General features: G+C 71.2%; 51 protein-coding genes (1 of these 51 cut by a window edge). 34 read left to right on the forward strand and 17 right to left on the reverse strand.

Translation table 11 applies throughout. The features are described from left to right. Positions 1–243: 243 nt before the first annotated feature. The 5 genes from J2Y69_RS17065 to J2Y69_RS17085 all read left to right on the forward strand — a co-directional run bounded on the left by J2Y69_RS17065 (position 244) and on the right by J2Y69_RS17085 (position 6,473). Entirely contained in the window at positions 244–453 is a 210-nt protein-coding gene (locus tag J2Y69_RS17065; RefSeq protein ID WP_310022999.1) for a heavy-metal-associated domain-containing protein, read from the forward strand. Beyond that, complete coding sequence (locus J2Y69_RS17070; protein ID WP_310023001.1) at positions 453–1,442, forward strand: heavy-metal-associated domain-containing protein; 990 nt, start codon at positions 453–455, stop codon at positions 1,440–1,442. The genes J2Y69_RS17065 and J2Y69_RS17070 overlap by 1 nt, the downstream gene beginning before the upstream one ends. Before the next feature lie 68 nt (positions 1,443–1,510). Beyond that, a complete protein-coding gene (locus J2Y69_RS17075; RefSeq protein WP_310023003.1) occupies positions 1,511–3,769 on the forward strand; it encodes a heavy metal translocating P-type ATPase in 2,259 nt (752 codons plus the stop codon). A 227-nt stretch (positions 3,770–3,996) separates the two neighbouring features. Continuing rightward, positions 3,997–5,472, forward strand: coding sequence for an MATE family efflux transporter (locus J2Y69_RS17080; RefSeq protein WP_310023005.1), 1,476 nt, complete (start codon positions 3,997–3,999; stop codon positions 5,470–5,472). 80 nt (positions 5,473–5,552) lie between these two features. Next, complete coding sequence (locus tag J2Y69_RS17085) at positions 5,553–6,473, forward strand: VOC family protein (RefSeq protein WP_310023007.1); 921 nt, start codon at positions 5,553–5,555, stop codon at positions 6,471–6,473. 203 nt (positions 6,474–6,676) lie between these two features. Here the strand turns inward: J2Y69_RS17085 and J2Y69_RS17090 are convergent, their stop codons facing one another. The 10 genes from J2Y69_RS17090 to J2Y69_RS17135 all read right to left on the reverse strand — a co-directional run bounded on the left by J2Y69_RS17090 (position 6,677) and on the right by J2Y69_RS17135 (position 19,406). Beyond that, positions 6,677–7,216 carry an OsmC family protein gene (locus J2Y69_RS17090; RefSeq protein WP_310023009.1) on the reverse strand — a complete coding sequence of 180 codons (540 nt, stop codon included), beginning with the start codon at positions 7,214–7,216 and terminating at the stop codon, positions 6,677–6,679. Continuing rightward, entirely contained in the window at positions 7,213–8,196 is a 984-nt protein-coding gene (locus tag J2Y69_RS17095) for an ROK family protein (RefSeq protein ID WP_310023010.1), read from the reverse strand. Before J2Y69_RS17095 ends, J2Y69_RS17090 begins: the two co-directional genes overlap by 4 nt. Before the next feature lie 6 nt (positions 8,197–8,202). Beyond that, entirely contained in the window at positions 8,203–9,708 is a 1,506-nt protein-coding gene (gene argH, locus J2Y69_RS17100) for an argininosuccinate lyase (RefSeq protein WP_310023012.1), read from the reverse strand. A 45-nt stretch (positions 9,709–9,753) separates the two neighbouring features. Continuing rightward, positions 9,754–11,496 carry an ABC transporter permease gene (locus J2Y69_RS17105; protein WP_310023014.1) on the reverse strand — a complete coding sequence of 581 codons (1,743 nt, stop codon included), beginning with the start codon at positions 11,494–11,496 and terminating at the stop codon, positions 9,754–9,756. Further along, complete coding sequence (locus J2Y69_RS17110) at positions 11,496–12,581, reverse strand: ABC transporter ATP-binding protein (protein WP_310023016.1); 1,086 nt, start codon at positions 12,579–12,581, stop codon at positions 11,496–11,498. The genes J2Y69_RS17105 and J2Y69_RS17110 overlap by 1 nt, the downstream gene beginning before the upstream one ends. Before the next feature lie 8 nt (positions 12,582–12,589). After that, positions 12,590–13,693, reverse strand: a complete 1,104-nt coding sequence (locus J2Y69_RS17115) for an extracellular solute-binding protein (protein WP_310023017.1) — start codon at positions 13,691–13,693, stop codon at positions 12,590–12,592. Positions 13,694–13,773: 80 nt separating this feature from the next. After that, positions 13,774–14,889: an ROK family transcriptional regulator gene (locus J2Y69_RS17120; protein WP_310023019.1), complete on the reverse strand. Its 1,116-nt coding sequence runs from the start codon at positions 14,887–14,889 to the stop codon at positions 13,774–13,776. After that, positions 14,886–15,836: an N-acetyl-1-D-myo-inositol-2-amino-2-deoxy-alpha-D-glucopyranoside deacetylase gene (gene mshB, locus J2Y69_RS17125; RefSeq protein WP_310023021.1), complete on the reverse strand. Its 951-nt coding sequence runs from the start codon at positions 15,834–15,836 to the stop codon at positions 14,886–14,888. Before mshB ends, J2Y69_RS17120 begins: the two co-directional genes overlap by 4 nt. Positions 15,837–16,700: 864 nt before the next feature. Next, positions 16,701–18,464, reverse strand: coding sequence for an AMP-binding protein (locus tag J2Y69_RS17130; protein ID WP_310023023.1), 1,764 nt, complete (start codon positions 18,462–18,464; stop codon positions 16,701–16,703). A 576-nt stretch (positions 18,465–19,040) separates the two neighbouring features. After that, positions 19,041–19,406, reverse strand: coding sequence for a DoxX family protein (locus J2Y69_RS17135; RefSeq protein ID WP_310023025.1), 366 nt, complete (start codon positions 19,404–19,406; stop codon positions 19,041–19,043). Between the two features lie 64 nt (positions 19,407–19,470). Here J2Y69_RS17135 and J2Y69_RS17140 point away from each other — a divergent pair, with 64 nt between their 5' ends. Further along, a complete protein-coding gene (locus J2Y69_RS17140) occupies positions 19,471–19,899 on the forward strand; it encodes a winged helix-turn-helix transcriptional regulator (RefSeq protein ID WP_396653125.1) in 429 nt (142 codons plus the stop codon). Between the two features lie 22 nt (positions 19,900–19,921). After that, positions 19,922–20,638 (forward strand): NADPH-dependent F420 reductase, encoded by a 717-nt coding sequence (locus J2Y69_RS17145; protein WP_310023026.1) that lies wholly within the window; start codon positions 19,922–19,924, stop codon positions 20,636–20,638. Between the two features lie 273 nt (positions 20,639–20,911). On the opposite strand, the gene J2Y69_RS17150 is transcribed toward J2Y69_RS17145, so the two are convergent. Beyond that, positions 20,912–21,883, reverse strand: coding sequence for an acetylxylan esterase (locus J2Y69_RS17150; RefSeq protein ID WP_310023028.1), 972 nt, complete (start codon positions 21,881–21,883; stop codon positions 20,912–20,914). Positions 21,884–21,994: 111 nt separating this feature from the next. On the opposite strand from J2Y69_RS17150, the gene J2Y69_RS17155 reads away from it, so the two are divergent. The 4 genes from J2Y69_RS17155 to J2Y69_RS17170 are packed head-to-tail and all read left to right on the forward strand — an operon-like array spanning position 21,995 to position 24,479. Continuing rightward, a complete protein-coding gene (locus J2Y69_RS17155) occupies positions 21,995–22,324 on the forward strand; it encodes a hypothetical protein (RefSeq protein WP_310023030.1) in 330 nt (109 codons plus the stop codon). 9 nt (positions 22,325–22,333) lie between these two features. Then, entirely contained in the window at positions 22,334–23,284 is a 951-nt protein-coding gene (locus J2Y69_RS17160) for a DMT family transporter (RefSeq protein ID WP_310023032.1), read from the forward strand. A gap of 35 nt (positions 23,285–23,319) precedes the next feature. Continuing rightward, complete coding sequence (locus J2Y69_RS17165; RefSeq protein ID WP_310023035.1) at positions 23,320–24,033, forward strand: acyl-CoA synthetase; 714 nt, start codon at positions 23,320–23,322, stop codon at positions 24,031–24,033. After that, positions 24,030–24,479, forward strand: coding sequence for a hypothetical protein (locus J2Y69_RS17170; protein ID WP_310023036.1), 450 nt, complete (start codon positions 24,030–24,032; stop codon positions 24,477–24,479). The genes J2Y69_RS17165 and J2Y69_RS17170 overlap by 4 nt, the downstream gene beginning before the upstream one ends. A 490-nt stretch (positions 24,480–24,969) precedes the next feature. On the opposite strand, the gene purB is transcribed toward J2Y69_RS17170, so the two are convergent. Both purB and J2Y69_RS17180 read right to left on the reverse strand, forming a co-directional pair. Then, positions 24,970–26,352, reverse strand: coding sequence for an adenylosuccinate lyase (purB, locus tag J2Y69_RS17175; RefSeq protein WP_310023128.1), 1,383 nt, complete (start codon positions 26,350–26,352; stop codon positions 24,970–24,972). A 61-nt stretch (positions 26,353–26,413) separates the two neighbouring features. Then, positions 26,414–26,923 (reverse strand): low molecular weight protein-tyrosine-phosphatase, encoded by a 510-nt coding sequence (locus tag J2Y69_RS17180; protein WP_310023037.1) that lies wholly within the window; start codon positions 26,921–26,923, stop codon positions 26,414–26,416. A 130-nt stretch (positions 26,924–27,053) separates the two neighbouring features. Here J2Y69_RS17180 and J2Y69_RS17185 point away from each other — a divergent pair, with 130 nt between their 5' ends. Both J2Y69_RS17185 and J2Y69_RS17190 read left to right on the forward strand, forming a co-directional pair. Continuing rightward, the gene (locus J2Y69_RS17185; protein ID WP_310023040.1) at positions 27,054–27,296 is read left to right on the forward strand and encodes a hypothetical protein; all 243 of its coding nucleotides are present in this window, start codon (positions 27,054–27,056) and stop codon (positions 27,294–27,296) included. A 33-nt stretch (positions 27,297–27,329) separates the two neighbouring features. Continuing rightward, entirely contained in the window at positions 27,330–28,637 is a 1,308-nt protein-coding gene (locus J2Y69_RS17190) for an alpha/beta fold hydrolase (protein ID WP_310023042.1), read from the forward strand. A 109-nt stretch (positions 28,638–28,746) separates the two neighbouring features. On the opposite strand, the gene J2Y69_RS17195 is transcribed toward J2Y69_RS17190, so the two are convergent. Next, positions 28,747–29,157: a phage holin family protein gene (locus tag J2Y69_RS17195; RefSeq protein WP_310023045.1), complete on the reverse strand. Its 411-nt coding sequence runs from the start codon at positions 29,155–29,157 to the stop codon at positions 28,747–28,749. Between the two features lie 115 nt (positions 29,158–29,272). Between J2Y69_RS17195 and J2Y69_RS17200 the strand changes: the two genes are divergently transcribed. The 4 genes from J2Y69_RS17200 to J2Y69_RS17215 are packed head-to-tail and all read left to right on the forward strand — an operon-like array spanning position 29,273 to position 33,900. Then, the gene (locus tag J2Y69_RS17200; protein ID WP_310023046.1) at positions 29,273–30,355 is read left to right on the forward strand and encodes a histidinol-phosphate transaminase; all 1,083 of its coding nucleotides are present in this window, start codon (positions 29,273–29,275) and stop codon (positions 30,353–30,355) included. Between the two features lie 28 nt (positions 30,356–30,383). After that, positions 30,384–31,532, forward strand: coding sequence for a thiamine pyrophosphate-dependent enzyme (locus J2Y69_RS17205; protein WP_310023048.1), 1,149 nt, complete (start codon positions 30,384–30,386; stop codon positions 31,530–31,532). After that, positions 31,529–32,509: an alpha-ketoacid dehydrogenase subunit beta gene (locus J2Y69_RS17210; RefSeq protein ID WP_310023050.1), complete on the forward strand. Its 981-nt coding sequence runs from the start codon at positions 31,529–31,531 to the stop codon at positions 32,507–32,509. Before J2Y69_RS17205 ends, J2Y69_RS17210 begins: the two co-directional genes overlap by 4 nt. 53 nt (positions 32,510–32,562) lie before the next feature. Further along, positions 32,563–33,900 (forward strand): dihydrolipoamide acetyltransferase family protein, encoded by a 1,338-nt coding sequence (locus J2Y69_RS17215; protein WP_310023052.1) that lies wholly within the window; start codon positions 32,563–32,565, stop codon positions 33,898–33,900. Between the two features lie 229 nt (positions 33,901–34,129). On the opposite strand, the gene J2Y69_RS17220 is transcribed toward J2Y69_RS17215, so the two are convergent. Further along, a complete protein-coding gene (locus tag J2Y69_RS17220; protein ID WP_310023054.1) occupies positions 34,130–37,138 on the reverse strand; it encodes a PIG-L family deacetylase in 3,009 nt (1,002 codons plus the stop codon). A 422-nt stretch (positions 37,139–37,560) separates the two neighbouring features. Between J2Y69_RS17220 and J2Y69_RS17225 the strand changes: the two genes are divergently transcribed. The 3 genes from J2Y69_RS17225 to J2Y69_RS17235 are packed head-to-tail and all read left to right on the forward strand — an operon-like array spanning position 37,561 to position 40,360. Then, a complete protein-coding gene (locus tag J2Y69_RS17225; RefSeq protein WP_310023055.1) occupies positions 37,561–38,628 on the forward strand; it encodes a metal ABC transporter solute-binding protein, Zn/Mn family in 1,068 nt (355 codons plus the stop codon). Beyond that, positions 38,625–39,494 carry a metal ABC transporter ATP-binding protein gene (locus J2Y69_RS17230; RefSeq protein WP_396653126.1) on the forward strand — a complete coding sequence of 290 codons (870 nt, stop codon included), beginning with the start codon at positions 38,625–38,627 and terminating at the stop codon, positions 39,492–39,494. The genes J2Y69_RS17225 and J2Y69_RS17230 overlap by 4 nt, the downstream gene beginning before the upstream one ends. Further along, on the forward strand, positions 39,491–40,360 hold the full coding sequence (locus J2Y69_RS17235) for a metal ABC transporter permease (protein ID WP_396653127.1): 870 nt from the start codon (positions 39,491–39,493) through the stop codon (positions 40,358–40,360). The genes J2Y69_RS17230 and J2Y69_RS17235 overlap by 4 nt, the downstream gene beginning before the upstream one ends. Positions 40,361–40,366: 6 nt before the next feature. On the opposite strand, the gene J2Y69_RS17240 is transcribed toward J2Y69_RS17235, so the two are convergent. Further along, positions 40,367–41,368, reverse strand: a complete 1,002-nt coding sequence (locus J2Y69_RS17240; RefSeq protein WP_310023056.1) for a hypothetical protein — start codon at positions 41,366–41,368, stop codon at positions 40,367–40,369. 207 nt (positions 41,369–41,575) lie between these two features. Between J2Y69_RS17240 and J2Y69_RS17245 the strand changes: the two genes are divergently transcribed. The 13 genes from J2Y69_RS17245 to J2Y69_RS17305 all read left to right on the forward strand — a co-directional run bounded on the left by J2Y69_RS17245 (position 41,576) and on the right by J2Y69_RS17305 (position 54,263). After that, positions 41,576–42,709 carry a hypothetical protein gene (locus J2Y69_RS17245; protein WP_310023057.1) on the forward strand — a complete coding sequence of 378 codons (1,134 nt, stop codon included), beginning with the start codon at positions 41,576–41,578 and terminating at the stop codon, positions 42,707–42,709. Positions 42,710–42,956: 247 nt separating this feature from the next. Then, a complete protein-coding gene (locus tag J2Y69_RS17250) occupies positions 42,957–43,439 on the forward strand; it encodes a GNAT family N-acetyltransferase (protein ID WP_310023058.1) in 483 nt (160 codons plus the stop codon). Between the two features lie 156 nt (positions 43,440–43,595). After that, positions 43,596–45,092: a cell division initiation protein gene (locus tag J2Y69_RS17255; RefSeq protein WP_310023060.1), complete on the forward strand. Its 1,497-nt coding sequence runs from the start codon at positions 43,596–43,598 to the stop codon at positions 45,090–45,092. A 256-nt stretch (positions 45,093–45,348) separates the two neighbouring features. Continuing rightward, positions 45,349–45,768, forward strand: a complete 420-nt coding sequence (locus J2Y69_RS17260) for a Fur family transcriptional regulator (RefSeq protein WP_310023062.1) — start codon at positions 45,349–45,351, stop codon at positions 45,766–45,768. A gap of 7 nt (positions 45,769–45,775) precedes the next feature. After that, positions 45,776–46,840 carry a permease gene (locus J2Y69_RS17265; protein ID WP_396653129.1) on the forward strand — a complete coding sequence of 355 codons (1,065 nt, stop codon included), beginning with the start codon at positions 45,776–45,778 and terminating at the stop codon, positions 46,838–46,840. Beyond that, entirely contained in the window at positions 46,833–47,696 is an 864-nt protein-coding gene (locus J2Y69_RS17270; RefSeq protein ID WP_310023064.1) for a TIGR03943 family putative permease subunit, read from the forward strand. The genes J2Y69_RS17265 and J2Y69_RS17270 overlap by 8 nt, the downstream gene beginning before the upstream one ends. Next, the gene (locus J2Y69_RS17275; RefSeq protein WP_310023066.1) at positions 47,686–49,503 is read left to right on the forward strand and encodes a TolB-like translocation protein; all 1,818 of its coding nucleotides are present in this window, start codon (positions 47,686–47,688) and stop codon (positions 49,501–49,503) included. The genes J2Y69_RS17270 and J2Y69_RS17275 overlap by 11 nt, the downstream gene beginning before the upstream one ends. Positions 49,504–49,520: 17 nt before the next feature. Then, positions 49,521–50,198: a DNA-3-methyladenine glycosylase gene (locus J2Y69_RS17280; protein ID WP_310023136.1), complete on the forward strand. Its 678-nt coding sequence runs from the start codon at positions 49,521–49,523 to the stop codon at positions 50,196–50,198. A gap of 149 nt (positions 50,199–50,347) precedes the next feature. Then, positions 50,348–50,584, forward strand: a complete 237-nt coding sequence (gene rpmB, locus J2Y69_RS17285) for a 50S ribosomal protein L28 (RefSeq protein ID WP_310023068.1) — start codon at positions 50,348–50,350, stop codon at positions 50,582–50,584. After that, positions 50,584–50,754 carry a 50S ribosomal protein L33 gene (gene rpmG / locus J2Y69_RS17290; RefSeq protein ID WP_046014935.1) on the forward strand — a complete coding sequence of 57 codons (171 nt, stop codon included), beginning with the start codon at positions 50,584–50,586 and terminating at the stop codon, positions 50,752–50,754. The genes rpmB and rpmG overlap by 1 nt, the downstream gene beginning before the upstream one ends. A gap of 2 nt (positions 50,755–50,756) precedes the next feature. After that, complete coding sequence (rpsN, locus tag J2Y69_RS17295; protein WP_310023079.1) at positions 50,757–51,062, forward strand: 30S ribosomal protein S14; 306 nt, start codon at positions 50,757–50,759, stop codon at positions 51,060–51,062. A gap of 455 nt (positions 51,063–51,517) precedes the next feature. Then, positions 51,518–51,805: an HU family DNA-binding protein gene (locus J2Y69_RS17300; protein WP_310023081.1), complete on the forward strand. Its 288-nt coding sequence runs from the start codon at positions 51,518–51,520 to the stop codon at positions 51,803–51,805. Between the two features lie 334 nt (positions 51,806–52,139). Next, on the forward strand, positions 52,140–54,263 hold the full coding sequence (locus tag J2Y69_RS17305) for a bifunctional copper resistance protein CopD/cytochrome c oxidase assembly protein (RefSeq protein ID WP_396653130.1): 2,124 nt from the start codon (positions 52,140–52,142) through the stop codon (positions 54,261–54,263). Between the two features lie 260 nt (positions 54,264–54,523). Here the strand turns inward: J2Y69_RS17305 and J2Y69_RS17310 are convergent, their stop codons facing one another. Next, positions 54,524–55,600: a hypothetical protein gene (locus J2Y69_RS17310; RefSeq protein WP_310023084.1), complete on the reverse strand. Its 1,077-nt coding sequence runs from the start codon at positions 55,598–55,600 to the stop codon at positions 54,524–54,526. Between the two features lie 127 nt (positions 55,601–55,727). Here J2Y69_RS17310 and J2Y69_RS17315 point away from each other — a divergent pair, with 127 nt between their 5' ends. Beyond that, a protein-coding gene (locus J2Y69_RS17315) for an ATP-dependent DNA helicase (RefSeq protein ID WP_310023086.1) crosses the window boundary here: on the forward strand, positions 55,728–57,010 show its 5' portion. 100 nt of this gene lie beyond the right edge of the window; 1,283 of the gene's 1,383 nt are visible here — the first part of the coding sequence; the start codon lies at positions 55,728–55,730; the stop codon falls past the right edge of the window.

Below are 57,010 nucleotides of genomic sequence, written 5' to 3' on the forward strand. Positions count from 1 at the left end.
TGATCGGTACTCACTGACCATCGCACGATGGCTCGCTAGCGTCTACGACACCGTGAGCCCTGCCAGAAACCCCACCACTCCCCGGGACGCCACCCAAGAGATGAGCCACGCGGGGCAAGAGATGAGCCAGGCGAGGCAAGAGAGATGAGGGTTTCGGGAATACCCCTAGGGGGTACTATGGTTGACAACAGCATCGGGTACCCGTCGGGGGTACCGGGATGAGATCAGGGAAGAGGGATCGACATGACTACGACCGAGTACCAGGTGACGGGGATGACCTGCGGGCACTGCGAGATGTCGGTGCGCCGCGAGGTGAGCGGCATCGCGGGCGTCGAGGACGTCCAGGTGAGCGCCTCGACGGGCGCGCTCACGGTGAGCGCCACCGGGCCGATCGACGACGCCGCGGTCCTGGCCGCGGTCGACGAGGCCGGCTACTCGGCGGTACGCGCCTGATGAACGCCGCGGGACGGCTCGGCCTCTACGCCGCCGGGCTCGCGGCGGCGTTCGTCGCGGCCTTCGGCGTCGCGGCGGCCGTCGTCCCGCCGCAGGCCGCGGCCGATGCCCAGACCGCCACGACGGAGCAGCACGGGAAGCAGGGAGAGGGAGAGATGCAGGGGCACGAGAACGCACACGCCACCGGCAGCACGCCGGGACCACACGCCACCGACAGCGCACCGGGACAGGCCGATGGGCAGGGGGACGCGTCGAGCCACGGCGCCGCACCGGCCGGGGTCGCGCTCGCCGCGGACGGCTACACGCTCGACCGCATCGAGGCGCCGGAGGCCGCGGGCGGGAGCGGGACGCTCTCGTTCCGGATCCTTACCGAGGGCGGATCGCCGGTCACCTCCTTCGAGGAGTCGCACGAGAAGCAGCTGCATCTCATCGTCGTCCGCACCGACGGATCGGGCTTCCGCCATGTGCACCCGGTCCTGGATGCGGCGACCGGCGTCTGGTCGACGCCATGGACCTGGGACGCCGCCGGCGCCTACCGCGTGTTCGCCGACTTCGCGCCGACCGGAGGCGACGCCGTCACGCTCTCCCGCCTCGTCGATGTCGCAGGCGCAGTCGCACCGGTCCCGGCGACGCCGAGCGCCGTCGCCGCGGTCGACGGCTTCGAGGTGACGATCGACGGCGACCTCGTGGCCGGCGGCTCCTCGGAGCTCACGGTCACCGTCCGCCGCGACGGCGCCCCGATCACCGCGCTCCAACCGTATCTCGGAGCCTTCGGCCATCTCGTCGCGCTCCGCGAGGGCGACCTGGCCTACCTCCACGTCCACGCCGAGGGCGCGGAGCCCGAGCCGGGTGCGCTCTCCGGGCCTGACATCGCCTTCTCCGCGCACGCACCGACGGCAGGGCGGTACTTCCTCTACCTGGACTTCCAGGTCGACGGCGTCGTGCACACGGCACCCTTCGTGCTCGACGCGACGACGGCTTCGCACTGAGCCCGGCTCGCCGGCCGCGCGCACCACGCCACGAAACCCGCATGCAGCAATCGAGAGGAGAAGCAGACATGAACGCATCCGCCACCGCCGCGCCGAGCGTCGAACTGGAGATCGGTGGGATGACCTGCGCCTCCTGCGCGATGCGGATCGAGAAGAAGCTCAACAGGCTCGACGGCATCTCCGCCACGGTGAACTACGCCACCGAGAAGGCCAAGGTCCAGATCCCCGAGGGATACGACCCCGCCCTGCTCATCGCCGAGGTGGAGAAGACCGGGTACACCGCCGCCCTCCCCGCGCCGCCTGCGGGAGAGGGGGAGGGTGGACGCGCCGCCGACGGCGAGGACGACCCCGAGCTCCGTTCGCTGCGCACACGCCTGATCGGCTCCGTCGTCCTGTCCGTCCCCGTCATCGCGATGGCGATGATCCCCGCGCTGCAGTTCCCCTTCTGGCAGTGGGCGTCGCTCGCGCTCGCCGCCCCCGTGATCGTCTGGGCGGCGTGGCCGTTCCACCGGGCGGCGTGGATGAACCTTCGTCACGGCTCCGCGACCATGGACACGCTCATCTCGATGGGCACGCTCGCCGCCTTCCTCTGGTCGCTCTACGCGCTGTTCCTCGGAACGGCGGGGGCGCCGGGGATGACCCATCCCTTCACCTTCACGCTCGCGCCCTCCGACGGCGCCGCGAACATCTACCTCGAGGTCGGTGCAGGGGTGACGATGTTCATCCTCGCGGGGCGCTATTTCGAGAAGCGCTCCAAGCGCCGGGCGGGTGCGGCGCTCCGCGCGCTCCTCGAGCTCGGCGCCAAGGAGGTCGCGGTGCTCCGCGACGGCGTCGAGGTCAAGATCCCGATCGATCGGCTGCGCGCCGGGGACGAGTTCGTCGTGCGGCCCGGCGAGAAGATCGCCACCGACGGGATCGTCGTCTCCGGGGCGTCGGCCGTCGACGCGTCGATGCTCACGGGCGAGTCCGTGCCGGTCGAGGTCTCCGCGGGCGATCCGGTGACCGGGGCCACGGTGAACGCGGGCGGACGGCTCGTCGTCCGCGCCACGCGCATCGGCGCGGACACCCAGCTGGCACAGATGGCGCGGATGGTCGAGGACGCGCAGACCGGCAAGGCCGAGGTGCAGCGCCTCGCCGACCGGATCTCGGGCGTCTTCGTGCCGATCGTCATCGCGATCGCCGTCGTCACCCTCGGCGCCTGGCTCGGCGCGGGTTTCCCGGCCGCTGCGGCGTTCACGGCGGCCGTCGCCGTGCTGGTGATCGCGTGCCCCTGCGCGCTGGGGCTCGCGACGCCGACCGCGCTGCTGGTGGGCACGGGACGGGGCGCGCAGATGGGCATCCTCATCAAGGGGCCGGAGGTGCTCGAGTCCACCCGGTCCGTCGACACGATCGTCCTGGACAAGACCGGGACGGTGACGAGCGGGCGGATGACCCTCGTCGACGTCCGCACCGAGGCGGGGACGGATCGCGCCGAGCTGCTCCGTCTCGCCGGTGCGCTGGAGGACGCCTCCGAGCACCCGATCGCGCAGGCCGTCGCGAAGGCGGCCACGGTCGAGGTCGGTCAGCTCCCCGTTCCCGAGGACTTCGCGAACGTCGAGGGCAGGGGCGTGCAAGGCGTCGTCGACGGGCATGCGGTGCTGGTGGGCCGGGAGACGCTGCTCGCGGACTGGTCTCAGCGCCTGAGCCCGGGGCTCGTCGCGGCCAAGGCCGAGGCGGAGGCGGACGGCAAGACCGTCGTCGCGGTCGGATGGGACGGCGCCGCGCGCGGAATCCTGGTGATCGCCGACACGGTGAAGCCCACCAGCGCGGAGGCCATCGCGCAGCTGAAGGCGCTGGGCCTCACCCCCGTGCTGCTCACCGGCGACAACGAGGCGGTGGCCCGGCGGATCGCCGCCGAGGTCGGCATCGATCAGGTCCACGCGGAGGTGCTGCCCCAGGACAAGGTGGCCGTCGTCGCCCGCCTCCAGGGCGAGGGCAGGGTTGTGGCGATGGTCGGCGACGGGGTGAACGACGCCCCGGCCCTCGCGCAGGCCGATCTGGGCCTTGCGATGGGGACGGGCACGGACGTCGCGATCGAGGCGTCCGACATCACGCTCGTCCGCGGCGACCTGCGCAGCGCGGTCGACGCGATCCGGCTCGCGCGGAAGACGCTCGGGACGATCAAGACCAACCTGTTCTGGGCGTTCGCGTACAACGTGGCGGCGATCCCGATCGCGGCCCTCGGTCTGCTGAACCCGATGCTCGCGGGCGCGGCGATGGCCCTGTCCAGCGTGTTCGTCGTGGGCAACAGCCTCCGCCTGCGGGCCTTCCGCAGCGTCGTCGACTGACGCGCCCACCCGGCGTCCGCGCCCCCGATGTCCGTGTCTACTCGATGTTCCCGTCGCGAAAACTGCCGCTTGCGAGGCCACGCAGCGGCAGTTTTTGCGACGGGAACGGGTGAGGATCGCCCGTCGCGCGCGGCCGAATCGATTCGATAGGCTGAGGGGACCGGCTCGTCGCACCCGTGCGGCGGGCCTGCGTCGTCCCGATCCGTCCCTCCCGCTTTGAGAGCACCATGGCCACGTCACTCACCACGGGCCGTCCGTGGCGCGTCATCCTCGCGTTCTCCGTGCCTCTGCTCATCGGCAACGTCGTCCAGCAGCTCTACCAGTTCGTCGACGCCGTCGTCGTCGGACGCCATCTCGGCGTCGACTCGCTCGCCGCCGTCGGCGCCACCGGCAGCCTGATCTTCCTCCTGATCGGCTTCGCCTGGGGCCTGTCCAGCGGCTTCGCGATCCCCACCGCGCAGGCGTTCGGGGCGGGCGACCACGCCGCGGTGCGCCGCTCCGTCGCCACCGGCACGCTGCTCACGGCCGCGGCGAGCATCCTGCTCACGGTCTTCGGGCCCCTGATCGCCGGCCCCGCGCTGACGCTGCTGCGCACGCCGCCCGAGCTCATCGCCGAGGCGACGGCGTTCACCCAGGTGACGTTCGTCGGCGGCAGCACGATCATGTTCTTCAACTACCTGACCGCGATCATCCGCGCGATCGGCGACTCGCGCACCCCGCTGGTGTTCCTCACCGTCTCCTGCGCGCTGAACGTCGGTCTCGTGGTCCTGATGGTCGGACCGCTCGGCTGGGGCGTCGCGGGCGCCGCGTGGGCGACCACGCTCGCGCAGGCCGTGTCGGTCGCCCTCTGCCTGATCTACCTGTGGAAGCGCGTGCCCGTGCTGCACGTCCGCCGTGCGGACTGGCGCGTGAGCCGCGCCGACATCGCGGAGCACCTCCGGCTGGGGCTGCCGATGGGCTTCCAGGCCTCGATCATCGCGATCGGCACCCTCACGGTCCAGGTGGCGCTGAACACGCTCGGCGCGGAGGCGGTGGCGGCGTACACCACGGCCTCCCGGGTCGACAGCCTCGCCGTCGCCTTCCTGTCGTCGCTGGGCCTCGCCGCCTCGATGTACACCGCGCAGAACCTCGGCGCCGGCCGCCCCGACCGGATCCGCCGCGGGGTCGTGCAGGCGACCTGGATGTCGATCGGGGTCGCGCTGGTCCTCGGCCTCCTCCTGGTCGTGTTCGGCACGGTGATGGTGCGGCTGTTCATCGGCGACGGATCGGACGAGGTGGTGCACCTCGCCTGGATCATGCTGCTGGTCAACGGGCTCAGCTACTCGGCGCTGGGCGTGCTGTTCGTGCTGCGGGGAGCGCTCCAGGGGCTCGGCCACACGCTCATCCCGACCGTGACCGGCGTGATCGAGCTCGTCGCGCGCGTCGTGGCCGCGATCGTCCTCGGCGCCCTGATCGGATACCTGGGCGTCGCGCTGAGCAACCCGCTGGCCTGGATCGGCGCGGCGGCGCTGCTGATCCCCGCCTACGTCCGCGCGCACCGGCGGTTGGCGACCATGCCGGTGGACCCCGCCCATGCGACCCTCACCACCCCGATCCCGGTGGTCGGGCCGACCGACGGCTCCATGGTCGTCGACGCCGTCATCACCGCGCCGATCCCGATCGCCGCCCCGCGCCGCCGCGGCCGGTTCCGCTCCCGCGTCTGAGACCTCTTGTGCGTCGCGGCTCCGAGCGTCAATCTGGGGGAGGGCCGAACCGGGCCCGGCGACGAGCGAGGAGGCGCGTCATGACCGCGCAGAGGATCATCCCGAACATCTGGTGCGACCGGAATGCGGAGGAGGCCGGTGCCTTCTACGCGTCGGTCTTCGGCGGGTCCAGCAGCGTCGTCGGGCGGTATCCGGAGGAGGGGCTGCCCGACTTCCAGAAGGACTTCGCGGGCAAGGCGGTGACGGTGGACGTCGAGATCGAGGGCTTCCAGATCACGCTCATCAACGCCGGGAGCGAGTTCCGGCCGAATCCGACGATCTCCTTCCTGCTGAACGTCGACCCGCGCCGCTTCGGCGGCGAGGGGGCGGCCCGTGCGCGCATCGACGAGATCTGGGGGCGCCTCTCCGAGGGCGGCACCGCCATGATGCGGCTGACCTCCTACCCCCACAGCGCCTACTACGGCTGGATCGAGGACCGGTTCGGCGTCAGCTGGCAGCTCATGCTGACCGAGGCGTCGGACGAGACGTCGCCCGATGAGGAGCCGGCGCCGTTCATCGTCCCCGATCTGCTCTTCGTCGGTCCCGCGCAGAGCAGGGCGCGCGAGGCGATCGACTTCTACACCGGCCTGTTCCCCGACTCCGGCGCGGGGATGACGGTCGGATATCCGGCCGCGCAGGGGCCCGCGAACGCCGGCGACGTGATGTTCGCCGAGTTCCGCCTCGCCGGTCAGCCGTTCGCGGCGATGGACTCGGCGGCCGAGATGAGCACGCGCTTCGACTGCGGCGTCTCCCTGGAGGTGCGCTGCGACGATCAGGCCGAGATCGACCGCCTGTGGGACGCGCTCTCGACGGTGCCCGAGGCCGAGGCCTGCGGCTGGTGCGCGGACCGCTTCGGCGTCAGCTGGCAGATCGTGCCGTCGAACATGGGCGAGCTCATGGCCCGTCCCGGCGCCTACGGCCACATGATGCAGATGAAGAAGCTGATCATCGCCGACTTCTGATCCACCCTGTCTGTTCGCCCCCGCACCGGCCCCGCGTCGGCCTACGTCCGCGAGACTGCAACTGCGTTCCGAGACTGCAGGAAAATCGCGCAGTCTCGAGACGCAGTTGCAGTCTCGCGGAGATGAGGCGGGCGGGAACGGGCCGGGGCAGGAGGGGCCGGCGGGACGGGAATGGCCGGGAAGGAACGGGCGGCAGCGCCGCGTCAGGCCACCACGAGGCGGACGTCGGTCGGGGTGCGCAGGGCGTGGACGATGGGGCAGGTCGCCTCGCCCTCGGCGATGAAGGCGAGCCGCTCCTCCTCGGTGAGGGAGGGGGCGACGAGGTCCACCGTGATCTCGATGTCGTGCGGGGGAGCGGGCCGGTCGCTCGGGACGCCGAAGAACCGGGCGTCGTTGTTCCGCGCGCGGACCGTCACCTCCGCCCGCTCGAGCGGGATCCCCCGCCACGCCGCGAGGCAGAGGTAGGTGTGGGTGAGGCAGGTGGAGATCACGCCGAGCAGCAGCTCGGGCGAGGTCGGCCCGAGGTCCCAGCCGCCGATATCGGCCCCGCCGTCGCCGACCAGGTGGAAGTCGCGGATCGACAGCTTGCGGACGCCGGTGAGGTCATCGGCCACGCAGCGGGCCTCGAGCTGCTCGTCCCAGTCCTCGGTGGCGGGGCGCCGGGCGGCGGCGGCGTGCATCGCCGCGCCCTTCTGCACGAGGTGGGCGGACAGGGTGCGCACGGGCGCGGCGTCGGCGGTCATCGGAGTACTCCTTCTGCGGTTCGGGCGAGGATGAGGGCACCGCGCAGCGACGCGTCGGCGCCGAAGGCGGACGGCACGATCTCCGGCGGATAGGGGAGGGCGGCGGTGAGGCGCGCGGTCAGCGGCGCGAACAGCGCGTCGCCGGCCGCGGTCATCCCGCCGCCGATCGCGATCCGGGCGGGATCCACCGTCAGCGCGGCCGTGACGAGGTGGCGGGCGATCTCGTCGATCGCCCCCGTCCACAGTCGCTCGGCGGAGGCCGATGAGGCCACCGCCTCGACGAGCCCGCGCGCGTCGGAGGCGGGGACGTCGCCGGCCGCGGCGGAACGCCGACCGAGGCCGCTGCCGCCGGCATACTCCTCCAGCGTCTCCACAGTCTCCGTGGCCGCCACAGTCTCCGCCGCCGCAGCCTCCCCGGCGCCAGTGCCAGCGCCAGCGCCGGCACCGGCCGGCACGGGCACCGTCCTCGGCATGCGCCCGATGATCCCGTAGCCGATCTCGCCCGCCGCGCCGTGCGCGCCGTGCAGCACGACGTCGTCGAGGACGACGGCGATCGCGATCCCGGTCCCGAGGTTCACGTACAGCCCGGTCCCCGCATCCCGCAGCGCCCCGGTCCGGGACTCCGCGAGCGCCGCGGCCTTGACGTCGTTCTCGATCCGCAGCGCCGTGACCCCGAACGCCTCCCGCAGCCGTGCGCCGAGGGAGAGGTCGGTCCAGCCGACCACGTTCGGCGCCAGATCCACGTGGTCGTCGTGGACGATCCCGGGGGTGGACACGCCGACGGCGGCGATCGGACCGGCCGCGGCGACGAGCCGCCGGGCCTCGGCGAAGGTCCGTTCCAGGACGCTCGCCGCCGCCTCGCCCTCGCCGATCCGGAGCCTGCCGCTCACGCCCGTGCCGTCAGGGCCCTCGACGCGGAGGGCGACCTTGGTGCCGCCGAAGTCGATGCCGAGGACGTTCATCCGCGTCGCCTCAGACATCCGTCCTCACTTGCGCAGTGCCGCGGTCGCGGACACGAGGTCCTCCGCGACGCCGTCGAGGTGGGCGCGCACGCCGTCCCGCCACGCGCGGAACTCCGCGGCGGTGGCCGTCCGTGCCGTCGCCATCCGCGCGACCTCGGCGGGGGCGGCGCCTCCGGTCGAGGTGCGGACCGCGACGAAGTTGTCGGCGTCGAGGGCGCGCGCGATGTCGGCGGCCGTCAGCGGCACGTCGTGCCCGACGACCTCCTCCGCGACGGCGTGCACCCGCTCGGGGGAGAGCTCGCGCACGTCGGTGGTGCCCGCCGCGTCCGCCTCGCGGACGATGCGGGAGACGACCCGGTGGGCCTGCGTGAAGGTCAGCCCGCCGTCGCGGACCAGGGTGTCGGCGAGCTCGGTCGCGTTGGCGAAGGAGGCCAGCGCTCGCTCGCGCATCACGTCGGAGTTGACCTGGATGGTCCCCAGCACGCCGGTGAGCAGGTGCAGGACGTCGGTGAGCGTGTCGACCGCGCGCCAGGCGTACGGCTGCAGGTCGTCCTCGGTGTCGACGATGTCGCCGAAGGGCGTGTTGTGCATCATCGTCAGGACCGTCCCCGCGCTCGCCGCGGCGGCCGAGAGCAGCGACCGGGAGTGCTCGATCGAGACGGGGTTGCGCTTCTGCGGCATGATCGACGAGATCTGCACGTAGGGCGCGGCCACGCGGTACAGGCCGAACTCCGCCGTGCACCACGTCAGGAAGTCGACGCAGCTGCGGCCGGTGTCGATCGCCATGAGCTGCAGCGCGATCGCGGCGTGGGCGATGTAGTCGGTCGCGGCGACCGCGTCGTAGGAGTTCTCCACGAGGCCGCGGAAGCCGAGGAGCCGCGCCATGTCCTCGCGATCGATCGGGAAGCCGGTGCCGGTGAGGGCGGCTCCTCCCATCGGGGAGTGGTCCAGACCGTCGTACGACTGCTGCACGCGGCGGATGTCGCGCCCCAGCACGTCGGCGATGGCGAGGAAGCGGTGCCCGAGCGTCGACGGCTGCGCCGGCTGGGTGTGGGTGTGCTCCAGCGACAGCGTCGAGGAGTGCTCGGCGCCGAGGCGGACGAGGGTCTCGTAGAGCTCGCCCGCCGCGTCCAGCACGCGCAGCAGCTGACGGCGCATGACCATTCGGTACAGCGTCATGCCCATGTCGTTGCGGCTGCGGGCCGTGTGCAGGCTTCCGGTGACCTCGCCGCCGATCCGCATCATCTCGTGCTCGACCGTGAAGAAGAGGTCCTCGAACTCCCCGGTGTACTCGCTCGCCGCGAGCGCGGTCAGGTCGAGGCCGTCGATCGAGGCCGCGATGGCCGACGCCTCGTCGTCGGTGAGGATCCCCGCGCGGTGGAGCATCAGGAGATGCGCCCGGTGGATCTGGATCATCGACGGCAGCAGCATGCGCTTGGCCTCGTCGTAGGCGGGCCGGAGGACCGCCGTGGTGTAGCTCTCGCCGGGGAAGGCCTCGCCGTCGCGGTCGACGATCTCGTCGCGGTTCATCTGTCTTCGTTCCTTCTTCGTGGTGGTCTTCTGGATGGGCGCGGGTCAGAGGGCGGTGGCCGCGGAGTCCCGGGATTCCATGCGCCGGGTGATGATGAGCACGATCAGCACCAGGAAGACCTGGATCATGCCGTACACCGATCCGACGCCGATGTTGCCCTGGTAGTTCTCGTTGTTCACGGCGATCGAGAGCGGGATCCACTCGGGGGTGTAGATCAGGACGCTGGCGACGAACTCGCCGACGCCGTCGACGAAGGCGAGCAGGGCGCCCGCCATGATGCCGCGGGAGAGGAGCGGGAGCACGACGCGGCGGAAGGCGTACCACCAGGTCGCGCCGAGGCTCCGCGCCGCATCCTCCAGGTTCGGGTCCATCTGCGAGAGCGAGGCGAACGTCGAGCGGAAGATGAGCGGGTTGAACCGCACGAAGTACGCAAGCGGCAGGATCGCGAAGGTCCCGACGAGCACCTGCCCGAACGCGAACGGCGAGGGGCTGGAGAACGCGGTGATGAGGTTGATCGCGACGACGGTCCCGGGGAGCGCCCAGGGCAGCATGATCGCGATGTCCAGCGCCAGCTTCCCGCGGAAGTGCATCCGGCTCATCACGTACGCGGCCCCGGCGCCGAGGATCATCGCCCCGCCCACCGCGATCACGCTCATCAGGAGCGAGTTGGTCACCGGCCGCCAGAACTCGAAGCCGCTGAACAGCTTGCCCCACCACTCCAGCGTGTACTCGCTGGGCAGCACCGTGCGCAGCCACCCGCCCTTGGCAGTGACCGAGAGCACGCCGATCATGACGATCGGGAGGACGAGGAACAGCGTCACGGGCACCGAGACGACGAGCAGCAGGATCCGTGCGGGCAGGCTCGTGACGGTCGAGCGCTTCCGGCCGCCGCCCTTCGACTGCGTCCGGTAGACCTTGCGCTGCTCGTAGGAGCGGATGACGGCGAGGAACACGATCGAGATGACGGCCAGGGTCGTCGAGATGATCGAGGCCAGCCGCATGTCGCCGTTGGTCTTCGCGATCACGATCTGCTGCGTCATGACGTCGGTGTACTGGAACAGCAGCGGCGCCGTGTAGGACGACATCGCCGACATGAAGGTGATGAGCGACCCGGCCACGAGCGCCGGGGTGAGCATCGGCAGGATCACCTTCATCCAGGTGCGCGTCTTGCCCGCGCCCATGGAGGAGGAGGCCTCCTCGAGCGAGGCGTCGGCGTTCGCCAGCGCCGCGGAGACGGTGAGGAAGAAGTAGGGGTACATCGTCATGGCGTGCACGATCAGCACGCCGCCCAGGCTCTGCAGCCAGAACATCTTCTGGTCGACGCCGAACCACTGCTCGAAGGCGAAGGGGATCCGTCCGCCGACGCCGAAGAGCAGCTTGAACGACCACACGCCCATGAGGGGAGGCAGGGCGATCGGGAGGAGCGCCAGGACCTGGAAGATCCGCCGGCCGGGGAAGTCCCAGCGGGTGAGGAGGATCGCGACGCCGGTGCCGAGGAGCCCCGCGCACAGGACCGAGAGCAGCGAGACGACGATCGACCCGCCGATCGCGGAGGTCTGCGTCGGGTTGGCGAAGAAGTCCGCCCAGGCCTTGAACGAGAAGCCGAGGACCTGCGCCTTGTCCTGCGAGACGCTGCGCCGGGCGGTCGCGATCATCGGGCCGATCACGTAGCCGATCAGCACGATCAGCAGGAGGGCGAGGGTGAGCGCCGTCGACCAGCGGCGGCGGATCCAGGACGGGCGCTTGGCGGGGCCGGCGACCCGATGCGCGTCGGTGAGCGTGACCATCAGCGCGCCGCCGGCACGCAGTAGGCGGCCTCTTCGGGCAGCACGACCCGGAGCGCGTCGCCCCGGACGGGACGGGCGTGGGCGCCGGTGAGGTCGACCTTGATGCGACCGAGCGCCGTGTCCAGCTCGCAGGAGAGGGAGTAGCCGATGAAGTCGACGTCGGCGACGGTCCCGGAGACGACGTTCTCGACATCGGCGGGGCCGGCCAGCCGGACGGACTCGGCGCGGACCGTGGCCACGATCGCCGAGCCCGTCTCGAACGAGACGCCGGGGGCGGCGTTGCCGGTGCGGACCGCGAGCGTCCCGCCGTCCGCGAGGTCGAGCAGGGCACGGGTGCCGTCGATCGCGCGGACCGTGGCGTCGAGGAGGTTGTTGCGGCCGAGGAAGCCGGCGACGAACGCCGTCAGCGGGCGGCTGTACACCTCGTCCGGCGTGCCCACCTGGTGCACGACCGCGGTGTTCATGACCGCGATCCTGGTGGACATCGCCAGCGCCTCGGCCTGGTCGTGGGTGACGTAGACCGAGGTGATCCCGGTCTCGGCGTGGAGGTCGCGGAGCGCGCCGCGCATCTCCTGGCGGAGCTTGGCGTCGAGGTTCGACATCGGCTCGTCCAGCAGGAGCAGCTGGGGGCGGAAGACGAGCGCCCGGGCGAGCGCAACGCGCTGCTGCTGCCCGCCCGAGAGCTCGTCGACGCGGGCGTTCGCCTGTGCGGCGAGCCCGACCTGGTCCAGGACCGCGGCGATCCGACGGGTGGCCTCGGCCTTCTGCACCTTCCGCACGTCCAGCCCGAACCCGACGTTCCGGGCGACCGTCATGTGCGGGAACAGCGCATAGTTCTGGAAGACCAGACCCACGTCGCGCTTGTTCGCCGGCGCATACGTCACGTTCCGGTCGTCGAAGTGGATCGTGCCGTCATCCGGCTCCTCGAAGCCGGCGATCATCCGGAGCGTCGTCGACTTGCCGCAGCCCGAAGGGCCGAGGAGGGTGAAGAACTCACCGTCGGCGATGCTCAGATCGATGCCGTCGACGACGGTCCCCGAACGGGCGAAGGATTTGCGCAGCTGGTGCAGAGTGACCGAGACCATGTGTCAGTTCAGCCCTTGTCCTTGATGTTGTCGGCCCAGTACGTCATCCACTCGTCCTGGTGCTCGGCGAAGACGGCCCAGTCGATGGTCTTCTCGTTGAGCGTGAAGTCCTTCATCCACTCCGGCTGGTCCGCCTTCGGGATCTCCATCGCGGGGATCTGGTAGTAGTCGGTCGCGAGCTTGGCCTGCATCCCCGGCTCCATCAGGAAGTCCATGAACGCCTGCGCGGCGGCCTCCTGCTTGGAGTTCTTGATGATGCCGACGCCGTCCACGAGCACCGGGGCGCCGGAGGAGGGCATGACGTAGCCCCACGGCCGGTTGTTCTTCAGCGGCTGGATGAGCGCGTCCTGCATGTTCCACACGGTCACCTGCCCCGTCCCCTGGTCGAGCTGGGTGTACATGTCGTCGGGGGTCGCGGCGTACGAGACGGTGTTCGCGTCGATCTTCTTCAGCAGGTCGTAGCCGGCGTCGGGCGTGCCGTTCTTGTCGAACGCGTCGTAGACCATCGAGGCGTAGATCGTGCGCATCGTGCCGGAGGGCATGACGTCGCGGATGACGATCTTGTCCTTCCACTCGGGCTTGGCGAGGTCCGCCCAGTCCTTGGGCGCGGTGTCCTTGGTCAGCAGGTCGGAGTTGTAGATGATCACCTCGGGCAGGAGCATCTCCGCGATCCACTGGCCCTTGGGGTCCTTGTACTTGTCGGCCACGGCGTCGCCGTGCTTCGGCTCGTAGGAGGCCAGGAGCCCCTCGGCCGCCGCCTGCTCGAACTGCTGCTGCGTGCCGCCCCACAGGAAGCCGGCCTGCGGGTTGCCGGACTCGGCGCGCATCCGGTCGAGGTTGTCCTGGGCGCCGGCGATGACGGGGGTCACCTTCCCGGCGTACTCGGGGTGCTTCTTCTGGAACTCCGCGATCACCCAGGCGACCTCGTCCTTGTCGCGTCCGGTGTAGATCGTGAGGTTCTCGCTGGGCTGGGCGCTCGCGCCGCCGCCGCTCTCGGTGTTCTGCGGGGTCGCGGGGGCGACGTCGCCGGAGCAGCCGGCGAGCAGGAGGGCGGAGGCGGCCGCGAAGGCGGCGCCGGCGAGCAGTCGGGTCGATCGGTTCTTTGCCATCATGTCTTCCTCGTCACATGGCGCGGCGGGTGCCGCGGAGGGGGGTCGGTTCGGGTCCTGCGAGGGGGGAGGGGGAGCTGCGGTCATAGGCCTCCGGCGAGGAGCTGCTGCCAGCAGCGGTTGATCGCGGAGTCGAGGATCGCGTCCGGCTGGGACCGGGCCGCGCGCACCTCGGGAGGGAAGGGGACCGCGCCGCGGAGGCCGGCGAGGATGGCGGCGCGCTCCTGGTCGCGGAAGGCGCGGGCGTGGCCGCCGAGGAGGACGACGTGCGGGTCGAGGAGGGCGGCGACCACGGCGATCACGTGGGAGAAGGCCGCCAGCACGTCGCGCCGGACCTCCTGGGCGAGCGGGTCGCCGGCGTCCGCGAGCGCGAGGAGCACCGGGACGACGGGATGGGAGACCGTGTGCCCGCCGGCGGCGAGGCGTTCGGCGATCGCGGTGATGGAGGTGGTGTCCTCGAAGTCGGCCCGATCGGCGGGGCCCACCGGGATGAGGCCGATCTCGCCGGCCGCGCCGTGGTCGCCCTCGATGAGGCGTCCTCCGGCGATGACGCCGGCGCCGATGCCGCGGGCGCCGAGGTAGAGGTAGACGGCGTTGCGCCGCGCGCGGTCGTCGAGCGTGCGCCGCTCGGCCGCCATCATGAGGTTGACGTCGTTGTCGATCGTGACCACGACGCCGAACCGCTCGCGCAGGAGCGCGCGCAGCGGGACGGGGTCTGCCCAGCCGAGGTCCGGTGCGGCGCTGACCTCGCCCGTGGTCGCGTCGACGACGCCGGGCACGGAGACGCCGATGCTCAGCAGCCGCGGGGTGCGGCGGGCGAGCTCCTCGATCGTGCGGACGATGTCCTCGGGACGGACGGGTGCGCTCGCGGCGCTCCGCCCCTCCCCGATCGGGGTGCCGTGCAGGTCGACGCTCCGCGCGACGACGCCCTCGGCGGTGCAGGAGACGGCCAGGAGCGCCCCGTGGTGGCGGGCAACCTCGAGCCGGACCGGCGGACGGCCGATCGCCTGGGTCTGCGCGCCGGTCTCGCGGACCACGCCGTCGTCGATCAGGCCGCGCACGATGCGGGTGATGAGCGAGGGGCTCACGCCGAACTGCTCGACCAGGTCGGAGCGGCTCTTGCGCTCCTCGTGCAGGGCGCCGACGACGCGTGCGCGCTGGGTCCGCCGGTCGGCGACCGCGAGGGTGGGCCTGGTCATCGGGACTCCGGAGCCGGGGCGGGGGTCGAGGTGGGTGCTGGGGACGTGTCCGATGACACGGTCGGGGAGAACGGGGGGAGCAGGTCGGTCTCGTAGGCGGTTCCGGTGCGACGGCCGCCCTTGACCCGGATGAACCACTCGCGATCCTGAATGCGCATGCCGCGGCCGGAGGCGAGCACCCAGTACGGGCCCTTCACGGTGAGCTGCGTGCGGTGACAGTCCAGTGCCGCGGTCTTCGCGTCCAGGAACGCCGAGACGTCGTACTCGACGTCGATCTCGTCGTCCTCGTGGACGCCGTCCGGGTACTCGGCGGGGTCGGGATCGACCCACAGCCCCAGCTCCTCGGCGTGCGTGGCGAGCTCGGTCAGCTCGGCGACGATCCGCTCGCGGGGGACGGCGGTCCAGTAGACGAGCGGGACGTCCCACGCCGGGGCGTCGAGCGCGGCGGCCGGATCGGCGGCGAGCTCGATCCCGCGCATCGTCACGCGGTGGGTCTGGATATGGTCCGGGTGGCCGTAGCCGCCGTTCGGGTCGTAGGTCACGACCGCCTGCGGGCGGAGCTCGCGGATGACCGCCGCCATCAGCAGTCCCGCCTCGTCCAGGTCCGCCTGCCAGAACGCGTCGGGCCGGTCGTTGGCAGGGATGCCCATACGACCGGAGTCCCGGAAGCGGCCCTGCCCGCCGAGGTAGCGGTGATCGGCGACGCCGAGGGCGGTCATCGCGCCGGCGAGCTCGCGTGCCCGCTCCGGCCCGAGCGCGTCGTCCTCGTCGACGTGGAGGTGCTGGAGCTCCGGCACGGCGATCTTGCCCTGTTCGCCCTGCGTGGAGGTGACCACCGTCACGCCGTGGCCCTCGCCGAGGAGCCGCGCGATCGCACCTCCGGTGGCGCAGCTCTCGTCGTCGGGATGCGCGTGCGTGAAGAGCACGTGTGCGGCGGACTCTGCCATGCCGATCTCCTCTGATCGTGGGTCCTGTGGGTCCCCCGTGGGTCCGGGGGGGGGGGGTACTTGGGGGTTCCTGGGTTCCGGTGGTTCCTGGGGGGATGTGGTCCGGGTTCCGGGGGTGTGTCTGGGTGGGGGTATTGGGCCGGGGCGGTTCACGGGCCAGCGGGGTGTCTTCGCCCGGATTGAGTTTGATTCTGGCAGAAAGAATCAAACTCGGACAGAACGGAAAATAAGTCCCTCCCGCGCCGCTTCCCACCCCGGCCATGTCCCACTTTCGGCGCCCCGCGTCCCACTTTCGGTAGGTCTTGTCCCACTTTCGGTTGCCAATGGGACCCATTTCCAACAGAAAGTGGGACACGGGACACGGGAGGGGGGCATGGGCCACCGGATACCGGATACCGGGCACCGGATACCGGATACCGGATACCGGATACCGGACACAGGACACCGGACACTGGACACGGGGCGGAACCGATGGGTTGGGTCCGGGAGGAGGTCGCCGGGCGGTGGTCCCAGCGTCGCCTCGGACGGCGGCCCCAGCCTGGCCTCAAGGTGTGGTCCCGGCCGGTCCCCGGGTATTGCCCCAGCCTGGCCTCGGGACAGGGCTCCAGCGGGGCTCGGGGCGGTAGCCCCAGCCTGGTCTCGGGCGGCGGCCCGGCCCGTGTCCCGCTATCGGTGCCCCGTGTCCCACTTTCAGCGGGTCTTGTCCCGATTTCGGTTGCGTAGAGGTGCCCTACTCAACAGAAAGTGGGACGTAGGACGTAGGACGTAGGACACAGGACGCAGGACGCAGGACGCAGGACGTAGGACGCAGGACACAGGGGCGCGGAAGCACAGGGGCCGCAGGCAGCAGCCCCCGCCCCGGTCTCAGCGGTGGTCGCGGTCGTGGTGCTGGCCGGCCTCGTCGCCGGCGGCCACGCGCTCGGCCTCCCGTGCGCGCAGCTCCACGCGCCGGATCTTGCCGGAGATGGTCTTCGGCAGCTCGGGCACGAACTCGACGATCCGCACCCACAGATGCGGCGAGAGGTGCTCGCGGGCGTGCGCGAAGATCGAGCCGGCGACGCGCTCCGGATCCGCCGCGCCCGCCGCGGTGAGGCAGACGTACGCCTTCGGGACCGCGAGCCGGGTGGGATCGGGGCTCGGCACGACGGCCGCCTCGACGACGTCGGCGTGCTCGAGCAGCACGGACTCCAGCTCGAAGGGCGAGATCTTGTAGTCCGACGCCTTGAACACGTCGTCCGCGCGGCCGACGTAGGTGAGATAGCCGTCGGCGTCGCGTGCGGCGATGTCGCCGGTGTGGTGATAGCCGCCGCGCCGAGACTCCGCGGTCGCCTCCGGGTCCTCGAAGTACCCGGCCATGAGTCCGAGCGGCGCCTGCGACAGGTCCAGGGCGATCTCGCCCTCGTCGTCGACCGGCATGCCGGAGACCGGATCGAGCAGGACCACCGGATAGCCGGGCAGCGGTCGCCCCATCGATCCGTCCTTCACCGGCTGACCGGGGGAGTTGCCGACGCAGCAGGTCATCTCGGTCTGTCCGAATCCGTCGCGGATCGTGCCGCCCCAGGCCGACCGCACGCGCGAGATGACCTCGGGGTTCAGCGGCTCTCCGGCCCCGACGAGCTCGCGCGGCGGATGGGCGAGTCGCGTGAGATCGGCCTGGATGAGCATCCGCCAGACGGTCGGCGGGGCGCAGAAGGTGCTCACCCGGTGCGTGTCCATCACGCGCATGAGGGTGTCGGCGTCGAAGCGGTCGTAGTCGTAGACGAACACGGTCGCCTCGGCGAGGAACGGGGAGTAGAAGCTCGACCAGGCGTGCTTCGCCCAGCCGGGGGAGGAGATGTTGAGGTGCACGTCGTCGGGTCGGAGGCCCAGCCACCACATGGTCGAGAGGTGCCCCACCGGGTAGGACACGTGCGTGTGCTGGACGAGCTTCGGCCTGCTGGTCGTGCCGGAGGTGAAGTACAGGAGGCTGGTGTCCGATGCGGGTGTCGGACCATCGGGCTCGAAGACGGTGGGCGCGTCCGTCGAGGAGTCGAAGGACTGCCAGCCTGCGGGGGACCCGGTGTCGGTCCCGTTGCCGGTGCCGTTCCCGGTTCCGGTGGCGTTCCCGGGTCCGGCTCCGACGGCGATGCGGAGGACGGATCCGTCGAGCCCTGAGACCCGCTCCGCGAGCGTGGCGAGGGTCACGATCGCCCGGGCGTGACTCCGCTCGGCGCGGTAGGCGAGGTCTCCGGCGGACAGGAGCGTGGAGCTCGGGACGGCCACGGCGCCGAGCTTGGCGAGGCCGAGCATCGTCTCCCAGAGCTCGATGGTGTTGCCGAGCATGACGAGGACGTGGTCGCCCCGGCCGATGCCGAGGCCGCGGAACCAGTTCGCGACCTGGTCCGAGCGTGCCGAGAGCTCGCCGTACGTCCAGGTCTGCACGGAGAGGTCGGCGGACACGATCTGCACGGCCGGCCGGTCCGGATTCTCCCCGGCGATCACGTCGAACCATTCCAGGGCGAAGTTGAACTCGGTCAGCTCCGGCCAGCGGAATCCGCGCCGCGCGCCGGCGTAGTCGGTGGCGTGGGCCGAGAGGAGGTCGCGCATCTCGCGGATCGCGGTGGTGGCGGCGGTGGCGGACCGGGTCATCGGGAGCTCCTTCGCTGGACGAACGCTTCCATCCTGTCCCTCACGCCGCCGCTTCGCGAGAAGCGCCGCGCACGGGTGGGTGGTGAGCGCCGCGCGCGGGCGGGTGGTGGTTGTGCGGGCGGCGGAGTGTCGGGCGGGCGGTGGAGCGCGGACGGATGGCGGGCCGGATCACGGATGCAGGGCGATCTGCCCGGATATGGCCCTGCATCCGTGATTTCGACCTGCATTCGTCCCCGGGCTATGCCACGGCGTGGCAGGAACTGCGGGTTGGGCGTTGCGGTGGGGCGGTGCGCGGTAGGGCGGCGGGCGTTGGGCGCGGCCGGGGTCAGGGTTGTGGCTATTTCGGGGCGGATGTCACGGATGGGGGGACGGATGGCGGGCCGGATCACGGATGCAGGGCGATCTGCCCCGGTATGGCCCTGCATCCGTGATTTCGACCTGCATCCGTCCCCGGGTTGTGCCACGGCGTGGCAGGAACTGCGGGTTGGCGGGGCAGCCACGCCGGAGCAGCCACGCCGGGGCAGCCACCGCGGGGCAGCCCGGCGCCCGGCACCAGGCACCAGGCGCGGCGCGGGCTCAGAGGACCACGAGGAAGCCGAGCACGGCGCTCGCGATGGCGAGGAGGGCAAGGACGAGCGGCGGGACGATCGGCTCGCGGCGACGGGCGTGGACCACCACGGCGCCGATCATGATGACGCCGAGCCCTACGGCCGCTAGCGGGGCGAGCACCGGGGCGATGTCGGTGGCGAGCGGGAGGATCAGCCCGGCCGCCCCGATCACCTCGAGGCCGGCGAAGACCTTGATCGCGCCCGCAGAGAAGTCCTCAGTCCACGCCATCCCCCGCTCGGCGAGCGTGCCCTTCGGGGTGAGGAGCTTCATCCCGCCGGCGCCCAGCATGGCGAGGGCGAGAAGGGCGTTGACGATCCACAGGGCGATGAGCATCGGGTCTCCGAGAAGGTTATGGATGGTGCCTTTGTTACCATCAGTAATCAAAGGATGGGGCATCGTGGGCGCAGGGACAAAAGGCACATCGGTGTCACCGGGGCACAGCACGGGAACCGCGGTCGCGGAGTACGAGCGCTCCTGCGAGGCGGGACCGGATGTCGGGCGGATGATCCGCGACGTCCTGGACAGGGTCGGTGACAAGTGGTCGCTGCTGGTCGTCGGGACCCTCGGGGGCGAACGGCGGCGGTTCAGCGAACTGCTGCGCGGGATCCCAGGGATCTCGCAGCGGATGCTGACCCTGACCCTGCGTCAGCTCGAACGCGACGGCCTCGTGGTCCGCACCGCCTATGCGGAGGTGCCGCCGCGCGTGGAGTACGAGCTCACCGAGCTCGGCGGCACGTTCGTCGAGATCGCCCACACGATCGCGGACTGGGCGATCGCCAATCACGGCGCGATCGAGCGGTCGCGGTCCCGATACGACGACCGTTGACCGCCGCGCGCAACACGCGGACATGCAATACCCGGACGCGCAATACGCGGACACGAAGCGCGGTGACGTGGAATGCGGCGGGCGCGTGGGCGTTGTCCTTCGCATGACGACTGTGGGAATCATCGGGGCAGGACACATCGGCAGCGCTGTGGCGAAGGGACTGGTCGATCGCGGATACGACGTGGTCATCAGCAACTCCCGCGGGCCGGAGACGCTCGCGGAGCTGGTGGGCAAGCTCGGACCGAGGGCACGGGCGGCGACGGCCGCGGAGGCGGCTGCAGCCGGGGACTGGGCCGTCGTGACGGTGCCGCTGAAAGCCCTCGCCGCCGTTCCGGTCGAGCCGCTCGACGGCAAGATCGTGCTCGACACCAACAACTACTACTGGGAGCGGGACGGACGCATCGCCGCGCTCGACGAGAAGAGCACCACGACCTCGCGCCTCCTGCAGGATCACCTGCCCGGATCCCGTGTCGTGAAGGCGTTCAACCACATCGGCTCCGGCGACATCCTCACGGACGGCTCCGCAGCCGGAACGGAAGGCCGGAGGGCGCTTGCCCTCGCGAGCGACTTCGACGATGCGGCGGCCCTCGCGACGACGGTCTACGACGAGTTCGGCTTCGACGCGGTGAACGTCGGCGGACTCGATGAGAGCTGGCGCGTGGAGCGGGACCAGCCGGCCTACGTTGTGCGTCAGAACGAGGAGGAGCTCGTCGCGAACCTGGCCCGCGCGACCCGCTGACCGCGCCCGCCATCGACGCCTCGATGGCGGCGGCCACCCGGGACCGTCACGGCATCGTGCGGCACGGATGGCCGGAGGTCGCCCGGATGGCGGCAGAGCCGCGGCACGGGTGTAGGACGAAGTCACGGTTGCAGGGTCGAATCGACGAATCAGTCGTGCATCTGTGACTTCGTCCGGCATCCGTGACCGGGACGATAGGGACCGGCCGCCCGCCCGCCCGCCCGCCCGCGCGCACCGGACCTGAAGACCGCCCAGACCCGTGACGGATCCAGGTCAGCGGGCGAGCTGTTCGGCGAGGAACGCCGCCTGCCGCTCCCACTGCACGCCCAGCCCGCCCTCGTGCTCGTTGAACGCGTACTCGACGATCTCGGAGTGCCCGCCCCAGTGGTTCCGTGCGGCGTAGACCGTCGACGGCGGGCACACCGGGTCCATCAGCGCCACCGAGAAGAGGGCGGGCGCCGTGGCGCGGCGGGCGAGGTTCACCCCGTCGAAGTACGAGAGCGTCTCGAACGTCCGAGGGGCGGCGTCGCGGTGCACGGCGAGATAGCGCACGATCTCCTGGTACGGCTCTTCGTCGGTGAGCCCGACCGCACGGGTGAAGTGGCTGAGGAACGGCACATCGGGCATCGCCGCGACGAGGCCCGAGGAGAGCCCGGCGGCCGCGATCGCGATCCCGCCGCCCTGGCTGCCACCGGTCACCGCGACCCGGCGGGCATCGATCCGATCGAGCGTCCGGATCGCGTCGATGGCCAGCACCGCGTCGGTGTACACCCGGCGGTAGTAGTAGTCGTGCGGGTCCTCGATCCCGCGCGTCATGAAACCCGGCGTTCCCGGCCCCGCTCCGTGCGGATCGGGGGTCGTGCCGCCCGTTCCCCACATGCTTCCCTGGCCGCGGGTGTCCATGATGAGGTGCGCGTACCCCGAGGCCGACCACCCCAGCCGCTCGTGCGGGAGTCCCCGTCCGCCGCCGTAGCCGATGTACTCCACCACGGCGGGCAGCGGCTCGTCGGCGTCGGCGGGGATCAGCAGCCAGCCGCCGACCGGATCCCCGGCGAAACCGCTGAAGGTGACGTCGTAGACCTCGACCGACTGCAGCGGCGAGTCGACGCGGCGGAGGCGCGGGGGTGCGGACTCCGCTCGGGACTCCTCGAGCGTCTGCTCCCAGAAGTCGTCGAGATCGGCGGGTTCGGCGACATCCGGGCGGTAGCCGTGGAGCTCGTCGGGCGGGAGGTCGAAACGGGGCATGTCGCATCCTCGGGAGGGGGCCAGGGCGGGACGGATCGGCCGGAGCCGCGATGACCCGACCTCGAGGGGCAGGATATCGGTGAGGAGGAGCCGACGCCGAGGACGACGCGGATGACCTCCGAGAAGATCGACGAAGAACGAAGAACGAAGAACGAAGAACGAAGAAGGCGGATCATGGTGCTCACGGCGGACAGCCCGTTCGGGGAATGGCTCGACGACTCGAAGGGCGGCGAGATGATCCGCGAGCTGCTCCGGCAGGGCGGCGTGGCCGAGGAGGTGCTGGTCCCGGTCCGAGGCATCCCGTTGCAGCAGCTCGTCGCGCTCAGCCAGGGGGCGGTGCCCCAGGCGCTGATCGACCATCTGGTCGCCGCGGTCGGCGACGGAGACGCCGGAGAAGCTGGAGAGGCTGGAGGCGCCGGGGACGACGAGGCGGCCCACTAGCGTGGGAAGGTGACCGCGCCGCAGCCCCGACCCCGCTGGCGCGGGTTCACGCGTCAGGAGCTCGCGCTCATCGCCGTGACCGCGGTGTGGGGCGGGACCTTCCTCATCGTGCACACCGCGATGGCGCACACCGGCCCGATGTTCTTCGTCGGCCTCCGGTTCGTCTCGGCGGGGCTGATCAGCATGATCATCTTCCGCCGGGTCCTGCGCGATCTCCGCTGGCAGGAGGTCGGTGCCGGCGCCGCGATCGGCGTGATGATCTTCGGCGGGTACGGCCTGCAGACCGCGGGGCTGCAGACGATCGACTCCAGCATGTCGGCGTTCATCACCGCCTTCTACGTGCCGCTCGTCCCCCTCCTGCAGTGGGCCGTGTTCCGCACGCCGCCGCGGTGGCCGACCCTGGTCGGCATCGGGCTGGCGTTCATTGGACTGCTCCTCGTGGCGGGGCCGGGGGCCGCCGGGCTCCATCTCGGCGAGGGCGAGATCCTCACGCTCGTCAGCACGCTCCCGATCGCGGGGGAGATCATCCTGATCAGCCTCTTCACGTCCCGGTTCGACATCGGCAGGCTCACCATCATCCAGCTCATGACGGCGGGCCTGCTCGGCTTCGCCGCGATGCCCGTGGTCGGCGAGGGCGCGCCGGAGTTCTCCTGGGTGTGGCTCGTCGCCGGGATCGGGATGGGAGCTGCGAGCTGCATCATCCAGCTCACGATGACCTGGGCGCAGCGCTCGGTCTCGGCCACGAGGGCGACCATCATCTATACGGGCGAGCCGGTGTGGGCGGGGGTCGTCGGACGGATCGCCGGCGAGCGGATCGCGCCGCTGGCGATCGTGGGCGCGGCGCTCATCGTGGCGGGGACGCTCGTGAGCGAGCTGCGGCCGCGCACCGGGGGACGGGCCGCGGCCTCCGAGGGAGCGGAGGGGGCGGCGGGGGCCGAGCGGCCGGAGCCGCCCGCGTAGACTGGGGTCAGTCCACCCCTGCAGAGGATCCCTTCATGCCTGCTCCCGTCTCCCGGACGTTCAGCGTGCGTCACGTCCAGCTCGCGCGAGCCCTTTTCGCGGCCGTCGCTGCGCTGATGGTCACGTTCTCCCCCGACCACTCCGCCGCGGTGGGCCTCGCGGTCTTCAGCGGCTTCGCGCTCGCGACGGGACTCATCCACATCCTCGCCGCCTGGCTCGCCGCCGCACCCGGCGCCCGCTGGCCGCACGTGCTGATGGGTGCCATCTCCCTCGCGACGGGAATGGCGGGCGGCATCCCGGCCTGGCGCTCGGTGCCGATGTTCTTCGTGCTCGTGATCGGCTGGGGCGCCCTCACGGGGCTCGTCGAGCTCCTCGCGGGGATCCGTGTCCGTCGCGCCGCGCGGGCGGCGGGACTCGAGCCCCGGGCGGCCGCGGAGGGATCGCGTGACGCGATCATCGCCGGAGCCCTCGGGCTGGTGCTGGCCGTCGGCCTCCTCCTCGTCCCGATGCAGTACTCCTGGTCCTACTCGATCGAGGACGCCGGGCAGTTCACGCTCACCGGGATCACCCTCGCCGTCGGGATCTTCGGGGCCTACGCGGCGATCGTCGCCGTGTTCCTCGCCATCGCCGGGTTCTCTCCCCGGCCGCCGATCTCCACCGAGGCTCCGGGGAGGGCGACCGGCGACGGCACCGTCCTCGCCGCCGTCGTCCGAACGAATCCCACCGCCGAGCGGGGAGGCACCGCGTGACCGACAAGCCCACCCGCCGAGAGCTGCTGCGCCCTCTGCACCTGCTCGGGATCGCGCTCGCCTGCGGCCTCTTCGCGGCGGTCGTGACGCTCTTCTCCACCGGCGCCTTCACCGCGCGCGTCATCGACGCCGTGGCCAAGGGCACCTATCAGGGACTGACGCCGTGGGCGCTGTCGCTGGTCGTCGGCGGATCGGCGTTCATCCTGACGCTGCTCATCCTGGCGATGCTGATGCTCGCCGTCGATCCGGCCCAGGTCACCAAGCCGATGGACCGCCCGGTCCTCTACGACTCCGACAAGCCGGGCGCCGGTGCGGGAGCCGGCTCCGGCGCTGTCTCTGGAGCTGCCTCTGGATCCGTGGCCGATGGTGCGGGGTCGTCTGGCGGCGTGGGGTCGTCTGACGACGGGATCTCCCCGACGGACCCGGGTGACCCCTCCGAGCGCTGACCCCTCGAGCGCTGACGCCTCCCGGGCGCTGCCCCCTCCGGGGCTCCGCCCGTCGGCGGCCAGCCCTTCCGGATCGCGGCTTCCGGTCGCAGATTCGGCCGCATCTGTTCGCTCCGGTCGCGAAAATGGCCGCTTCGCGCGGCTGGTTGCGGCACTTTTTGCGACGGGAGCGGTCTCGATGGGCGGTCGCGTGGCGGGCCGACGTGGGTGCGGGCACACCTGCCGCGCGGGTCGCCGATGGCGGTGGCCCTGTCGGAGGCCGGCCCATCGGTTGTGGCTTCCGGTCGCGGAATCGGCTGTGTCTGTTCGCTCCGGTCGCGAAAGTGGCCGCTTCGCGTGGCTGGTTGCGGCACTTTTCGCGACGGGAATGGTCTCGACGGGCGGTCGCCTCGGCGGGCGACCGCCGGCGCACCGTCACCGGACGCAGGGCCGACGCAGGACCGACGCAGCGACACCGTCGCGGACGCCAGGACGCCCGCGACGGCTCAGGTCATCGGGCCAGACGCTCGGCGACGCCGATGTACGTGGGCGGGGTGAGGGCGAGCAGCCGGGCCTTCGCCTCGTCGCCGATCTCCAGCCCCTGGACGAACTCCGCGAGCTCGGCCCCGCCGACGCGGTGTCCGCGGGTGAGCTCCTTCAGGAGGGCATAGGGGTCGCTGATCGTGGACCGGCCGGCAACGACCTCGGCGCGGATCACGGTCTGGATCGCCTCGCCGAGCACCTCCCAGTTCACGTCGAGGTCGGCGAGGAGCACGTCCCTGGCGAGGGAGATCTCGTTCAGACCTCGGCGCAGGTTGTCTAGGGCCAGCAGCGAGTGGCCGAAGGCCACCCCGATGTTCCGCTGCGTCGTGGAGTCGGTGAGGTCGCGCTGGAGGCGCGAGGTGACCAGCGTCTGCGACAGCGATCCGAGCAGCGCGGCGGACAGCTCGAGGTTCGCCTCGGCGTTCTCGAAGCGGATCGGGTTGATCTTGTGCGGCATCGTCGAGGATCCCGTGGCCCCCGCCACCGGGATCTGCGCGAAGTAGCCGAGGGAGATGTAGGTCCACACGTCCGTGGCGAGGTTGTGCAGGATCCCGCCCGCGTGCCGGACGCGGTCGTACAGCTCGACCTGCCAGTCGTGCGACTCGATCTGCGTCGTGAGCCCGTTGAAGCCGATGCCGAGGCCCTCGATGTACTCGCGGGCGATGGTCGGCCAGTCCGCATCGGGATCGGCAGCCAGGTGCGCCGACCAGGTGCCGGTCGCGCCGGAGAACTTCGCGAGGTACTCGGAGCCGGCGATCTGGGTCGCGACGCGCTCCAGGCGCCAGGCGAACACCGCGAGCTCCTTGCCCATGGTCGACGGCGTCGCGGGCTGTCCGTGCGTGCGGGAGAGCATGGCGGCGTCGGCGTGCTCGACGGAGAGCTCGCGCAGCTTCGCGATCACGCCGTGCAGCGCGGGCAGCCAGACGTGCTCGACGGCGCGCTTCACGGTGAGCGCGTACGAGGCGGAGTTGATGTCCTCGCTCGTGCAGGCGAAGTGCGTCAGCTCGGCGATCGCGTCGAGGCCGAGGGCGGAGAGCCGGTCGCGGACGAGGTACTCGACGGCCTTGACGTCGTGCCGAGTCACGGCCTCCTTCTCGGCGAGCCAGTCGATCTCGGCCTGACCGAAGTCGCGGTAGAGGCCGCGCAGCCGGTCCTTGTCGGAGTCGGCGAGCGGGGCGGTGCCGAACAGCGAGCGGTCGGTGAGGGCGATCAGCCACTCGACCTCGACCTCGACGCGGGCGCGGTTGAGCCCCGCCTCGGACAGGTAGTCCGCGAGAGGTGAGACGGCGGCGCGATAGCGGCCGTCGAGCGGGCTGAGGGGCTGGACGGGGAGCGAGGGCTGGGCAGTCAGGGGAGTCCTCCTGATCGAGGCGACGCGGATCCGGAGGGGGCCTGCGCGGCAGGCCCCGCGATCAGACCCGGGGCGCCGGTGGCCGGATGGCGGGCTCGAGCTGTCGGAACAGGCCTCGGCTCGCGTTCTCGATCATACCGAGCACCTCGTCGAACATCCTGGCGTCGGCGTAGTAGGGGTCGGGGACGTCGTGCGTCGCCGCATCGTGGTCGAAGGCGAGGAGGAGGGTGACCTTGCCCTCCTCGGACTCGTCGCGCGCCCATTGACGCAGGATCCGCTCGTGCGTGCGGTCGAGGGCGACGACGAGGTCATTGTCGGTGAAGGAGTCGAAGGTGAACTGCCGAGCGCGGTGCCGGGATCCGTCGTAGCCGCGGCGGGCGAGGGCGTCGATGGTGCGCTCGTCGGCCCGCTCGCCCACGTGCCAGTCCCCGGTGCCGGCGCTGCGGGACACGATCCTGTCGCCCAGCCCCTGTTTCTCGGCGATGTCCCGGAAGACGACCTCGGCCATGGGGGAGCGGCAGATGTTCCCGGTGCACACGAAGATGACGCGGAACGGATCCGGCTCGACCATGACTTCCATCATGCCGCACGGGCCACGGTCCTCGTGGCGCTCTCCCTCCACGGATCCGGCATCCGGCGGGCTTTCCACAGGTCGTGCGGATCGCCGGGCGGGGTCGTCGCGGACCGGCCATCGTGGGGGCATGACCTTCGCACTCCTCGGCCGTTCGACGGCTCTTGACCCTGCCCTGGACGACGCACGGCATCGGCTGCGAGAGGCGCTGGATCGGTTGGAGGGGGCGTGCGCCGATCTCCGTGACCTCGCCGCGCGGACGGACTGGCGCTCGAAGGGGATCGACGCGCTGCATCGGCGGTTGGCCGAGCTCGCCGAGGAGCTGTCGGCCGCCGCTGCGCAGGCCCGTGCGGCGGGCTCGGTGCTGGGATGACCGACGCGGTGCCGGGCAGGGAGGGGAGGAGGGATGGGGGATGAGATCGACATCTCGCGCGGAGGCGCGCTCGCGGTGGACACCGAGGAGCTCTACGAGGTCGTGCGGCGGTTGCGGATCCTCGGCCGTGACCTCGACCTCGTCGCGCGGGAGCTGCGATCGGTCGCAGTGTCGGGGGCGGGCTCCGTGCCCGGCCTCGGCGACCTCGGCGGCCTCGGCCCGTCAGCGGGCCGGGTGGACGCCGTGGAGGAGGCGCTCGAGACAGTGGTCCGTGGGGTGGAGCTGATGGCCGAGGCGTACGAGCTGGTCGAGCTCCGTGCACGGGCGGAGGCGTTGCAGGCGACGGATCCGGGTGAGGCGGCCGCGCTCCGTCGGGACGCGGAGACACGGGCCGAGCGGCGTCCCGATGCGGATGCGGCGGCGGCGAGCCTCCTCGCGCAGTGGCGGGAGAGCCGGTTCGACGGGTTCACCGAGCAGACCGGATGGGCCGGCGTGATCTTCCCCGCGGGCGGCCATTGGGGGCAGCGGGAGCAGTCCTGGCTGGCGTCCCTGTGGCTCATGGCGATCGGCGCCGTCGGGGTGGGGGTCGTTCCGGGCGGCGAGGCGCTGACTCCGCGACCGCACACGGTGCGGATCGCGCCGACTCCGGTGCCGCCTCCCTCGGGCCCGCCGACGGGGCTGGCCGACGTGGTCTCGCGGTTCCCGACGACCGAGGGGGCGCAGGTCCGGGTCGAGGCGTACGCGATGCCCGACGGCACGCGCCGGTTCGCCGCCTACATCGCCGGCACGCAGTCGATCCTCGATCCGTCCGAGCCCTGGGACATGGCGTCGAACGCGCAGATGTACGCGTCGCGGGCCGAGGCGGACTCCTACCAGGCCGTGCTCGACGCGCTGCGCATCGCCGGAGCCCGCCCCGGCGATGCGCTCGACCTGGCCGGCCATTCCCAGGGTGGGATGATCGCCCAGCTCATCGCGCGGAGCGGCGAGTACGACGTCCGCTCCGTCATCGCCCTCGGTCCCCCGATCGAGGCCGAGCTCCCCGAGAGCGTGCTGAGCGTCGTGGTCCGGCACACCGACGACCTGGTCTCGAGCCTCGCCGCGGGCGGATCCCCGCAGGGCACCGGAGCGCCCGACAGCATCGTCGTCGAGCGCATCGGCGATCCGGAGCAGGGTCTGCACGACATCCTGCTCCGCACGCACCTCCTCGACGCGTATGCGGGCACGGCGGAGCTGGTCGACGCGTCCGGAGATCCCAGGGTCGGGGCGCTGCGGGAGCGGCTGGCCGAGCGGGCGGGGGCGACCGAGATCGTCGTGGCCGACTATCGGGTGTGGCGGCCGTGAGCGTCAGGCGTTCGGGCGCCCGGAGGACGCGTTCCCCGTGGGGCTTCCGGCCTCAGGGTCGGCGCTCTCGGGGCCTCCGGTCGCAGCGTCAGCGGTCGCAGCGTCAGCGTCAGCGGTCGCGGTCCCTGGCGCGTCGTCGCTGGGGGCGGATGATCCCGCCGAAGATCGCGTTGATCACGCCGATGATGAGCGCCGCGACGACGCCCCACCAGAAGCTGTCCACGTGGAGACCCCAGCCGAACGTCCCCGTGATCACCGCCGTGAGCCACAGCAGGAACCCGTTGATGATCAGAGAGATGAGGCCGAGCGTGAGGATGTACAGCGGGAACGCGACGATCTTCACGACCGTGCCGACGATCGTGTTCACGAGCGCGAAGACCAGGGCGATGACCAGCAGGGTGATCACCAGCTGCGTCGTCTCGCCCGGGGCGAACGGGGTCACGCTCACCTGGAGGAACGGCATGAGGGTCACGACCCAGATGGCGAAAGCGTTCACGACGATGCGGATGAGGAATCCCATGATCGACCAGTCTCCCATCTCCGTCGGCCCCTGTCACGGCAACTGTCACGGCAACGCGCGCCGGGCGCCGGAGCGGCACGGTCCCGCGAGCGGGCCGCGGAATAGACTCGGCAGGGTGAGCGATCCGATCCTTCCGCGCATCCGTCCCGAGATCGCGGCCCTGCCGCCGTACCGCCAGGGTAAGCAGGCCGGTGCGGACGCGTTCAAGCTCTCCAGCAACGAGAACCCGTTCGATCCGCTCCCGCAGGTGGCCGAGGCTCTTGCCGCCGCGACTCCCGTCAACCGTTATCCGGACGCCACGGCAGGCGCGCTCCGGGAGCGACTCGGCGAACGCCACGGTGTCGGGCCGGACGCCGTGCACGTCGCCTCGGGCAGCGTGTCGATCCTCTACCAGTTCGTGTCCGCCGCGGCCACGGTCGGCGATGAGGTGATCTACGCGTGGCGGTCGTTCGAGGCGTACCCCGGGCTTCCCCTGGTCTCCGGCGCCACCGGCGTCCCGGTGCCGCTCGCGTCGGGCGCACGACACGACCTCGACGTGATGGCGGCGGCGGTCACCGACCGTACGCGGGTCATCATCGTCTGCACGCCGAACAACCCCACCGGGCCCGTCGTCACGAGCGCCGAGTTCGCGGCCTTCCTGGCCAAGGTGCCGCAGGACGTGCTCGTGCTGCTCGACGAGGCGTACGCCGAGTTCGTCACGGCGCCCGACGCCGTCGACGGGCTGGCGGAGCGGGTCTACGAGGATCACCCGAACGTCGTCGTGCTGCGCACCTTCTCCAAGGCCTACGGGCTCGCGGGCCTCCGCGTCGGATACGCGATCGGCAACCCCCGTGTGCTGGACGCCGCCAGGACGACCGCGATCCCGCTCTCGGTGACCTCGGCCGCGGAGCGGGCGGCGATCGTCAGCCTCGACGCCGAGGACGAGCTGCGCGCGCGGGTCGACGTGATCGTCGAGCGACGGGCGGTGCTCGTCGACGGGCTGCGGGCACAGGGATGGGACGTCCCGGATGCGCAGGGGAACTTCGTCTGGCTGCCGACGGGGGCGGACACGATGTCGGTCGCTGCGGTGTTCGACGAGGCCGGTCTGATCGTGCGCCCGTTCGACGGAGACGGCATCCGTATATCCGTCGGGGAGCATGAATCCGTGGAGAAGGTCCTACGCGCCGCGGAATCCGTTGTACGGACTCTTCACCGATGATGCCCGATTCGCGGATTAGCGTAGAACGGTGACCTCCGCCGACCCCGCCCTCGTCCGCGTCCTCGACGCCGACGGAGCCTTCGCCCCGAGTCCCGCCGCGGAGGAGTATCTTCCGCTCATCGAGGCCCTGGCCGACACCGAGCTCGAACGGTTCTATCGCGACATGGTCGTGATCCGCGCCATCGACACCCAGGCGACCAATCTGCAGCGGCAGGGGCAGCTGGCCCTGTGGCCGCCGAGCCGTGGGCAGGAGGCCGCGCAGGTCGGGTCGGCCCGCGCCTCCCGGCCGCAGGACACGATCTTCCCGTCGTACCGGGAGCATGCGGTCGCCCGCATCCGCGGCGTCGATCCGGTCGACATCATCAAGCTGATGCGCGGGATCTCGCACGGCGGCTGGGACCCGACGGACCCTGCGAACGGCAACACGCGGCTCTACACGCTGGTGCTCGCCTCGCAGACGCTGCACGCGACCGGCCTCGCGATGGGGCTCGTGTTCGACGGCAAGTGCGGCACGGGCGACCCGGAGCGCGACGAGGCCGTGATGGTCTACTACGGCGATGGCGCCTCCAGCCAGGGCGACGTCCACGAGGCGATGGTCTTCGCGGCGAGCTACCGCACGCCCGAGGTCTTCTTCCTGCAGAACAACCAGTGGGCGATCTCCGTGCCGGTCTCCACCCAGTCCCCTGTGCCGCTCGTGCGGCGCGGCTACGGCTACGGCATGCCCAGCATCCGCGTGGACGGCAACGACGTCCTGGCCAGCTACGCCGTCACCCGGCGGGCGCTCGACGAGGCCCGTGCCGGCGACGGCCCGCGCGCGATCGAGGCCGTGACGTACCGGATGGGAGCGCACACGACGAGCGATGACCCCACCAAGTACCGCGGCGACGACGAGGAGTCCGAGTGGGCGGAACGCGATCCGATCGCCCGCATGCGCGCGTACCTCGAAGCGCGCGGGGCCTCCGGCGCCCTGTTCGACGACGTCGAGGCGGAGGCCGAGGCCGCCGCCGACGACCTGCGCACGCGGACGGTCGTCCTGGAGGGGCCGACCCCGGAGCGGATGTTCGCGGGCATCTACAGCGATCCGCACCCGCTGGTCGAGGAGCAGCGCGCCGCGCGCGCACGATACGAGGCGACGTTCGGCGAACAGCCGACGACGGCGGACGGGGGCCGGGCATGACCGTCGAGACGATGCCGTTCAGCAAGGCGCTCAACGCCGGCATGCGCAAGGCGCTGGAGGACGACTCCCGCGTCCTCCTCATGGGCGAGGACATCGGGCGCCTGGGCGGCGTCTTCCGGGTGACCGAGCATCTCCAGCGCGATTTCGGCGAGCAGCGGGTGCTGGACACCCCGCTCGCCGAGTCCGGGATCGTCGGGACCGCGATCGGACTCGCGATGGGCGGATTCCGCCCGGTGTGCGAGATCCAGTTCGACGGCTTCGTCTTCCCGGCCTTCGACCAGATCACCTCGCAGCTGGCGAAGATCACCTATCGGCACGAGGGCGCGATCTCGATGCCGATCGTGATCCGGATCCCGTATGGCGGGCACATCGGGGCGGTCGAGCACCACCAGGAGAGCCCCGAGGCGTACTTCACGCACACGCCGGGCCTGCGGGTGGTCTCGCCCTCGACGCCCAACGACGCGTACTGGATGATCCAGGAGTCGATCCGCTCGAACGATCCGGTCATCTTCCTCGAGCCCAAGAGCCGATACTGGCCCAAGGGCGAGGTGGACCTCGCGGCGCCCGCGCTGCCCCTGCACGCCTCGCGCGTCGTCCGCCGCGGCACCGACGTCACCCTCGTCGGCCACGGCGCCATGGTCTCGACCCTCCTCCAGGCGGCGGCGCTCGCCGAGGGGGAGGGGACGAGCTGCGAGGTCGTCGATCTCCGCTCCCTCTCGCCCGTGGACTACGGGCCGATCCTCGACTCGGTGCGATCCACCGGGCGGATGGTCTACGCGCAGGAGGCCCCCGGGTTTACCAGCCTGGGCAGCGAGGTCGCCGCCACCGTCATGGAGCGGGCGTTCTATTCGCTGGAGGCCCCCGTGCTGCGGGTGTCCGGATACGACACGCCGTTCCCTCCCGCCAAGCTCGAGGGGGAGTACCTCCCCGATGCGGACCGCATCCTCGAAGCCGTGGACCGTGTGCTCGCCTACTGACCGGTGAGCACGGTCGACCGCCGCTCCGTCCCGACGTCTCGAAAGGACCTCTCATGAGCACTCAGACCTTCACCCTCCCGGACGTCGGCGAGGGGCTGACCGAGGCCGAGATCGTCACCTGGCGCGTCGCGCCGGGCGACGCCGTGGCCGTCAACGACGTCATCTGCGAGATCGAGACCGCCAAGTCCCTCGTCGAGCTTCCGTCCCCGCACGCCGGGACGGTCGGCGAGATCCTCGTCGAGGAGGGGCGGACCGTCGACGTCGGGACGCCGATCATCACCTTCGTCGAGGACGGCGGCGCGGCCCCCGCTGCCCCGGTCGCGGAGCCCGCGGCGGAGGAGGGCGGCGGTTCCGTCCTCGTCGGCTACGGATCGGGATCCGGTGCCTCGTCCCGTCGCCGTCGTCCCGCCGAGCGCCCGGTGCGCTCCTCGGCAGGCGTCATCGCCAAGCCGCCGATCCGCAAGCTCGCCCGTGATCTCGACGTCGACCTCACCGCGCTCACCCCGACCGGCGCCGACGGCGAGGTGACGCGGGAGGACGTCATGGCCCACGCGCAGCAGGCGTCGGTGTTCCGCAACATCAGCACCCCCGAATGGAGCGAGGTGCGCGAGGAGAAGGTGCCGGCGCCGCAGCCGGCGGCGGCCGGGCTCGCTCGCGGTCTGGTCCCCGGGCGTCCCGCGGTGACGGATCCCCGTACGGAGTCCATCCCCGTCAAGGGCGTGCGGAAGGTCACGGCGGCGGGGATGGTGCAGAGCGCGTACACGGCGCCGCACGTGACGGTCTGGAAGGAGGTCGACGCCAGCCGCACGATGGAGCTCGTGAAGCGCCTGAAGGCCTCGCCCGACTTCGCCGACATCAAGGTGTCGCCGCTGCTGATCATGGCGCGCGCCGTGATCTGGGCCGTTCGCCGGACGCCGCTGGTGAACGCCGCGTGGATCGACACCGACGACGGCGCGGAGATCGCCGTCCGTCACTACGTGAACCTGGGGATCGCGGCCGCGACGCCGCGCGGCCTGCTCGTCCCGAACATCAAGGACGCGCAGGACCTGGGCATGAAGGACCTCGCCCGGTCGCTGAACCGCCTGACGCTCACCGCCCGCGAGGGGAAGACGACGCCGGCCGACCAGCAGGGCGGCACCATCACGATCACGAACATCGGCGTGTTCGGGATGGACGCGGGCACCCCCATCATCAACCCGGGCGAGTCCGGGATCGTCGCGATGGGCACGATCAGCCAGAAGCCCTGGGTCGTGGACGGCGAGGTGCGCCCGCGGTGGGTGACCACGGTCGCCGGGTCCTTCGATCATCGGGTGATCGACGGCGACGGCATGAGCCGCTTCGTGGCGGACGTCGCCGCCGTGCTGGAGGAGCCCGCCCTCCTCGTCGACTGACGTCCACGGCTTCGCCCGGGCTCGAGCCCGGCCCTGTGCTGTGCCCGCGGTGCGGGGCGGTTCGCGCGGCTGTTGTGGGCTGTGGGCGGTGTTGCGTGGTGCGGTGTGCGTAGATGCCCCGCCGTGGCAGTTCCTGTGGGTTGAGAGAGGCTTCAACCCACAACAACTGCCACGGCGGGGCAGAATTCGCGCGGCAAGGCAGAATCCGCGCGCAAGGGCACGGGTCCGGTCAGACCGAGCGGCCGCCCAGGGGAGCGCGGGTGGCGAACACGCTGCTCTTGGCGTCGAGCGACACCGCGAGCACCGGGGACGCCTTGGTGGGCACGAGGCTGTCGGCCGCGCCGGTCGAGGAGGTGCGCGCCGTGAACCGCAGCTCGGTCCGGCCGGCAGGCACCTCCTTCTCCGCGGCGCCGACTTCCTGCGCGCCGTCCCACAGGAAGACCCGCGCGGTCCCGGCCACGGGGGCCTGCAGCGCGAGCGTCACCATTCCCGCGTCCACCGACGACGACACGACCTCGAGCCGGTCCGCGCCGGTCGGGAAACCGCCGAGGGGCACACGGTCATCGGCCGACTGCAGGATCGACTGCGGCGAGGCGACCGAGCGGGCGGACGTGTCGGGCAGGGTCGGGTCCTTCGGCTTCGCGCCGGCGTCCTTGACGCCGTCGAGTGTGATGATGCCCCAGCGCCAGGGATCCGCCCGCATTCCCGGGAAGGTCGACCAGCCGACCCGGTTCTGCGCGGCCTTGTTCTGCGTGTCCGAGTCGTTGATGATCACGTTGAACCCGACGTGCTCGGGGTCGAGGTTGTCGGGGAGCACGTCGAACGGGATCTTCACCTCCATGTCGTATCCGGTGTAGGCGGCGTCGTCCGGTGCCATGACCACCTTCACCTCCATGCCGGGCGCGGTGACGTCGGCCTCGCCCTGCCAGTTGTCCCGATCGCGGCCGACGCCCGGCGCACCGGTCATCGAGTCCATCGAGGGCATGATGCCGCCGATGAACGTGTGCGCGGTGTTCGCCGCGTTCCCGCGCGGGTCGACGTAGATCTCCACCGAGTCGGTGCGACGCTGCCGCTTGTTGTCCGAGGCAGGGAGGATCGTGCCGCGAACGTCGTCGACGACGGACAGGAACAGGTAGAGGTTCTCGTCGTCGTGCGTGATCCAGGTCCTGCCGCTGATGGTGGGGGTGGCCTCGCCCATCGGCTTCCCGTCCCAGATCGTCTCGACCGGGATCGGCTCGCCGGGGTACTCACCCTCGTTCCGGACTCCGTCGACGGTCGGCGCGACGGCCGCGCGCGTCACCGCATAGGTCGGCACGAGGTTCATCGTCACCTTCCGCTCGGCGGTGCCGTCCTCACTCGTGGCGGTCACGACCACCGGCCAGTTCCCCTTGTTCGGGGCGCGGTTCGCCGTCGGGATGGCGGTGTCGGCGTTCGTCACCTCGAAGCTGACCGTCGTCGTCTTCCCCGCGGCGAGGTCCGAGTACGACTGCTGCGCGGGGGCGGCGGTGAATCCGTCCGGAAGCGTCAGGGCGACGGTGCCGGAACGGCTCTCGCCGGCGAAGTTCTCCACGACGACGTCGAGGGTGCGGGTGCGTCCCTGCCCGAGCGGGAAGAGCTCGGGCACGAGCACGTCGAGGTGCTTCATGCCGAGGCCCGCGGTCCAGGTGCGGAAGCTCTGGATCTCCTCCAACGGCGCGATCGTGGCCTCGACGCCGCCCGCGACGCGCACCTGGGCGAAGCTCGCACCGGTCGCGGAGCCGGACGTGAGGGCGGCCTCGACCCGCGCCTGCGCGCCGGGCTTGGCATCGGCCGCGGGGGTCACCCGCAGGGTCGCCTGGTGCGCCGTGCCCGGAGCGAGATCAGGGACCTCCGCCGGTCCGCCCGGCGTCCAACCGGAGGGCGCCTTCAGATACAGGGTCCCTCCGGGCAGCTTCATGCCCTCGGGCGCGGTGACGGTCACGGCGATGTCGAGCGGCTGTCCGGCGACCGCCTCGAAACGGCTCGGACGAACGTCGATGAGCGTCCCGAAGGGCAGCCCGCCCTCGATCGGGAGCGCCGCTCCGAGCAGTGCCGCATCGCCGCCCGAGCGCGGGTCGGCGATCGGGGAGCGGGAGTGGATCACGGTGAACCACGAGTTGGGGATCTTCGCCGGATCCTTGGGGCTCGCCTCCATCTCCGCCCAGCCCTGGGTGACGTACGCCCAGCGCGCCAGGTCGAGCATCTCCGACCACGGGCGGCCGTGCCGTTCGCTCGGCGTGCCGTTCCAGCAGCCGAAGACGACGTCGGATGCGACGGTGGGCTTGAAGCCCTTGGCGACCCCGCCCTCCCCGGTTCCGCCGTCGCCGCTCGCCCCTGCGCGGAGGATCCGCCGCGGCTGCCAGGCCGAGAACCCCTCGTCCAGATGCTCGGGGAACTTCTCCGGGTCGCCCGCGGCGAGGTACGCCTCGACGGCGAACATCGCCGCCTGCTGGTGGTTGCCGTGGTTGCCCTCGACGGCGGACGGGTTCATCGTCACGATCACGTCCGGCCGTGTCGCGCGGACCACGCGGACGATCCGCCCGAGCACGGCGTCCCCGCCCCACACCTCGCGGGACAGCGGCGCGCTCGCCGTGTAGTAGAAGTCGAGGCCGTCGAGGTTGAAGACGTGCTCGATGCCGGCGTAGCCGACCGCCTTGCGCTCCTCGGCCTCGCGCATGATGCCGAGCGGCGGTCCCTCCTCGAGCCCCACCGCGTTGCCACCGCCCTCTCCGCGGGTGACCGTGATGACGCCGGCCCTCATCCCGAGGAACTCGTTCCACTGCCCGAAGGCGGCGAGGTTCGAGGCCTCGTCGTCGGGGTGCGCGCCGATGAACAGCACGTTCAGCTTGACCGCGCCTCCGGGAGCGGCGAGCGCCTGCTCGGCCGGGGTGAGCGCCGCGCCCCGGAAGCCGCCGCTCCCGACGGCCGTGCCGATGCCGAACGTCCCCGCCGCGAGCGCCACGACGCCCCCGGTCTTGAGCAGGGTCCGCCGGCTCATGCCGGTGCCGCGCGCGCCGGCCGTGCCGCCGGTGTCGGCCGTACCCGCAGCCTGCGCGGGCTGTCCGGACTCGGGCTGTCCGGACTCGGGTTGCGTGGACTCAGCCGTCGCGGACTGCGTGGACTCAGCCTTCGCGGACTCGGACTGCGTGGACTCGGAGCGATCGGTGTCCGGACGACTGCCGGGCTCTCGATCCTCGGGCTGGGGACGTCGATCGTCCATGGGGGACCATCCTTCCGCGGGCGGACGTCGACGTCGCGCTCCGCATGCTCGATGAGGCGGGGGAGACTTTTTTTCTGAGCAGAAATTAAGTACATAGGCATTCCACAGCGAGTGGCCGGTGGCCGTCAATGCCGGAAAATATGTGCGGATGCCGCGAAGCACCTGCACGAGCGCCTGCACGGGGCCTCGCCGAGTGCGGGCCTGCTCCGCATCCCGACCGCCCTCGCCGAGACTGCACCTGCGTTCCGAGACAGCAGGAAAATCGCGCAGTCTCGGAACGCAGATGCAGTCTCGAGGAGTGGGTCGGGAGGGTGGGCCGGGAGGGCGAGCGGTGAGGGGGCGGCTGGGACGGTGGGCCGGAGGGGCGGAGGGGCCGCCACGGCCTATTTGAGAACGATTCTCATTTACGTTACGGTCGAAGAGTGAAGAAGCCCCTCCTGATCTCCGCCCTCGTGTCCGTCTCCGCCCTCGCGCTCGCCGGGTGCTCCGCCGCGTCCTCCGGACCGTCGGCGACCGATGACGGGCGGATCGACGTCGTCGCCTCGACCAACGTCTACGGCGACATCGCGGCGGCGATCGGCGGCGACCGCGTCCGGGTGACGTCGGTCATCACGTCCCTGACGCAGGACCCTCATTCCTACGAGGCCTCGGCGCGGGACCGGCTGACGGTGAGCGGCGCGGACCTCGTGATCACCAACGGCGGCGGGTACGACACGTTCATGGATGCGCTGCTCGAGGGGTCGAAGGCGCCGGTGATCGCGGCCGTGGAGTTCTCGCACGACTACCCGGGGAACACCGGTCACGACCACGCGGGCGAGCACTCCGGCGCGGCCGATGACCACGCCCAGAGCGGCACCCCCACCGACGGCACCCCCACCGACAGTGCGGAAGGCAGTGCGGATGGCCACACCGAGGAGGGTCACGCCGACGAGCACGGGGATCACGCGGGCCACGACCATATCGAGGGCTTCAACGAGCACGTCTGGTTCGACCCGCACACGATGACCCACATGGCGGAGGACGTCGCCCACCACCTCGCCGAGATCGACCCCGAGGGCGCGAAGACGTACGAGAAGGGCGCCGCCGACCTCACCGCCCAGCTCGCGGCCGACGAGCAGCGGCTCGACGAGGTGAAGCAGAAGGCAGCGGGAGCCGGCGTCTTCCTCACCGAGCCCGTCCCGGGCTACCTCGCCACGGCCGCCGGGCTCTCCGATGTCGCCCCTGCCGGCTTCGCCGAGGCGGTCGAGGAGGGGCGCGACGTGCCGCCGGCCACTCTGCTGGCCGCCCTCGACGTCGTCAAGGGCGGCGGGGTGCGGGCGGTGCTGACGAACTCGCAGACCGGCGGTGCCGAGACCGACAAGGTCGTGTCGGCCGCCAAGGACGCGGGCATCCCGGTCGTCGCGTTCACCGAGATCCTGCCCGAGGGGAAGACGTACGCTGAGTGGATGCGTGATGCGATCGAGTCCCTCGCCTCCGCCGTCGGCGCGTGACCGCGACGGACGGCGGCGCGGGGGATGGTGCGTCCGTCCTCCGGATCCGCGGGGCCGCGCTGACCAGGCCCGGTGGCCGGGGATCCGCGAGCACGCGTGACCGCGGCGACCGCGAGCTGTGGTCGGGACTGGACCTGGATGTCGCCCCCGGCGAGTTCATCGCGGTGCTCGGCCCCAGCGGATCGGGGAAGACGACGCTCCTGCGCAGCATCCTCGGCCTGCAGTCGCTGAGCGCGGGGAGCGTCCTCGTCGAGGGGCGGCCCGTGCACCGCGGCAATCGGCGGATCGGCTACATCCCGCAGCAGCGGCCCTATCCGCCGGACACGGCGATGCGCGCGCGCGACGTGGTGGCCCTCGGCGTGCAGGGCACGCGGTTCGGTCTGCCCGTCCCGCGGCGCGGCGACCGGGAGCGCGTCGATGCGGCGCTGCGGGACGTCGGGGCCGCGCACTACGCCGATCGACGGGTGGGCGACCTGTCCGGCGGCGAGCAGCAGCGGCTGCGCGTCGGGCAGGCGCTCATGGACCATCCGTCGCTGCTCCTGTGCGATGAGCCGCTGTCGAACCTGGACCTCGCCAACCAGCAGGGCGTCACCGAGATCATCGACCGGCAGCGCCGGGAGCATGGCGCGGCGGTCCTGTTCGTGACGCACGATATCAATCCGATCCTCGGCAAGGTCGATCGCATCCTGTACATCGCCGGCGGCCGGTTCATGCTCGGCACCCCGGACGAGGTCCTCCAGAGCCGGGTGCTCACCGACCTCTACGGCGCGCCGGTGTTCGTGCTGCGCGCGGGCGACCGCCTCGTCGTGGTCGGGATCCCGGACGCCGAGCCGCACCACGCGCACGTCCACGGAGACGTCGCGTGATCCCCGGGCTCGTCGTGCCCGCCCTCGACTGGAGCGACGTGTTCTCGTTCCAGGACTACGGGGCGCTCGTGCAGCTCCTCGCCAACTCGATCGTCGCCGGCGCCGTCCTCGGGATCGTCGGGGGGCTCGTGGGCGTGTTCGTGATGCAGCGGGACCTCGCCTTCGCCGTGCACGGGGTGAGCGAGCTGTCCTTCGCCGGGGCCGCGGCCGCGCTGCTGTTCGGCGGCAGCGTGGTGGCGGGATCGATCGGCGGCGCCCTGGTCGCCGCGATCCTGATCGGACTGCTCGGCTCGCGGGCCAGGGACCGCAACTCGATCGTCGGGGTGCTGATGCCGTTCGGCCTCGGTCTCGGGATCCTGTTCCTCTCGCTCTACGAGGGCCGTAGCGCCAACCGCTTCAGCCTGCTCACGGGGCAGATCGTCTCCGTGTCCTCGCCGGATCTCGGATGGCTGATCGGCATCAGCGCCGTCGTGCTGATCGGGCTGGTGCTGATGTGGAACCCGCTCCGCTTCGACTCTCTCGACCCGGTCTCCGCGCAGGCGCGCGGCGTGCCGACGCGCCTGGTCGGGCTGGTCTTCATGGTGCTGCTCGGGCTGATCGTCGCCGTGGCCGTGCACATCATCGGCGCCCTGCTGGTGATGGCCCTGCTGGTGACCCCGGCGGCCGCCGCGATGCGCGTGGCCGCCGGCCCCCTGATCGTTCCGCTGCTGGCCGCGCTGTTCGGACTCGTCTCGGCCGTCGGCGGGATCCTCCTCGCGCTGGCCGGGACCCTCCCGGTGAGCCCCTACATCACCACGATCTCGTTCGCGATCTACGGCGGGTGCTGGCTCGTGCAGCGCTCCCGCGAACGCGTGCGACGGGCCTGACCGTTCTCACGAGCGCTCAGGGCCCGTCTGCGCTCCGGCCCGTTTTCCGATGACGGCGGCGGCGGTGGCTTGGGCTTGGGCCTGGTCCCGGCGGCGGTTGAGCGCCTGCTGGAGGTGCCGTGCGGAGCGGAAGCCCGAGCTCTGCGCGGCGGCCTCGTAGGTGTCCCTCCCGCGATTCGGCGTCACGCCGAGGACGGCATCGGCGGCGGCGAGCCGGCGGGTCTCGATGGCCGTGCGAGGTGTCGTCCCGATGAGGGCGTAGACGTGACGCAGATGGCGATCCGAGATGTGGAGCGCCTCCGCGAGGGAACGCACGTCGAACGCGCTGTCGGCGTGCCGGGACTCGATCGCGGCGTTCGCCTCCTGGAGGATCATCGCCTGCGTCGGGGACAGCGTCGTCCTCTCGCCCGCCCAGTTGAGCATCCCGGTCAGCGCGATGTCGGTCAGCGCGTTGTGGAGCGTGCTCGCGCCGCCCGGCTCCCCGAGATCCTCCCGTGTGCTGATCACGTTGGTGATCGCGGTGACGAGCGCGTAGTCGCCGGGAAGGAGGGCGATCGCGCGGGCGAAGTGGGCGCGGAACTTCTGCTGCCGGAGGGCCGGCGAGCGCAGATGCCATTCGCATCGGGCCCAGATCCCGTCGTTCTCGACCCTCGCGGGCGTCGCCCCGTCGAGGACTACCATCTCCCCCGGCCGCACGTCCACGGCTTCCTCGCCGAGGTGGACGCGAGCGGCGCCGTCGACGCCGACGATGATCCGGGTCGCCCCCTGTCCGAGGGGCTCGGCGTCGAGGGAGCCGGTGGTCGACCACGCCCGCGCGACGACCCACGATCCGTCCGTCGTGAGCTCGACCGATGACCGCTGAGGCGCATGCTCCCTGGTGCGCCACCCCAGAGACGACAGCGTGGGCTGTCTGCGGGGGTCGTGCGGAGGAGTGGACATGAGGACGGACACCGCTTTCTGACATGGATGGACGAGACGGGGTGCGTGGACGGTGGTCGTGGCGTCCATCCGCGATGCGCTCCTGTACGGGGGACGGCCTGTGACCGACCGTATTTCCGGGATGGACGAAACCGGATACTCCAGCGACGGAAACCGGAGGAAAACGAGCCGATAGGCGGATGAACCCCGCTCGCCGCCGTCTCAATGGATGAGCGCACGACTGCCGGAAGGCGAATGCGCCGCTTTGCGAACGACCATGAATTCTGGGGGCTGGCTTTGAACGACAACACTGCATCGATATCCAATGGAGAGGGACCGATCCACATCGGATCGGACGGCGTCTCCCGCCGCACGATCGTCCGGGGCGCCGCATGGACGATCCCCGTGATCGCGGCCGCCGCCGCCGTGCCGCTGGCCGCCGCGTCCGGCTGCACCGGCGGGGGGAGCATGACCGCCCCCGCCCCGACCGGCACGCAGGCACCCGCGATGAACAGCACCTTCACGGTCCCCGCCGGCGTCACGCAGCTGACCTTCGAGGTCGCCGGAGCTGCCGGGGGGACGTCGACGTTCACGGACGACGGCCACACGCTCGTCGGGTCGGGCGGCGCCGGTGCGCTGGTCACCGGCGTCCTCCTCGTCACGCCGGGGCAGGTCCTCTCGCTCATCGTCGGCCAGGGCGGCATGGGCTTCCACAACACCGTCAGCGGCCCGCCGTCGCCCGGCTATGTCGGCGGCGGAGGCTACGGCAGCGGCGGATCGACCGTCTTCGGCGGCGGCGGATCGGCGATGGAGAACTACGCCGGCGGCTCCGGTGGCGGAGGGTCGGCGATCCTCCTCGGCTCGACGCCGTTGATCGTCGCCGGCGGCGGTGGCGGTTCGGGGGCGTGGAACGGCCGCGACATCACCTCGAGCCCCGGAATCGGCTACCCGCGGCAGGACGGCGGGAACGGGTCGGGGACGACGGGCGGGAGCGGCAACAACTCGCAGTTCGCGACCGGGTTCTTCGGCACGCGCGGATGGACGGTCTACGGAGGGGGCGGCGCGAGCGGAGCGGCGGGCGGCGCCGGCGGCGCGCTCGGCAGCGGTGACGGCGAGCACTGGGCCGGCAGCGCAGGTGCGGCATTCGGGCCCGGAGGGGGCAACGGCGCCAACGGCGTCTCGACGACCGGCACCGCCCGCCCGCTCGTCTCGGGGGCCGGCGGCGGTGGCTACGCCGGCGGCGGCTCCGGGGGCGTCGTGCGCAGCAACGGTGTCGGGACGTCCCAGTGGAACATCGCCGGCGCGGCCGGTGGGGCCGGGTCCAGCTACCTCGACTCCTCGGCGACCGGCACCTACGGCAGCGCGGCCAACGCCCCGCAGCGGTACGAGGTGCGCAACCCGGGCTGGATCCGGCTGAGCTGGACCTGCTGAGCCGGGTCTGCTGAGCGGGACCTGCTGAGCGGGCCCGTCGATGAGGCCGGCCCGGGTGCGGTGAGCCATCGCACCCGGGCTGTGGCCCCCGCTCTTCCTCCGGGGGGAAGAAGGAGCGGGGGCCTTTCTCGTGCAGGCAGGGCAGGCTCGGGCCGGGCGGATCAGACTGGATCGATAGGCTGTCGGCGTCGGTCGGAAGCCGGCGCGCGTCAGCGTCGCCGCCGCGGAGATCCGGAAAGGGACGCCCATGAACACCACCTCGTCCGAGCCCGTCGGCTTCACGATCCGTCCGGTCGTCGAGGCCGATCGGGAGCGATGGCTTCCCCTGTGGGACGGGTACAACACGTTCTACGGGCGGTCCGGTGAGACCGCCCTGCCCGATGCGGTGACCCGATCGACCTGGGATCGGTTCCTGGACGAGGCCGAGCCGGTCCACGCGCTCGTCGCGGAGCAGGGCGACCGTCTCCTCGGGCTCGCGCACTTCCTCTTCCACCGCAGCACGACCACCATCGAGCCCAGCTGCTACCTGCAGGACCTGTTCACCGACGACGCGGCGCGCGGGCAGGGCGTGGCGAGCGCTCTCATCGATGAGGTGGCGGAGCGCGCGGTGTCGGCCGGCTCCTCCCGTCTCTACTGGCAGACGCACGAGACCAACCAGACGGCGAGGAAGCTCTACGACCGGGTGGCCGAGCGCACCGGCTTCCTGGTCTATCGCCGTCCTCTGTCGTGAGGGCAGGGCGCGAAATCACGGGACACGACCGAGAACGGATCAAGAGCGACGGAGAGGATTTTCTCCGGAGATCCACGTGCTCCCGCCGCTAGGCTGAAGGCATCCATGGGGGAGTCCGGGCCCGTGTGCGCCCGGTTCGAGAGAGGTGCAGAACACGTGGCCGAATCGACCGAACCCCAGGAGCCGCGAGGCGATTTCTTCGACAGCCTCCTCGACGCCTCCGCCAAGGAGCAGTCCTTCACCGTCGGATTCCGCGGATACGACCGCACCGAGGTGGACGCCGCCGTCGCGGCGCTCAAGGAGGAGCTCCGGCGGATGACCGCCATGCTCGACGAGACGAACGAGCGTCGCACCGAGGAGATCGGGCGGGTCCGCGCGGAGGGACAGGAGCGGACCGAGAAGCTGGAATCCGACCTCGCCGCGGCCCAGGCGCAGTCCGCGGACGCCGCGAAGCAGATCGCGACATTGAGCACGGCGCTGGCCGGATCCCAGGACGACGTGGACGAGCAGTCCGCCCGCGATCGGTTCGAGACCGTGCTGCGCGTCGCGGAGGAGCAGGCGGGAGTCCTGATCCAGAACGCGGCGGTGCAGGCCGAGAGGCTGCTGGAGGCCGCCCGCGAGGAGGCGGCGGCGAAGCGTGCCGAGCTCGACGCCGACGTCGCGCGCATCGCCGCGCAGGCCCAGCACGACGCCGATCAGGTGCGGCTGCGGATGGACACCGAGTACGCCGCGCACCAGGCCCAGATCGATCGCGAGGGCGCCCACGCCGGCGAGAAGGTGTCGCAGGCCGAGCAGGAGGCGGCGACCATCCGCACCGAGGCGGACAAGGGCGCGGCGGCGCTGCGGGCGATGGTCACCCGCGAGACCACGGACCTGCGCACCGACGCCGAGCGCAGCGTGCGGGAGATGAACGCGCGCGTGCTGGAGATGGAGGAGTCCCTCACCCGCCGCCAGGACGACGCGCAGCAGGAGTTCCTCGTGCTGCACAATCAGGCCGTCGCCCACGCGGAGCGCATCACGGCCGATGCGAACGAGCAGGTCTCGGCGTCGCTGGAGCACGCGCAGCGGATCTCCGGGAAGGCCGACGACTACGAGCGGCTCATGCGCTCGCAGGCGCAGACGATCGAGGCCGATGCGCAGGTGCGGGCGCGGGAGACGCTGGATCGTGCGCGGACGAAGGCCCAGAAGATCGTGGAGATGGTGACGACCCACACGGCGAGCGTCGTTCGCGATGCGGAGGACCGCTCGCGTCAGCTGCGCTGGCAGCAGCAGCAGCTGACGAGCTTCATGGCCGAGGTGCGCGAGCTGATCCGTCCCGACGGCGCGTTCGGCAGTGAGGGCTCCGGCGCGTCTCTCCCCGCCGACCTCGCCGCGGAGGCCGCCGCTGGCGGCGGTGCTGGCGTTGCGGCTGATGGTGCAGGGGCTGGGGCCGATGGGGCTGCCGGTGCCGGTGCCGGTGCCGGTGCTGGTGCTGGTGCGAAGTCTGGGGTCGGTGCGAAGCCCGCGACCGGTGCGACGCAGGGCAAGCCGGCGGGCAGGCCCGCCGCGGGTGCGCAGGGCGGTTCCGCCGCGGCGAAGCCCGCGACCGGCGCAGGCCGTCCCCCGGCAGCCGGCGGAGGCGACTCCCCGAACCCCGGCACCGCGAAGGACTGATCCGCCCCGGCATCCGTGTCCCGGCATCCGTGTCCCCATTTCCGTGGAGCGTGTCCCACTTCTGGTTGGATCTGAGCCCGGAATGGGACCAGAAGTGGGACACGGACGGGTAGCCAACCCGGACGGGTAGCCAACCCGGAGCGGGACACGGGTTGGGTGGGACAAGGGCCGGAGCGGGACGGGATCCAGGACATCGCTGCCGTGCCGCACCGACGTTCTCAGCCCGACGTCAGCGCTCGGCCATAGACTCGGTGCCATGGCTCAGCGCAACACCTGGCAGCGTGAGCGGGTGCGGGATGCACTCGCCGATGCGCGCGGTTTCGTGAGCGCGCAGGCCCTCTACGCCACGCTCCGCGAGGAGAACACCGGAATCGGGCTCGCCACGGTCTATCGTGCGCTCGCCGGTCTCGCCGCTGCAGGCGACGCCGACTCGCTGCAGAGCCCCGAGGGCGAGGCGATCTACCGCGCCTGCAGCAGCGAGGGCCACCATCACCATCTGATCTGTCGCTCGTGCGGCCGCACGGTCGAGATCGAGGCCACCGATGTCGAGCAGTGGGCCCAGCGCACCGCGGCCCTGCACGGCTTCAGCGAGGCCGAGCACGTCGTGGACATCTTCGGTCTGTGCGCGGCGTGCGCGAACGCCCGCGGTCGTGCTGCCGACGGATCGGAAGCGTGAGCGCGGCGTGACGGACACCGCCTCCGCCCGACGCACGTCCCCGAGCGCCACGGCGCGCGGGGGCGCGCTCCGTCCCGCATCCCAGCGGACCGGCCGCGGAGCCGTCGTCGCGGTGCTCATCGGCCTCGCCGTCGTCGCAGCGCTCATCGTCGTCGACGTGGTCGCGCCGACCCTGTTCCAGGCGTCCCTGCCGAGCCGCGTGCAGGACGGGCTCACCCTGTCGCTCAGCGTGCTGTTCGAGGCGCTGCCGTTCGTCGTGCTGGGCGTCCTCCTGTCGATCGTCGTGCAGGTGTGGCTGCCCGCGGGACTGATCGAGAAGGTGCTCCCCACGGCGGGATGGGCGCGACGGGCCGTGCTGTCCCTCCTCGGGATGCTGATCCCGGTCTGCGAGTGCGGGAACGTGCCGTTCGCACGAGGGCTGATGATGAGGGGCCTGGCCCCGGCCGAGGCGCTGACCTTCCTCATGGCCGCGCCGATCGTGAACCCGATCGTGATCCTCACCACTCACGCCGCCTTCGGATGGGACGGCGGGATCCTCGTCGCGCGTCTCGTCGGCGGCTACCTCATCGCGAACCTGATCGGCTGGATCTACAGCCGCCATCCCTCGCCCGACGGGCTGCTGACCCAGCACTTCATCGACACCTGCGACCGCGTGACCCACGAGCACGGGACGCCGGTGCGCCGCAGCCTCACGCAGTTCCTGGTCGAGCTTCGCGCGGTCATGCCGGCGCTCATCATCGGCTCCGCGCTCGCCGGTGCCGTGCAGGTGCTCGTTCCCCGCGATGCGCTGCTGGCCATCGGCTCCAATCCGGTCTTCTCGATCGTCGCGATGATCGCGCTGGCCATCACCGTCGCCATCTGCTCCAACGTGGACGCGTTCTTTGCGCTGTCCTTCGCGTCGACCTTCTCCTCCGGCGCCATCATCGCCTTCCTCCTGGTGGGCCCGCTCGTGGACATCAAGATGATCGCGCTGCTGCGCACGACCTTCCGGGCACGGACCCTCGCCGGGATCGTCGGGGTCGTGATCCTCGCCGCCTTCGGGATCGGGATCGGGGTGAACGTCCTTGGCTGACGCGGTGATCGAGCGGCGGGCGACGCTGCGCGCGGCGGGCTCGCGGTGGCTCGGGGTCGGGCTGGCGTCCGCGATCTCGGTCGTCACCCTCGTCCTCGGCCTCACCGGGCGCCTCACCCTGTACATCAGCCCCGAGACGGTGTGGTTCGCGTGCGCGGCGGCCGTCCTCACCCTCATCGGGGCCGTCTGGTCGTTCACGCTTCCGCTCGGCTCCGAGGAGGACCACGGCCACGATCACGGGACGGGTGGCGAGCACGGGTCGGGTCACGGGCATGGGTCGGGTGACGATCATGGACATGATGGGGAGGCGGGGTCGTCGCCGCGGGGCGGATCGGCCCGCCGTGTGGCCGGGGGCATCGCCGTCGTCACGGGTGGGGTCATCGCCACCGGTGTGGTCGTCGGGGCACTGCTGCTCCCGCCCGCATCGCTCTCGGTCGAGCTGGCGATGTCCCGCGACCCCGGATCCGACGTGCTCTTCTCCGGCTCCGACACCGTGACCCTGGGGGCCGCGGCCGACACCAGCACGTTCGGGATCGGCGACTGGGCGAGCGTCTTCTCGACCTCCTCGCGACCGGACGCCTATGACGGGGCGGCCGTGACGCTGACGGGGTTCCTGACGCCGTCGGGGGATGCGCGGGACGAGGCGCGGGTCACACGGATGGTGATCACCCACTGTGTGATCGATGCGCAGCCCGCGGCGCTTCCGGTGGAAATCACCGGATGGCAGAGCGACTATGCGGTGGGCGACTGGGTGCGGATCGACGGGACCGTCCGAGCGGGCAAGGACGGCGCGCTGCGGGTGGAGCCCGCGCAGGTGACCCGGATCGACGAGCCGGGGGATCCCTATGAGCACTGACGATGTGGGCGCCGTGCCCTCGGAGCCGTCCGAGGAGCAGCGTCGTCCCCTGACGCGCGCCGAGGCCAGGGCGATGCGCGCCGCGGCGGAGAACGCACCGACGGAGAACGTACCGGCGGAGGGCGATCCGGTGGAGAGCGCTTCGGCTGATTCGGCGGAGGCCGTTCCGGGGCGGGAGCCGTCCGCGACGCCCGAACCTGAATCCGTCGAGGCGCCTCGTGCCTCCCCGCCGGTGACACGGTCGCCCGAGCCCGAGCCCGAGCCCGAGCCCGAGCCCGAGCCCGAGCCCGAGCCCGAGCCCCAGCCAGAGCCAGAGCCAGAGCCCGAGCCCGAGCCCCGGATCGCCGGGCGCCGCGCCTCCGGGCCGTCCGCGTCGTATCCCGGATTCCGGGACGACGACGGCGATGGAGTCGACGACGGCGGCGGCGGAGCGCGTCGTCCGCGGAGGCGGCGGTTCGGGCTTCTCCTGGGCGGAGTCCTCGGCGTGCTGGTCCTCGCGATCGCCGGCCTCAGCGCCGTGAGCCTGCTGCAGGGTCCGCGCGTGAGCTCGGTGAAGGTCGATCCGAAGGCCGCGATCGACGCCTCCGGCACGCGCCTGATCCTCACCGCGAACGAGCCGCTGGCCGAGATCGACGCCTCTCAGGTCACGGTCGAGCCCGCCGTGCCGTTCACGGTCGACACCGCGGGCCGCGGGCTCGGGATCCGTTTCACGGTGCCGCTCGACGATCGGACCGAGTACACGGTGCACGTCCGTGACGTGGTCGGCTCGCAGGGCGGGCCGAAGGGAAGCCTGAGCACGAGCTTCCGGACCCCCGCATCGGAGATCTTCCTGCTCCAGCGCGATCAGGACGGCGATGACACGATCTTCCGCACCGACCTCTCCGGGGAGAAGGCGGTGCCCGTCTTCCGGCACGAGAAGATCACCGACTTCCGCGCGACCGCCGACCGTCTCGTGGTCTCGACGGAGGACGACGACGCGTCGCAGCTCATCGTCATGGATCCGGACGGCGGGAACCAGAGGAAGCTCCGGCTCCCGGAGGAGGGCTTCGTCTCGATGCTCCAGGTCTCGGAGCGGGGCGGCCTGGTCGGGTACACCTTCACGGACAAGAAGCTGAGCGCCACGAGCGGCCGGGCGAGCGTGCTGGTCACCCAGTCGCTGCGGGGCGACGACGATCCGCGGATCGTCATGATCGGCGACGCGATGCCGAGCACCGCCGACTGGCAGTTCGTCCCCGACTCCGCGGCCGTGCTGTTCATCGACTTCACCGGGGCGCTCTACGTGGACGACCGCTCGGGCGATGCCGGACCCACGGCGCTGGGGCTCGCCCGATCCATCCAGGGCGTCTCGAGAGGCACCTACACCGCCGTGGTGGAGCGCGCCGACGGGCTGGTCGAGCTGGATCTGGCGGACGGCTCGGAGGCGCCGCTGGCTCCGTCGACGCCGGATCTCGGGACCCCGACGTCGATCATCCCCTACCCCGGCGGCACGCTGCGGCACGTGATCGTGCGCAACGCCGGAGGCCTGCCGAACGGGCAGATGGTGGTTCGTGTGGGAGAGGACGGCACCGCCGAGAAGCTGTTCTCGGTGCCGGCGGGCGACTCGATCATGCAGTACTGCCCGTCGCCGAGCGGCCAGTACACCGCGGTGGTCGTCGCGCCCTCGCTCGTCGACAACCCCTACGACCGCTCCCTCCTCCCGCTCCCGAAGACCCTGCAGACCCACCTCATCGACACCCGCACCGGCGAGGAGAAGGTGGTGCTGACGGGCTTCGACGCGTCCTGGTGCGCGATGGGCCCCCGGCGGTGACCACGGGCGATGCCGTGATGCGCCGGGCGACCCGCGCGGAGCTCGCCGGCCTTCCCGTCGATGTCGCCCCTGCGCTGCTCGGCGCGCGCCTGCGGACCGTCGTCGACGGCGAGGAGGTGCGTATCCGGATCACCGAGGTCGAGGCCTATCACGGGCGCGGCACCGGAGACGTCCCCGATCCGGGATCCCACGCGCGCATGGGGCGCACCGCCCGGAACGCCACGATGTGGGGCGAGCCCGGTCATTTGTACGTGTATCTCAGTCACGGCATCCACTCGTGCGTCAACGTCGTCTGCGGCTCGGAGGGGGTCGCGGGCGGAGTGCTGCTGCGTGCGGGCGAGGTGGAGTCCGGCGTCGAGGCCGCCGTCGCCCGCCGGGGGACCCATCCGCCGCGGGATCTCGCCCGCGGACCCGGACGGTTCGGCCAGGCCTCGGGGCTGCGGCATCCGGTGCACGACGGGATCGATGCGATCACGGGCGCGGTGCAGGACGGCGCCATGGCCGAGCTCTGGCTGGGGGAGCGGCTCGCGTTCGAGGCGGGGCCGCGCGTGGGGGTGGCCGGCGTCGCGGGGACGGGCCTCTTCCCGTGGCGCTTCTGGATCCCCGGGGATCGGACGGTCTCCCCGTTCCGCTGGGGGAGGGGTGCGGCGGCGGCCGCCCTCGACACGCCCGGCGTCACACCCGTGCTAGACTGACCCCTTGTCTGCGCGCTCTCCTGTGCGCAGTTCGCATGCCCGCTCTCCGCGGTGGTCCTGACGGATCGCCGGAAAACGGGGAAGAGGTGTGCAGACAAGGGATCTTGGGTGGGGCCGTCCGGCCTCACGGTAATGAAGGAGTCACCATCATGGCAGCAGTGTGCCAGGTGACCGGCGCTGTTCCCGGCTTCGGTCACAACATCTCGCACTCGCACCGTCGGACGAAGCGCCGCTTCGACCCGAACGTGCAGAAGAAGACCTATTTCGTGCCGTCGCTCGGTCGTAAGGTCACCCTGAACGTGTCCGCCAAGGGCATCAAGGTGATCGACGTCCGCGGCATCGAGAACGTCGTGAAGGACCTCCTGGCGAAGGGTGTGAAGCTCTAATGGCGAAGAAGGCTCAGGACGTCCGTCCGATCATCAAGCTGCGCTCGACGGCGGGCACCGGTTACACCTACGTGACCAAGAAGAACCGCCGTAACACCCCCGACCGCCTCGTGCTGAAGAAGTACGACCCGGTGGTCCGCAAGCACGTCGAATTCCGCGAGGAGCGTTAATCATGGCGAAGAAGAGCAAGATCGCCCGCAACCAGCAGCGTCAGGCTGTCGTCGACCGCTACGCGGAGCGTCGCGCCGAGCTGAAGAAGGCCCTGGTCGACCCGACCTCGACCGACGAGCAGCGCGAGGCCGCCCGCGTCGGCCTGCAGAAGCTGCCGCGCAACGCGTCGCCGGTGCGTCTGCGTTCGCGCGACGTCATCGACGGGCGTCCCCGCGGTGTCCTCACGAAGTTCGGCATCTCGCGTGTCCGCTTCCGTGACATGGCGCACCGTGGCGAGCTGCCCGGCGTGACCAAGTCGAGCTGGTAAGCAGCGGCAGCAGTCCGTTCTGTTCCGGAAGGGGCGGGGATCCTCGGATCCCCGCCCCTTCCGCGTACCCGGGTGCGCCGGCGTCCTGGTCGGCCCGGGTGCGCCGGCGTCCTGGGCCGGCCCGCTTGCGCTGCATGTCTCAGCGTGCGCTGCATGTCGCTGCGCACGCTGTCGATATCACCGCAGCGCGAGCGGAAATGAGCAGCGCGAGCGATCTGCCGCGGATTTCCGCAGCACCCCCGGCGGTCGCGGAAATCCGGCGTTCGACCGCCTTCCTGTGACAGAAGTGACGGATGTGACACGACACGCCGTCGCAAAACGCAAAAACCCGCGAAATGACGCGGAAATTCGGGCTCTGCTTGATACATTCGAGGCGGTCGTTCGACCAACGGAGGGCATCAGCCCCCCGGGAACTTCAAGAACAAGCGACGAGACGCTCGTCGCTGGAGGATGACATGGCTGACAAGTCCATCACCAAGACCGAGCTCGTCGCGAGCATCGCCAGCGCCACCGGCCAGAGCCAGGCTGCTGTCTCGGGCGTGCTCGACGCCCTGTTCGCCACGGTCTCGGACGCTGTTGCCAAGGGCAGCAAGGTCTCGATCCCGGGTTGGATCGCGTTCGAGCAGGTCGCGACCGCCGCCCGCACGGGCCGCAACCCGCAGACCGGTGCCGAGATCAAGATCCCGGCCGGCAAGCGCGTCAAGGTGACCGCCGGCTCGAAGCTCAAGGCCGCCGTCAAGTAAGACGCTCCGCCTCCGAAGGCCGCCCCTCCGCGTGAGGGGCGGCCTTCGCGCGTTCGAGGGGACGTGCCGCCGTCGTGCGGATGCCCGGCCGTGTCTATGCCGAGCCGCGTGAATGCCCGGCCGTGTTGATGTCCCGCCGTGGCAGTTGTTGTGGGTTGACGCGCCGTTCAACCCACAACTGATGCCACGGCGGGACACAAAGTGCGCGGGCGAGATGGCCCGGACTGTGCGCTCACAGCTCGGCCGCCCCCGACGACGCACAGGGGACCCGCTTGGGCGCGCCTAGGCTGGAGGGGTGACCCGAACCGCCCTCCCGCCCGTGACGAACCGCGCCATGATCGCGCGCGTCGCAGGTCCCGCGGTCCTCGTCATCGCCGCCCTCGCCGCCCTCTTCGTGGCGCTGGCGTTCGGCGGTGCCGCAGCCCCGCTCGCGATCCGCGACCCCGGCGTCGTGGTGCGATGGGGCCTTCCGGTAGCGAAACTGGTGAGCAACCTCGGCGGAGCGGTCATGCTCGGCTCTCTCGTCCTCGCGCTGTTCGGGCTCCGCAGCGGCGCCCGATCGTTCGACGTCGCGCTGGACACCGCCTCGATCGGCGCCGCCGTGTTCACGGTCTCCTCCGCGGTCGCCGCGTTCCTCACCTTCCTCCTGGCCTTCCCCGTCGAGGTCAACGCCGGCCCGGAGTTCGGCGCGCAGTTCGGCCGCTTCCTCCTCGAGCTGGACCTCGGTCGAGCCTGGCTGATCACGGTGCTCGCCGGTGCCGTCATCACAGTCGCCGCCTTCGCGTTCCGCTCCTGGACGCCGACGCTCATCACGGCGATCCTCGGGGCGGCCGCCTTCATCCCGCTCGCCACGCAGGGCCACGCCGGCGACCTCGCCGGGCACAACGCCGCGGTGAACTCCCTCCTCCTGCACACGGTCGGCGCCGCGGTGTGGCTCGGCGGACTCGTGCTGCTGGTGGTCGTCCGCGGCTCCCGCACGGAGCTGGTGGGCGCGGAAGGCGCGGAGCCCCGGGGAAAGAAGGGCGCGCGCACGAAGGGAGCGTCGTCCGCAAAGGGGCCGTCCGCGAAGGGCCGCGAGGTGTCCGACGCCAGACCCGTGTCCCTCGCCGATCTCCTGCGCCGCTACTCCGCCATCGCCCTCGCCGCCTACATCGTCGTCGCGATCTCGGGCGTCGCGCGCTCGATCATCGCCGTCGGCAGCTGGGAGGCGCTGTGGACGCCCTACGGCAAGATCGTGCTCGTCAAGGTCGTGCTCCTCGGCGCGCTGGGCGCCTTCGGCGCCTGGTACCGGACCCGGCTCATCCCCCGGATCGAGCGGGCGGGTACCTCCCCGGATGACGGGACGACCCGCACGCGCGCGTCGCGGGCGTTCTGGACGCTCGTGCTCGCCGAGCTCGCGCTGATGGGACTGGCCTCGGGAGCGGCGGCGGCCCTTGCCCGCACGCCTCCGCCGACGGGCACGGAGCCCGCGGCGGTGCGGACTCCGGCCGAGATCCTCACCAGCTCCTCACTGCCGCCGGAGTTCACCCTCGACCGTTGGTTCACGCAGTGGAACCTCGACCTCATCTGGGCGGTCATCGCGGGCTTCGGCCTGTTCTTCTACCTGGCTGGCGTGTGGCGGCTGCATCGTCGGGGAGACTCCTGGCCGATCCACCGCACGATCTTCTGGACCCTCGGAATGCTGATGCTGATCTGGGTCACCGGAGGCCCGATCAACGCGTACCAGGAGTTCCTCTTCAGCGTGCACATGCTCGGGCACATGATGCTGTCGATGGCGATCCCGCTGCTCCTGGTCGCCGGCGCGCCGGTGACGCTCGCGCTCCGGGCTATCGACAAGCGCGAGGACGACTCGCGAGGCGCGCGCGAGTGGATCCTGTGGGGGGTGCACTCGCGGTTCTCACGGGTGGTCACGAACCCGTTCGTCGCGGCGGCGATCTTCGTCCTCTCGCTCTGGGCCTTCTACTTCACCGACATCGTCCGCTGGGCGATGAAGGACCACATCGGGCATCAGTGGATGACGATCCACTTCCTCATCTCCGGCTACCTGTTCGTGCTGAGCCTGGTCGGCGCGGATCCCGTGCCCTACCGGCTGCCGTATCCCGGCCGTCTCATCACGCTCATCGCGGTCATGGCGACGCACGCCTTCTTCGGGATGGCGATCATGATGCAGTCCGGGCTCATGGTGGCGGAGTGGTTCGGCTCGATGGGCAGGACCTGGGGACCGACACCGATGGAGGATCAATACATCGGCGGCGGCATCGCCTGGTCGATCGGCGAGATCCCCACCCTGATCCTCGCGATCACGGTCGCCATCCAGTGGAGTCGCAGCGACGCCAGGGATGGCCGCCGCCGTGATCGCCACGCGGACCGGACCGGGGACGCGGAGCTTGCCGAGTACAACGCCAAGCTCGCCGCCATCGCCGAGCGCGACCGGAGGGACGCCGCCCGCGGTCGCTGAGCGCCGGCTGGTGCCTGGCGCTTGGTTGCTGGTTGCTGGTTGCTGGGGGCTGCCCCTGGTGCCTGACAGCTGGGTGGCCGAACGTTGATGCCCCGCCGTGGCAGTTGTTGCGGGTTGGAGGGCGTCTCAACCCACCAGAACTGCCACGGCGGGGCACCAAAGCGGGGCACCAAAGCGGGGCACCAAGCGGCCATCAAAGCGGGCGCCAACGCGGCCGCGATGCACGGGCACATGCCCGCGAAGAGCGCAGGGCCCGGCCGTCAGGGGTGGGCGGGGAGGTCGGGCGATCCGACGGTGATCGAGGCCGACCCGTTGGGGAGGATCGCGATCGCGCCGTCGAGACGGAACGGCACGTCCTCGTCGACCTCGCGGACCGTGCCGTCGTACAGCGACATGATCGTGACCCGGATGTGGGCGGTCGCGGTGGTAGGCGGGATCTTCCAGTTCGCGCCGTCCGGCACGACGTCGACGGTGGGCAGCTCCACCATCGACCAGACGGGGGCCTCGGTGATCCGGTTCTGCACGGCGAGCCCGAACGGGCAGCCGGTGGGCTGAAGCACCTTCTGCGTCGCGCACTGGTTGAGGAAGTCGTCGACCCGGGTCTGCACGGTCTCGACGAACTTGTCGGTCGGGGAGGTCTGGATGTCCACCGGCACGGACGCCGCGGGGGAGTCGGCGAGGACGCTCACCCCCGCGGCCGTGGAGATGGCCGTGTCGACGCTCACCGAGTAGAGACCGGGGGAGAACACCAGCAGGGGCACGGGCGTGAGCGGCGGCGTGTCGGCTCCGTCTGCGGCGACCTGCCGGCGATCGATCTCGAAGCCGTTAACGGTGAACTGCTCCGTGCCGCGGAGGGTGAGCTCGACGACGGAGAGCGGGCTCTGCGTGAACCGCCAGGCCGGCGCGACGCCGATCCAGCCGTCCTGCCCCACACGGAAGCTGGTGCTCCCCTGATGTCCGCCCGCCTTGTAGTGCGCGGTCACGATCATGTCGTCGCCATCGGCCCGCTCCTCATCGACGGAGATGTCGGTGAGCGGCGCCAGGGTGGACTGACGCAGCAGTGCATCGGTCGCGTCGGCGGGGATGCCGGTCTCGCCGAGGGCGGCGCGGTCGAGTGCGACTCCGGGAAGGCGCAGCGCATCCGCGGCGCGTCCGGAGGCGAGGAGGTCGAGATAGCCCTGGACGAAGGCGGCGGGGCTGTAGAACTGCCGGTACACCGTGATGCCGCCTGCGCCTAGGGCGGCGACCAGCACGAGGCCGACGACGGAGAGCAGGGCGAGGTCAGGCCACAGCCGGGCGCGCCTGCGCCGCAGGCGGACCCGACGCGGCTGCTCCATGCGCGCCAGTCTAGGCATCGGGCCTGTGCCGACGCCGAATGCACACACCTCGGCGCATCGCGCCGCTCCACGCCCGCCTGCCCCTTAGCATGGGGTGCGCATCCCCGATCCGAGAGCCTGATCCACCGTGACCCTTCCCACTCTGTCCGTCGAGCAGCAGGAGCTGTTCCGCCTCATCGAGGAGACGAGGGAGCACGTCTTCATCACGGGGCGCGCCGGCACCGGTAAGTCGACGCTGCTGCAGCACTTCGCGTGGAACACGAGCAAGCAGATCGCCGTGTGCGCGCCGACCGGGGTTGCGGCGCTGAACGTGGAGGGGCAGACGATCCACTCGCTGTTCCGGCTGCCGATCGGCCTCATCGCCGACACTGAGCTCGACCAGTCCGATGCCACCCGGCGGATCCTGAACGCCATCGACACGCTCGTGATCGACGAGGTCTCGATGGTCAACGCCGACCTGATGGACGGGATCGACCGATCGCTCCGGCAGGCGAGGGGGCGAAGGGCGGAGCCGTTCGGCGGGGTGCAGGTGGTGATGTTCGGCGACCCGTATCAGCTGGCCCCCGTTCCGCCCCGGGGCGATGAGCTGCGATACGTCCAGGACCACTACCAGTCCTTCTGGTTCTTCGACGCGAAGGTGTGGGCGGGCGACTCGGGGGCCGATGATGGCCTCATCGACATCGGCCGGCACGGCGCCACCCTGCATGTGCGCGAGCTCGTGCAGATCCACCGTCAGTCCGACGACGGCTTCAAAGCCATGCTCAACGCCGTCCGCTATGGACGGGTCACGGCCGAGATCGCGGGGGCGCTGAACGCCGCGGGTGCGCGTCGCCCGCCGGATCCGGAGCCGGGCGAGACGCCGATCATCACCCTCGCGACGCGCAACGACATCGTGAACAACATCAACCGGCGTCACCTGACGGCCCTCGCGGGACGGGAGCAGACGGCGAAGGCCGAGGTGAGCGGCGATTTCGGGCGAGGCGAGGCGAACTACCCCGCCGACACGGAGCTCAAGCTCAAGGTCGGCGCGCAGGTGATGTTTCTCCGCAACGACGTCTCGACGCAGGGTGAGCCGCCGAGGTGGGTCAACGGCACGATCGGCACGGTCACCCGGATCCTGGGCGACACGGTGCGCGTGGACGTCGACGGTGAGGCCGTGGATGTCGAGCCGGCGGTCTGGGAGAGGTTCCGCTACGCGTACAACCCGGGCACGAAGACCCTCTCGCGGGAGGTGGTGGCGGAGTTCACGCAGTTCCCGCTGCGGCTGGCGTGGGCGGTGACGATCCACAAGTCGCAGGGGAAGACGTACGACCGCGCCGTGGTCGACCTCGGGTCCGGGGCGTTCGCGCCGGGGCAGACGTACGTGGCGCTCTCACGTCTCACCTCGCTGGACGGCCTCTACCTGTCCCG

Origin of the sequence: Microbacterium resistens, from assembly GCF_031456305.1 — a bacterium.
GTDB lineage: Bacteria > Actinomycetota > Actinomycetes > Actinomycetales > Microbacteriaceae > Microbacterium > Microbacterium resistens_A.

Coding starts and splice junctions, on each gene's coding strand:
- J2Y69_RS17065 (WP_310022999.1), top strand. CDS start 244: ATGACTACGACCGAGTACCAGGTGACGGGGATGACCTGCGGGCACTGC.
- J2Y69_RS17070 (WP_310023001.1), top strand. CDS start 453: ATGAACGCCGCGGGACGGCTCGGCCTCTACGCCGCCGGGCTCGCGGCG.
- J2Y69_RS17075 (WP_310023003.1), top strand. CDS start 1,511: ATGAACGCATCCGCCACCGCCGCGCCGAGCGTCGAACTGGAGATCGGT.
- J2Y69_RS17080 (WP_310023005.1), top strand. CDS start 3,997: ATGGCCACGTCACTCACCACGGGCCGTCCGTGGCGCGTCATCCTCGCG.
- J2Y69_RS17085 (WP_310023007.1), top strand. CDS start 5,553: ATGACCGCGCAGAGGATCATCCCGAACATCTGGTGCGACCGGAATGCG.
- J2Y69_RS17090 (WP_310023009.1), bottom strand. CDS start 7,216: ATGACCGCCGACGCCGCGCCCGTGCGCACCCTGTCCGCCCACCTCGTG.
- J2Y69_RS17095 (WP_310023010.1), bottom strand. CDS start 8,196: ATGTCTGAGGCGACGCGGATGAACGTCCTCGGCATCGACTTCGGCGGC.
- argH (WP_310023012.1), bottom strand. CDS start 9,708: ATGAACCGCGACGAGATCGTCGACCGCGACGGCGAGGCCTTCCCCGGC.
- J2Y69_RS17105 (WP_310023014.1), bottom strand. CDS start 11,496: ATGGTCACGCTCACCGACGCGCATCGGGTCGCCGGCCCCGCCAAGCGC.
- J2Y69_RS17110 (WP_310023016.1), bottom strand. CDS start 12,581: ATGGTCTCGGTCACTCTGCACCAGCTGCGCAAATCCTTCGCCCGTTCG.
- J2Y69_RS17115 (WP_310023017.1), bottom strand. CDS start 13,693: ATGATGGCAAAGAACCGATCGACCCGACTGCTCGCCGGCGCCGCCTTC.
- J2Y69_RS17120 (WP_310023019.1), bottom strand. CDS start 14,889: ATGACCAGGCCCACCCTCGCGGTCGCCGACCGGCGGACCCAGCGCGCA.
- mshB (WP_310023021.1), bottom strand. CDS start 15,836: ATGGCAGAGTCCGCCGCACACGTGCTCTTCACGCACGCGCATCCCGAC.
- J2Y69_RS17130 (WP_310023023.1), bottom strand. CDS start 18,464: ATGACCCGGTCCGCCACCGCCGCCACCACCGCGATCCGCGAGATGCGC.
- J2Y69_RS17135 (WP_310023025.1), bottom strand. CDS start 19,406: ATGCTCATCGCCCTGTGGATCGTCAACGCCCTTCTCGCCCTCGCCATG.
- J2Y69_RS17145 (WP_310023026.1), top strand. CDS start 19,922: ATGCAATACCCGGACGCGCAATACGCGGACACGAAGCGCGGTGACGTG.
- J2Y69_RS17150 (WP_310023028.1), bottom strand. CDS start 21,883: ATGCCCCGTTTCGACCTCCCGCCCGACGAGCTCCACGGCTACCGCCCG.
- J2Y69_RS17155 (WP_310023030.1), top strand. CDS start 21,995: ATGACCTCCGAGAAGATCGACGAAGAACGAAGAACGAAGAACGAAGAA.
- J2Y69_RS17165 (WP_310023035.1), top strand. CDS start 23,320: ATGCCTGCTCCCGTCTCCCGGACGTTCAGCGTGCGTCACGTCCAGCTC.
- J2Y69_RS17180 (WP_310023037.1), bottom strand. CDS start 26,923: ATGGTCGAGCCGGATCCGTTCCGCGTCATCTTCGTGTGCACCGGGAAC.
- J2Y69_RS17185 (WP_310023040.1), top strand. CDS start 27,054: ATGACCTTCGCACTCCTCGGCCGTTCGACGGCTCTTGACCCTGCCCTG.
- J2Y69_RS17190 (WP_310023042.1), top strand. CDS start 27,330: ATGGGGGATGAGATCGACATCTCGCGCGGAGGCGCGCTCGCGGTGGAC.
- J2Y69_RS17195 (WP_310023045.1), bottom strand. CDS start 29,157: ATGGGATTCCTCATCCGCATCGTCGTGAACGCTTTCGCCATCTGGGTC.
- J2Y69_RS17210 (WP_310023050.1), top strand. CDS start 31,529: ATGACCGTCGAGACGATGCCGTTCAGCAAGGCGCTCAACGCCGGCATG.
- J2Y69_RS17215 (WP_310023052.1), top strand. CDS start 32,563: ATGAGCACTCAGACCTTCACCCTCCCGGACGTCGGCGAGGGGCTGACC.
- J2Y69_RS17220 (WP_310023054.1), bottom strand. CDS start 37,138: ATGGACGATCGACGTCCCCAGCCCGAGGATCGAGAGCCCGGCAGTCGT.
- J2Y69_RS17240 (WP_310023056.1), bottom strand. CDS start 41,368: ATGGACGCCACGACCACCGTCCACGCACCCCGTCTCGTCCATCCATGT.
- J2Y69_RS17250 (WP_310023058.1), top strand. CDS start 42,957: ATGAACACCACCTCGTCCGAGCCCGTCGGCTTCACGATCCGTCCGGTC.
- J2Y69_RS17260 (WP_310023062.1), top strand. CDS start 45,349: ATGGCTCAGCGCAACACCTGGCAGCGTGAGCGGGTGCGGGATGCACTC.
- J2Y69_RS17275 (WP_310023066.1), top strand. CDS start 47,686: ATGAGCACTGACGATGTGGGCGCCGTGCCCTCGGAGCCGTCCGAGGAG.
- J2Y69_RS17280 (WP_310023136.1), top strand. CDS start 49,521: ATGCGCCGGGCGACCCGCGCGGAGCTCGCCGGCCTTCCCGTCGATGTC.
- rpmB (WP_310023068.1), top strand. CDS start 50,348: ATGGCAGCAGTGTGCCAGGTGACCGGCGCTGTTCCCGGCTTCGGTCAC.
- rpmG (WP_046014935.1), top strand. CDS start 50,584: ATGGCGAAGAAGGCTCAGGACGTCCGTCCGATCATCAAGCTGCGCTCG.
- rpsN (WP_310023079.1), top strand. CDS start 50,757: ATGGCGAAGAAGAGCAAGATCGCCCGCAACCAGCAGCGTCAGGCTGTC.
- J2Y69_RS17300 (WP_310023081.1), top strand. CDS start 51,518: ATGGCTGACAAGTCCATCACCAAGACCGAGCTCGTCGCGAGCATCGCC.
- J2Y69_RS17305 (WP_396653130.1), top strand. CDS start 52,140: ATGATCGCGCGCGTCGCAGGTCCCGCGGTCCTCGTCATCGCCGCCCTC.
- J2Y69_RS17310 (WP_310023084.1), bottom strand. CDS start 55,600: ATGGAGCAGCCGCGTCGGGTCCGCCTGCGGCGCAGGCGCGCCCGGCTG.